The following is a 53,677-nucleotide window of genomic DNA, read 5'->3' as shown; positions in this document are numbered from 1 at the left end:
ACCCCGCCCCATGCCAAGACCAACGAGCAGCCAAGCCGACAGTCACATGATCCGCCGGACAGCTCCTAGCCCTTCGTCAACTCCTCCGCCACCAACTCAGCAATCTGCACCGCGTTCAAAGCAGCCCCCTTCCGCAGATTGTCATTGGAGACGAACAACGCGATCCCGTTCTCCACCGTCTCATCCCGCCGAATCCGCCCCACGAACGACGGATCCTGCCCGGCGGCCTGAAGCGGCGTAGGAATATCGGTCACCACCACCCCCGGCGCGACGGAGAGCAGTTCGGCGGCCCGCTCGGGAGACAGCGGCCGGGAGAACCGCGCGTTGATCTGAAGCGAGTGCCCCGTGAAAACAGGAACCCGCACACACGTCCCGGACACCTTCAGCTCAGGCAGCTCGAGGATCTTCCGCGACTCGTTGCGGAGCTTCTGCTCCTCGTCGGTCTCACCCAGCCCGTCGTCGACGAGATTCCCGGCGAAGGGCAGCACGTTGAAGGCGATGGGCCGCTTGTAGACCTGAGGCGCGGGGAACTCCACGGCACCCCCGTCGTGGGTGAGCTTCTCGGCGTCCCCCACGACCTTCTCGACCTGCCCCTGAAGCTCGGCCACCCCGGCGAGCCCGGACCCGGAGACGGCCTGGTAGGTGGTGGCGACGAGCGCTTCGAGCCCCGCCTCCCGGTCCAGCACCTTCAGGACCGGCATGGCGGCCATGGTCGTGCAGTTGGGGTTGGCGATGATCCCCTTGGGCCGCTGGGCGATCGCGTGCGGATTGACCTCGGAGACGACCAGCGGCACCTCGGGGTCGCGCCGCCAGGCGGAGGAGTTGTCGATGACGACGGCCCCCTGCGAGGCGACCTTCTCCGCGAGCGCCTTGGAGGTCGAGCCGCCGGCGGAGAACAGCACGATGTCGAGCCCGGAGTAGTCGGCGCTCGCCGCGTCCTCGACGGTCACCCCGTCCAGCTCGGAACCCGCCGACCGGGCGGACGCGAACAGCCGCAGCTCGGTCACCGGGAACGCGCGCTCCTTGAGGATGCGGCGCATGACCGTACCGACCTGACCGGTGGCTCCGACGATTCCGACCCTCACGGCGACTCCCTCTCGATCTACGTCCCTGTGTGCCTGCCAGGCAGACCTCCCCATCATGCGTCCCACCTGACCCCACGTGTCCAATTGATTCCCCCGCGCTCCCGGAAACCCCCCGCCGTACCTCCGGCCACACCCCCGCTGAGCTGGAGAAATTCCCCGTACGACACCGTCTTGCCGCAATCCGTACGTTCACCGCCCGCCGGTGTGACGTACGCCTCGCCCGGAGCCGGATCGCCGCCGGGCAGCGAAAAGGGCGGGCGCTCGGAAAAGCGCCCGCCCTGTCACAACCCGAAGCCACGGAGTCCCGGAGTTACGGAGTGACCTTCTCGATCACGACCGTCCCCATCCCGGCGGCGGTGCCGCGCGAGTTGACCAGCCGCACCTCACCGAACAGCTCCCGCCCGGCGGGCCCGGCGGACTTGGCCAGCACCTGCCCGGAGACGGTCGCGGAGGCGCCGCTCGCGATGGACACGGCACCGGAGCCGACGGAGACGGTGCCGAGCGCGGAGGAGAACCAGACGTCCTTGTACTGGTACGTCGTCGTCCCGGCCGGAACGCTGTAGCCGGCCACGACGACCGTGTACGTACCGGCGGCCGGCTTGACGATGCTCACCGACTCCTCGGAGTCGGCGTCGGCGGACTGCGCGACCTGGACGCCGTCGCGGAACACGGTCAGGTCGAGGTCGGCGGCGAGGTCGGAGACCTGGCCGATGGCGACGTCGAACCGCTCGACGCCGGCCGGCACCTCGACGGTCGTCGTCTGCGAGGCGCCGTTGGCGATGACCGGGGCGGCCAGCTTCGCGGAGCCCAGCGAACCGCCGGAGAGGGTCGAGGCGAGCGGCGCGAAATCGTTCTTGACCGTCCAGTCGGCGGTCACGGGCGTGCCGACGGCCGCCTCGGGAACCGTCCGCACGGCCGGCGCGAAGCTGGTGCCCAGCACCGACACGTCGAGCGTGTAGGGGTTGTCCAGGTGCGGCGACGTCCGCCGCGACTCGACCTCGATCTCCCAGACGCCCGGCGCGGGCTCGGAGTAAGTGCGCAGGTCGGGGCGGCAGTTGTTGGGCAGCGTCGGGCTGGAGTAGTCGCTGTAGCAGTACACCGAGGACGCGTCGTCGACCGGCACCCCGTACGGGTGCAGCGCGATGAACCGGGTCTGGCTCTTGTCCTTCAGCCCGCCGAGCGCGACCTCCAGCGTCTTCGCGCCCTTCGGCACGGTCACGAAGTACGAGGTGCTGCTGTTGCGCTGCGTGCTCGCGGACTTCGAGAAGGAGAAGGAGGGGGCGGCGAGCGGCTGGGCGACGACGACCGTGGAGAGGATCTGCCGGTCGATGCCGGCGGTCTTCGGGTCGTCCAGGGTGACGATCGCGCTGTGCACGCCGGCCGACTTGGCCTGGGCCTGCACCTTGAGGGTCACCGGGGTGTTCAGCGGCAGGCTCACCTCACGGACGCCCAGCTTGAACGTCCCGTCGTTCGTCTTCAGCCCGACCTTGTGCTTGACGGACCCGGCGGGCCCGGAGGTGCGGGTGACGACGACGTCGTAGGACCGCTTCTCGCCGGTCTTCAGGCCGCCCTCGCGGTCGTAGATGCCGGTGCCGAAGCCGGGCTCTTGCAGGGAGCCCGAAAGGGCCGTGCTGACCGGGGCCTTGACGGTGTAGTCGTGGGCGGTCGCGTTCTTCTTGATGGCGTCCCAGGCCTGGACGATGCGGATCAGGCCGGCGCCCTGGGTGTGCGCGGGGACGTCCTTGATCTCGCGGGCGGTGCTGGTGAGCGCCGTGCGCAGGGTGAGCGGCGACAGCTTGATGCCGCGCTGCTTGGCGGCGGAGATCAGCAGCGCGCTCGCGCCCGCGGCCTGCGGCGACGCCATCGACGTGCCCTGGAGCATCGCGTAGCCGGCGGGCAGCCGGTAGCCGGACTCGGCGGTCGGGGCGCCCGGTGCCCAGGTCTGGATGGTGTTGATCGCGGCGCCCGGCGCGACGAGCGTCGGCGCGAAACCGCCGTCCTCGCGCGGGCCGTTGGAGGAGAACGGCAGCATGGCGTACTTCTTGGCCACCTGCGAGCCGTAGTTGGCGGCCCACGTCTCCTTGGAGATGGACGCGCCGACGTTGATCACCTTGTCGGCGAGCCCGGGGTCGCCGATGGTGTTGAGGCCGGGCCCGGAGTTGCCGGCCGAGATGACCAGCTGCACGCCGTAGGTGTCGATGAGCCGCGTGTACAGGCGGGCGCGCGCGTTGTTGCCGTCGTTCAGCGGGGGCAGTCCGCCGATCGACATGTTGACGATGTCGACGCCGCGCTTGGTGACGAGGTCGATCATGCCTTCGGTGAGCGCGACGTTGGTGCAGCCGCCGGTCCAGGTGCAGGCCCGCGAGGAGACCAGCTTGGCGCCCGGCGCGGCGCCGTTCATCCGGCCGCCGAACAGCGAGTTGGCGGCGGTGATACCGGCGACGTGGGTGCCGTGCCGGCTCTCGACGACGCCGATGTTGACGTAGTCGGACTTCGCGCCGGCCGCGTTGTAGACGACGTCCTTGCGGATCTCGACGACGAACGGGATGCGCTCGACGACCTCGGTGGCCGGGTCGTCGGTCCCGAAGTACCCGATCTGGAAGCCGTCCTTGTACGGCTTCAGGGCCTCGTCGTTCGTGAAGTCGCCGTCGTTGTTCAGGTCGACGCGGACCGTGCCGTTCGCGGCGTCGTACAGCACGCCCCACACGTCGGTGGTGTCGCCGTCGCGGTTCAGGTCGCCGGCCATGTCGCCGCCGCGCGTGACGGACTCGGCGAACAGCTGGAACTTGTAGTCGCCCGCGGGGGCGGTCCAAGTGCGCCCGGCGACGGTGAAGTTGGGCCCGCTGACCGAGGTGGTCATCCGCAGCCAGGTGCCGTCGCCGTCGACCACCGGGTCGGTCGAGGTGACCCAGTCGACGATCTTCCGCTCGCCCGTGGTGGTCTTCTGGAGCGCGGGGTGGCCCAGGTCGACGCCGGAGTCGAGGATGCCGATGGTGACACCGCGGCCGTCGTACGTCGGGTGGTCCTCGACGAAGGAGACGGCGCCGGTCTCGAAGGAGGGGTTGTAGGGGTTGGCGGCGGGGGTGTTCTTGTCGGGCGCGGGGTAAGTGCCGGTGTTTTTGGCCTCGTTGTCGCTCTGCGGCGTCGGGTCGTCGAGGGCGATCTCCTGGCGGAGGTCGATGGCCTGGACGGACTTCAGCTTCGACGCGGCGGCGATGGCGGCGTCGGCCTCGGCGGTCGGGAGGGTGGCGCGGACGTAGCCGAGGGCGTCGTCCTTGCGCCCGACGAACCCGCCGTCGACAGCGTCGAGTTGGCCCGCGACCTGGCTGGTCTGGCCGGGAGTGGTGGCGACCATCAGCGTGACGGTCTTCGCGCCGTCGGCCTTGGCCTCGGCGAGCGCCTGCGTGTCGTCGGCGCCGAGCTTGCCGCTGTCCGTCTCGGCTTTGACGACGGGCTGCTCACCGGCGAGGGCGAGCGGCACGGGCCCGACGCCGGCCAGCGCGGCCACGAGCCCCGCGGCCACGGCTATTCGGGCCGTTCGTCTGTGGGGGGTGAGGGTCATGGGCATCCCTTGGTCGAGTGATCGCCCAGCTTTACTCAAGGGCCGGGTTTTTGGGGAGTGTTGACCACAAGCGGAGGGATGTATGGGGAAAACCCGCGATGGACTTTACGGAAATGAATGGCAAGTCGGGGCGAACCGCTTCTAGCGTGAGGTGAACTTTTCGAGAGGGGTGGACGTTGAGAAAGACTCGGCGGACGGCTGCGTACGCGGTGGTGGTCGACGAGGGCCGCATCCTGCTGGCGCGCTTCCCGACGGAGGACGGCGGGCATGTGTGGGTGATGCCCGGGGGCGGGGTCGAGCACGGGGAGGATCCGTACGACGCGGTGATCCGGGAGTTGCGGGAGGAGACCGGCTACGAGGTCGAGGTGGTGGGCCTGTTGGGGGTGACGTCGCGGCGGGTGGAGTTTCCGCGCCGGGCGTGGTGGCGGCGGCCGGTGGACCATCACGGGATGGCGGTGCTTTATGAAGCGCGGGTGCGGGGCGGGGGGTTGAGGCCGGAGGTGAACGGCTCGACGGACCTGGCGGCGTGGCACGAACTGGAGGGGCTGTCGGCTCCGGGGGCGGGTGCGGTGGAGCTGGGCAGCATGGTGCCGAAGGCGCTGAGGATGTGGCGGGAGCGCCCGGCGGCGGGCCATCTCGAAGAGAGCTGACCCCCTCTCGGGCTCGAAGAGACCCGCCTTTCTCGGTCAGATTTGGGCCGGAAGCGGCTCAACCCCCGCATCCGGCTCAACCGCCCTGCCCCGCAAGGCGTTTCCCCCCGTGACCACCGCACCTGACCAGGGCGCGGCAGAAGCAGGGGGAGAACAGCATGAGGACAGCACTCCGTACGACGGTGCTGGCGGCGACGGCCCTCACGGCGACGGCGGCGCTGGCGGCACCGTCGTTCGCGGCGGCCGGCGCGACGGGACACCAGGCGACGAAGGAGGCGGTGGAAGGGGTCGTACGCCAGGGCGTCCCCGGCGCGACGCTGACGGTCCGCGACGGCGGGGGCACCTGGTCGACGACGGCCGGAGTCGGCGACATACGGACGGGCGAGCCCCGTTCGGCCGGCGACCACTACCGCGTGGGCAGCATCACCAAGACGTTCGTGGCGACCGTCCTCCTCCAGCTGGAGGCCGAGGGCAGGCTGTCGCTGGACGACACCGTCGAGCGCTGGCTGCCCGGCGTGGTGCGCGGGAACGGCCATGACGGCGGCAAGGTGACTTTGCGCCAGCTGCTGAACCACACGAGCGGGATATTCAATTACACGTCGGACGACCAGTTCGTGCGGGACTACTTCCTGAAGAAGGGTTTCGACGAACACCGTTACGACACGCTGACCCCGGCGGAACTGGTGGGAATAGCGATGCGGCACGCGCCCACCTTTGCGCCGGGTACCTCGTGGTCGTACTCCAACACCAATTACGTACTCGCCGGCATGGTGATCGAAAAGGTCACCGGAAAGCCGTACGGGGAGGCGATCCGCGCGCGCATCCTCAAGCCGCTGCACCTGACGGACACGTCGGTGCCGGGAACCCGGGTCTGGCTGCCCCGCCCGGCCAGTAGGGCGTACTCCAAGCTGGCGGAGACGGTGGACGGGCCGTCGTACGACGTGACGGAGATCAATCCGTCGCTCGCGTCCTCCGCCGGAGAAATGATCTCGACGTCGGCGGATCTGACGCGTTTCTACAGCGCGCTGATGCAGGGGAAGCTGCTGAAGCCGGCTCAGCTGAAGGAAATGAAGGAGGAGACGGGGCCGGTCAACTATGGGCTCGGTCTGTACTCCGGGAAACTTTCCTGCGGGGTGACGCTCTGGGGCCATGACGGCGGAATTCACGGCTCGCTCTCGATGGCGCTGACGACGGCGGACGGAAAGCACTCGCTGGCGATGAACCTCAACGGGGACTGGGCCGTTGACGCCTCGGCCGTCGTGGAGGCGGAATTCTGCGGCAAGGCGCCCGCAGGGGGCACCGGGGCCGCCCCGGGGGTCGGGCGCATGACCGGCGCCGGTCTGTAATCCATCATCCGACGAAACGAGACGCCCAGTTCATCCGCATGAAATATCCGTGCCGCCTGATATCGGCTAACCCGCACTTTCACGGGGATGGCTTGATTCAGGTGTGCAAGGCGGGTGAGCGCTGTGCTGCGTGTGCTGTCGGTCTACGAGGGGTTCTTCTCCGGGGGCGCCCGGATCGTTCATAGCGATGTGGTGCTGGGTCTCCGGGAGGGGGGCCAGCACCACAAGGTGCTGAGTCTGTACGGGGAGGTGCACCGGGAGGCGACGCGGCAGCGGATGGAGGACGACGCGTGCTATCGGGCGCTGACGGCGGCGGGGGTGGGGGTGTCGAGCCTGGGGCGGGTGCACGGGGGGCTCCCCGCCGGTGCTCTCGGGATTTCCGGTGGCGGGCTGTTCACCGGTGCGGAGCTGGCGGACACCGCCCGGGCGATGGCCGAGGCGGACGTCATCCTCTCGCTCAAGGAGCAGCCGCTGGCGCTGCTGAACCAGGCGGGCCTGCCGAGCCGGCCGGTCGTGGTCTGCCTGCACCGCTCCGACCCCGAGAACCAGTCCTTGGAGGCGCTGCGCACCGCGATCGCCGAGGGGACGGTCGCGGCGGCCGTCTGCTGCGCGGAGTCGACCCGCGCGGCGTACGAGGCGGCCGGGGTGCCCCGGGAGCTGTTGGTGACCATCCCCAACGGCGTCGACCTGATCCGCTTCCGCCCGGACGCGGCGCGCAGAGTGGCGGTACGGGACGAGCTGGGCATCTCGGAGACGGCCCCGGTGGTGATCTTCGCCGCCCGCTACGACGGGATGAAGAACGTACCGCTGTTCCTGGCGGCGGCTGCGGAGTGGCTGCGGCGGGAGCCGGAGGGGCGGGTGCTGATGTGCGGGGCGGGGATGAGTGAGGGGAACGCCGCGCTGGTGGCTGAGCTGGAGGCGGCCGGGGTCCGGCGGGACGGGGTGCGGCTGCTCGGGGTGCGGCGGGACATGGAGTGCCTGTACGCGGCGTCCGATGTGGTGGCGCTGACGTCGGCGTGGGGGGAGGCGGCGCCGCTGTGCCTCATCGAGGGGATGATGTGCGGGGCGGTGCCGGTGTCCACGGATGTGGGGGACAGCGCGGCGATCGTCGCGGGGCATGGGATTGTGACGCCGCCGGATGCGGGGGTGATCGCGGGGGCGTGGTCCGAGGCGGTGGCGGCGAGGGCGGAGTTCGGCGGTGCCCTCGCCGCGAGCCGGGAGCGGTTCAGCAGGACGCGGATGATCGCGTCGTATGCGGCGTTGTTGGAGCGGGTGAGCGGGAGGGCTATGCGGAGGTCTCGCGCAGGTGCGTGAGGAAGGGGGACCAGGCGGAGGTGGGGAGCAGTAGGGCTGCGCCGGCTGGGTACTTGGAGTCGCGGATGCCGATGCTGGGGGGGAGGAGGGCGACTTCGAGGCAGTTGTTGCCGCCGGAGTCGCTGTAGGACGACTTGAACCAGGCGTGCTCGGGAGCGAGTTCAGGCGCTGTGAAACGGGCATGCATGAGTTAGAGCTCTCGTTCCAATCGGTGGAGAAAATCCGGCGTGTCCTCAGGGGGTAGCGCCGATGCTGCCATGGTGTCGAACCGCCTTGTGAACCGGTCGACTTCGCGAGGCTTGTCGGAGGTGGAGACAGAGCCCCATGTGGTGTCGGTCTGGATCCTAGGCGGGAAGGCGTTGCCGAAGTCGAGGATCACGAAGTCGTTGGTCGACCGGTAGCTTCGGCGGAACGGCAGTACCTGAACGGTGACATGGCCCCAGCCGGCGAGCTCCTCGATCCGCCGGTATTGCTCACGCATCACGTCTGCCCCTCCGACCACATACCGTAGTGCGGCCTCGCCGAGGATGACGTGCAGCTTGACAGGGCCCTCCCGGGTGAGCACTTCCTGCCGCTTCATCCGCAACTCCACGCTGCTGCGGATGCGTTCGGTCGTGTACTCCTCGACTGGCTTGTCCACCTCGTTCTTGGCGAGCGCGTAGTCCTCGGTCTGTAGGAGGCCGTACACCAAAGTCGGGTGGTAAGCCTTCATGGACCGGGCCTCTGGCTCGATGCCGACGAAGGAGGGCATCCCCGGAGGCATTTCCGCCCGGTACCTCGTCAGCCAATCCTGGTTGTTGGACTCCTTGTTGAGGCTGACGAGGCCGTCAATGATGTCGGGATCGCTGACGCCGTACCGGTCCAGCAGCTTGCGCAGATCCCCGATGTTGCGGAAGTTGAGACCGCCGCCCTCGATGCGCTGGAGGGATGCCTCGGAGATCTTCAGCCCGACGACGGCCTGCTTCCGGGTGTAGCCGCCACCACGCTCCCCGAGACCGCAGTTCTCCCGCAGATGCCGGAGCTGAAGGCCGAGTTCGAGCCGTTGGGCGGTGCGCCCGCGCTTGGCTGCCATGTGCACCTCTCTGTGCTGTGACGTGTACGGCAAGTGACCGTGCGCAGAGTGTGGCACCGGGTGCGCGGCCGCCGCAGGCGAATGCGCAGATCTAGGCATAGTCCACTTTCCAACGCGCTGATTAATCAGCGTGGTTTCGATTGCAGTCGAACGCGGGGGCCGGTCACCGTGTCTGGACAGGCACGACGAAAGGACCCCCACGCATGGACGGCATGGACCGCATGGCCGACACCCCCCTCGTGTCGGAGGAATGGATGTTCAGCTACCCGATGATCCCGGCCAGCGTCCGCTTGGCGAGGCGCCATGCGAGGGGCCGCCTGGAGCTGTGGGGCTGGCCGGGAAGGGTGGACGACGCGGTACTGGTGATCTCGGAGCTGGTCACGAACGCCGTAAAACACGCAAGGAAGCCGGGCCACGAACTCTGGCTGACCCTGAGGGTCCTGAAGGGCACGGAGGTCTTGGAAATCGAGGTGGCAGACCCAGCGACAACGGAGATGCCCAGGCTCCACGGGGCTCTGCCGGAGGAGGAGGGGAGGGGGTTGCCGCTGGTGGAATCCCTTACGTCGACGCTGACTTGGAGCACGCGGAAGGGGGTGGGGAAGGCGGTTAGGGCGTCGTTGGTGGGGGAGGGGTAGGGGGCCTTGCGTGTGCGGGGGCCACGGCCGGAACAGGTCGATGACCTGCTGGGCGTCGGGAATAGCCCCGCGTGTGCGGGGACCACCCAGTCCGGCGGGGGAGCGGGGCGGGAATCCCGGGAACAGCCCCGCGTGTGCGGGGACCACTGGTCAAGGCCAGCGCGGTACGGCGGTACGGCGGGAACAGCCCCGCGTGCGCGGGGACCACTTGTTGGTGTTCGTCTCGACTCCGCTGGCGAGGGGAACAGCCCCGCGTGTGCGGGGACCACGAGGTAGTCCACGACGATCAGGTCCAGGCCGCGGGAACAGCCCCGCGTGCGCGGGGACCACAACCAATCCGGGTGTCCCTGCTTGGCCAGCCTGGGAACAGCCCCGCGTGCGCGGGGACCACCTTGCGCAGGTCGTCGACCAGATACCTTTCCTGGGAACAGCCCCGCGTGCGCGGGGACCACATGCCATACGCGAAGAGATCGCCCCATGGGCCGGGAACAGCCCCGCGTGCGCGGGGACCACATCTTCGAAGACAGCACCCTCGCTCACGAAGCGGAACAGCCCCGCGTGCGCGGGGACCACCTCTTCCGTGGGCGGAGCGAGGTCGTCAGGATGGGAACAGCCCCGCGTGCGCGGGGACCACAGGTCGTGACCTGGCTCTTTATCTCGGCAGACCCCAGTTCCCCATCACTTCCCAGCAATCGGACATTCCCCTCCCCTCAGACAATCCAACCCCGCCCCACCCGAAGCTCCTACCCGCCACCCTGCCCACAACGCCCCACCCGCTAATCCCGCCCCGACAAGCACCCCCCACTCCAAGCACCCCCCGAAAGAACCCCCCGCCACAGAAGCCCCCGCCCTCGCCCGCACCCAACCCCACACCCAAAGTGAAACCACCCCCCTCAGCACCCCAACCCACCCTCTCCGCCCCTCCAGGAAAGGGGACCGCCAAGTGCAACCGCCCCAGGCGACCCCTTCCCGTCGGCCTGCCCAGTCCCCTCCTACCGAGGCAGGACCACCACGCAAGCCGCCGGTGGTCGGTCCGCTGAAGTCATCAGGGCTGTCCGTACCACCACCGCCTGCTGCTCAAGCGACTCCCGCAGCTTGCGGGGAGTCAGGTGAACGACCGTGATGCCCAGGCGCTCCAAAGTTTCCCGGCGCCGCGCGTACTCGGACCACAACGGATCCCCGGCCTCCCACACATCCCTCGGCGTCCGCGTGTCCAACTCCACCGCCACCGCATGATCGGGCCAGTACGCATCGACACCCCCCAAGTACGGCCCACCCGCCAACCGCAGATCCACGTTCCACACCGGATCCGGCAACCCGAACTCCCGCACCATCCGATACAACCGCCCCTCGGCAACCGCCCGCCCCTCCGCCAGCAAGGAATCCACGGCATCCACCACATGAGCCCGCGCCAGCAACTGCGCGAACTGCAACTCCCGTACGACTGCCGCAGGTTCACAATGCCCGTCCCGCACGGCCTCGGTCAGTAGCCGCTGCACGGCGTCGGCGTCGCGGAGCCCGGCGATCGCGTCGGCCAGGGCACGGGCGACCGGGGCCAACGGGACCCCCGTCGACAACTCCGGCGCCGGCAAGGCTGTCGTACGAACGATCCGCACACAGCCCGTCGAACGGAGCCGGCGCAGGCGGGGGACGAGGACGTCGATGTGGGACAGGGAGGAGAGCGGCGCGGTGCCGACAAAACCGTGCAACGTCAGCGCCGCCTCGCCGGTGATCATCGCTCCGGGGTAAGCGCCGGCGCCTGTCCCGGAGTGAGCCTCCGGGTTCGCCCCGAAGTAACCCTCAGGACTCGCTCCGGAGTAAGTCCCGGAGCCCGCATCCGGGTTCGCTCCGAAGTAACCCTCAGAGCTCGCCCCGGAGTAACTCCCGCAGCCCGCCTCCGAGTTCGCCCCGAAGCGAGCCCCGGGGGCCGCTCCTGAGCAAGTCCCGGAGCAAGTCTCGGAGTAAGTCCCTGGGTCCGCCTCTGAGCGAGTCCCGGAGCAAGCCCCAGGGTCCGCCTCCGAGTTCACCCCCGGGTTCGCCCCGGAGTAAACCCCGAGGTTCGCCCCGGAACCCCCCTCCAAGTTCGCCCCGGACCCCCCCTCCAAGTTCGCCCCGGAGTCCACCCTCGGGTTCGTCCCGCAGCTCCTCCCGGAGGTCATCTCCGAGTCCCCGGAGTTCCGCGAAGACGCTCCCGAATCCCCGAAGTTCCGCGAAGACGCCCCCGAATCCCCGGAGTTCTGCGAAGGCACCCCTGGGGCCCCGTAACTCTGCAAGCCCAAGTTCTCGGAGTTCCGCATCGGCACCCCCAAGTTCCCGGAGTTCTGCGCCCGCACCCCCGAGTCCCCGGAGCCCGTTCCGGAACCGCCCTCCCAGTTCTGCGCCCGCACCCCCGAGCCCCCGGAGTTCCGCACTGGCACCCCCGAGTCCCCGGAGTTCGCGCCGGCGCCCCCCTCCCAGCTCACCCCCGAACTCTGCGCCGGTACCCCACCCTTCGCCGTCGCGTACAGCAGCGCCCCCCGTACCCGTTCCTCCCCCGTCGGCCGGCCGGAGTGCAGGACGTACACGCCCGGCAGCAGCTGCTGCCAGCCGTCGGCCGCGCGGCACCGTTCGTTCATCTCTGCCGATGAGATGCCATGGGCCCGGAGTTGAGCCGCTGTCATGACGCCGGCCGTCGGGAGGCGGTGGAGGGAGAGGGGGGTGTCGGAGGAGTTCATGCTGAGGGGATTCCCATGTCTGGTTTGTTCTGTAACCACTGTTACGTGGCTGTCGACAAAGTCGGACAAGCGGGGGCTAAAGGAATCCCTGGTGAGTGCCGAGTAGGGGGCGTCCTGCCTGGTACCGGGGGAGGGCCCCGGAGGTTACGGGTGCGCCCCCGCAAATTCTGTAACGTTCACCGCAGCCCCAACCCTTGGCCAGCGCTCCCCTTCCACAAGGCTCAGCCTCTCGACCAAGCCCGCCTCTCGACGAAACCCCGCCGCGTCCCCGCCGCGTCCCCGGCGAGGCCCCTGCTCCGGCCAAGGCCCCCACTTTCCAGCCGGGCGCCACCTCTTGGGCAAGCCCCGCCACCAGCCAAGGCCCCTACAGGGAGTTGCCAAGCCGCCCCCAGGGGAAGGTCCCCTACCAAGCCGCTTCCCCCCTGCCGAGCCCCCCCCGCCAAGCCGCCCTTCCCGGAGAAGGCCCCCCTCCCAACAAGCCCCAGCCCTCCTCCAGGAAAGGCCCCCATCAACCCCCTACCCCTCCACCACCCCCTGCGCCCGCAACCCCCGCGCCAGATCGTCCCGCGCCTCCAGCACCAACCTCCGCAACGCCGGCGCCGCCCCCGCATGCCCCTCCAGCCACGCGTCCGTCGCCCCCAAAGTCTCCGGAGTGTCCAGCAGCGACGGGAACAACCCGGACACCACATCCATCCCGATCTGGATCGACCGCTCCCGCCACACCCCCTCGATCGCGGCGAAGTACTTGGCGGAATACGGCTCCAGCAGCTCCCGCTGGGACGCCCGGGCGAAGCCGGCGATGGTGGCGCCCGCCAGGGCGTTGGAGAGGGCGTCGGACTCCACTAGCTGCGCCCATGCCTGGGCCTTCACGGCGGCCGAGGGGCGGGCCGCCAGGCAGCGCACCTGATGCCGCTTGCCGGACGCGGTGTCGTCGCGGGCGAGTTCGGCGGCCAGCTCCTTCTCCGCCACCACCCCGTACGTGGCCAGCGTGTCCAGGAACGCCCAGCGCAGCTCCTGGTCCACCGCCAGACCGGGGATCTCCTCCGTGCCCTCCAACAGGCCACCCAGCAGCGCCAGATCCTCCGCGGCGGACGCCACCGACGCGAAGAACCTCGCCCACGCCAGCTGATGCTCACCCCCGGGCTCGGCCGCCCGCAGCTCCCGCAGGGACTCCCGCGCCAGCAGCTCCTCACCGGCGGGACGCCAGGCGCGCGGCGCGTAGTGGGACAGCGCCGCCCCGGCCCAGCCGTGCAGCGTCTGGAGCACACCGATCTCCGACTCCACACCCCCGAACCGCGTCACCAGACCGATGAAGTCCGGCGCCGCGAACAACGCGTCCCGGGTCAGATTCCACAGCGCCGACCAGCACAGCGCCCGCGCCAGCGGATCCCGGATCTCGCCCAGCGACTCCCGCAGGGTCTCCAACGACCGCTCGTCGAAACGGATCTTGCAGTACGTCAGGTCGTCGTCGTTCACCAGGACCAGGTCGGGCGCCTCGGCGCCGGCCAGCTCCGCGACGGCCGTCCGCGCGCCCTCGACGTCCACCTCGGCCCGCGCGTAGCGGACCAGGCCCTCCGCCGAGCGGCGGTACAGACCCACCGCCACCCGGTGCGGACGCGCCGGCTCGCCCTCCTGGAGCACCGACAGCTCGGCGACCCGGCCCGCGTCGTCCAGCCGCACCTGCGGCGTCAGCGAGTTCACCCCCGCCGTCTGGAGCCAGGACCGCGCCCACGCCGTCATGTCCCGGCCGCTGGTCTCCTCCAGGACCGACAGCAGGTCGCCCAGGCGCGTGTTGCCGTACGCGTGGCGCTTGAAGTAGCGGCGGGCGCCCTCCAGGAAGGCGTCCTGGCCGACGTACGCGACCAGCTGCTTCAGGACCGACGCGCCCTTGGAGTACGTGATGCCGTCGAAGTTCAGCTTCGCGTCCTCCAGGTCACGGATGTCGGCCGTGATCGGGTGGGTCGAGGGGAGCTGGTCCGCGCGGTAGGCCCAGGCCTTGCGGCGGTTGGCGAACGTGATCCAGGCGTTCTTGAAGCGGGTCGCCCCCACGTTCGCGAACGAGCCCATGAAGTCCGCGAAGGACTCCTTCAGCCACAGGTCGTCCCACCACTCCATGGTGACGAGGTCGCCGAACCACATATGGGCCATCTCGTGCAGGATCACGTTCGCCCGCGCCTCGTACGACGCGCGCGTCACCTTGCCCCGGAAGATGTACTCCTCGCGGAACGTCACCAGCCCCGGGTTCTCCATCGCCCCCAGGTTGTACTCGGGGACGAACGCCTGGTCGTACTTCCCGAAGGGGTAGGGGAAGTCGAAGTGCTCGTGGAAGAAGTCCAGGCCCTGCTTGGTGATCAGGAAGACGTCGTCCGCGTCGAAGTGCGGCGCCAGGCCCTTGCGGCACATCGCGCCCAGCGGGATCTCCAGCCGGCTGCCGTCGGCCAGGACCCGGGAGTAGGAGTCCGTCACATAGTGGTACGGGCCCGCCACCACGCATGTGATGTACGTCGAGATCGGCTTCGTCTCCGCGAACCGCCACACCCCGTCCGCCGGCGTGCCCGCGCCGTTGCTCCACACCGTCCACCCCTCGGGCGCGCGCACCTCGAAGCGGAACGGGGCCTTCAGGTCCGGCTGCTCGAAGTTGGCGAACACCCGGCGCGCGTCCGCCGGTTCGTACTGCGTGTACAGGTAGACCTCGCCGTCCTCCGGGTCCACGAACCTGTGCAGACCCTCGCCCGTACGGGAGTACGCGCACCGCGCGTCCACCACCAGCTCGTTCTCCGCCGCCAGGTCCTCCAGCGCGATCCGCGAGCCGTCGAACACCTCGCCCGGGTCCAGATCCCGCCCGTTCAGCGACACCGCCGTCACCCCGGGCGCGATCAGGTCCGCGAAGCTCGACGCGCCGGGCTCGGCGCAGCGGAACCTGATCGTCGTCACCGAACGGAACGTCCGCGGGCCCTCCTCGCCGGACGCCGCCTCACCCACCGCCGACCGCAGATCGAGCGAGACCTCGTATCCGTCGACGGACAGCAGCGCGGCTCGCTCGCGGGCCTCGTCACGGGACAGATTCTCACCGGGCACAGGCGGTACTCCCTCGGTACGTTCGGCCAGGACGGTCGATACGGTCGCTACGGTCAGGACACTCACTCCGGCTGTACCGTGCGGTACGGCTGGACACGACCGATCCTGCCACGTGCTCCGGACCGCACACATCGGGGAACACCCTGTATCCGACCCCCACCCCACCCCGGGGCCGAACGGGTGAGCCACCCCGAGCGACCCTGACCGGGCATACCGGGAATGGGTGAGTGAACTGCGCCGTTATCCCGAAGCCGCTGGAAGAACTCTGAGGAGAGACATGTCGGACACCCCCGCCAAGACCCCCGTCGACTTCTGGTTCGACCCCCTGTGCCCCTGGGCCTGGATGACCTCCCGCTGGGTGCTGGAGGTCGAGAAGCAGCGCGACATCGAGGTCCGCTGGCACGTCTTCAGCCTCGCCGTCCTCAACGAGGACAAGCTGGACCAGCTGCCCGAGGAGTACCGGGAGCTGCTGGCGACCAAGGCGTGGAAGCCGATCCGTGTCGTCACCGCCGCCTGGCAGAAGCACGGCGACGGCATCCTCGGCCCGCTCTACACCGCCCTCGGCACCCGCTTCCACAACAACGGCGAGGGCCCCACCCTGGAGGCCGTCGCCGCCGCCCTCGACGAAGTCGGCCTCCCCGCCGACCTCATCGACTACGCCGACCAGGAGGACTTCGAGTTCGACGCCGAACTGCGCGCCTCCCACAAGGAGGGCATCGACCAGGTCGGCCAGGAGGTGGGCACCCCCGTCATCTCCGTCCCCGGCCCCGACGGCAAGCAGGTCGCCTTCTTCGGACCCGTCGTCACCCCCGCCCCCAAGGGCGAGGACGCCCTGAGGCTCTGGGACGGCACCCTCGCCGTCGCCTCCGTCCCCGGCTTCTACGAGATCAAGCGCACCCGCACCCAGGGCCCCGACTTCAGCAACCTGTGAGCCGCTAGGAAGAGGGGGAGCCTCCTGGACTCCGCATCTCCTCCGGCAGGTCGGCCCCCACCCGCCAGTTGTCCTTGCGCTGGACCCGGCGGCATCCGGTGGCCGTGCAGCGGTGGTAGGCCAGTGGGCGGAACTTCTCGTCCCGCTCGCTGGGATACCCGCTGACCGCCTCTCTGGTCGCCGCGGCCTCGGGTCCTTCCAGATCCCGGAAACCCCGCAGCCGCCGCCCTTCGCAGTTCGGGCACCAGACATCGGACACGCATACCTCCTCGGACCGGAGTCAAGGGGAGCATAAGGCGCCGCCCGCCACCGTGAACGCGGAATCCGCCCCACCCCGAACCCCCCAACACCCCACCCTCGCCCCCCAGTTCACCCACCATGCACCATGGACCCCATGACGAAGATCGACAGCACGGTCCCCCACTCGGCCCGCATCTGGAACTACTGGCTCGGCGGCAAGGACAACTACCCCGTGGACGAGGAGGCCGGCGACGCCTACACCGCCGTCTTCCCCGGCATCGTCACCATCGCCCGCAGCAGCCGCGCCTTCCTGGGCCGCTCCATCCGCCACCTCGTCCAGGAGGCGGGCGTACGCCAGTTCCTCGACGTCGGCACGGGTCTGCCCACCGTCGACAACACCCACGAGGTCGCCCAGCGGTACGCCCCCGAGGCGAAGATCGTGTACGTCGACAACGACCCGCTGATCCTCGCGCACGCGCGTACGCTGCTCTACTCCTCCCCGGAGGGCAGGACGGCGTACGAGCACCTGGACCTCTACGAGCCCGAGTGCATCATCGAGGCCGCCGGCAACACCCTGGACCTCGACCAGCCCGTCGCCCTCATCCTCAGCGGCATCCTGGGCCACGTCGACGGCTACGACCGCGCCCGCGACCTCGCCCAGGCCTTCATGGCGGGCCTCCCCTCGGGCAGCTACCTCTCCCTCAACGACGGCTCCCGGGGCACCGATCCGGCGTACGAGCACGCCCAGGACGGCTACAACGAGACCGGCGCGGTGCCGTACTTCCTGCGGCCCGTCGCCGAGATCGAGGGGTACTTCGACGGGCTGGAGCTCGTCGGACCCGGCGTCGTCTCCGTCCCGCTGTGGCGCCCCGAGGCCGGCGCCGACACCACGCCGATCGGACAGCACGGCGGCCTCGGCCGCAAGCCGTAACCCCCTGGGCCGGCCGTAACCCCCCGCACCACGAGAAAGCCCCCTGTGAGCTCAGGTACTCACAGGGGGCTTTCCTCAATCCGCCTGCCGCACGCGAAGGTTGAGAAGACGATCACGAGGCAGGACGTTCACCAGGAACCTCAGGGGTTCAGCAACAGCACGTCCGTACGGGACCTGGCGGCCTCGTAACGCCTCGCCACGTCCTGCCAGTTCACCACCGCCCACATCGCGTCGATGAAGTCCACCTTCTGGTTCTTGTACTGGAGATAGAAGGCGTGCTCCCAGGCGTCGAAGACGAGGATCGGGGTCGCGCCCTGGCCGACGTTGCCCTGGTGGTCGTAGACCTGCTCGACGATCAGCCGCCCGCTCAGCGGCTCGTACGCGAGGACGCCCCAGCCGGAGCCCTGGGTCGTCGCGGCGGCCTTCGTCAGCTGGGACTTGAAGCCCGCGAAGGAGCCGAAGGACTCGGTGATCGCGTCCGCGAGGTCGCCCACGCCGTCGGCCGCCAGGGGCTCACCGCCGCCCGCGCCCGTCATGTTGTGCCAGTAGACGCTGTGCAGGATGTGGCCGGAGAGGTGGAACGCCAGGTTCTTCTCCAGGCCGTTGACCGAACCCCACTGCTCCTTGTCCCGCGCCTCGGCGAGCTGCTCCAGGGTGTCGTTGGCGCCCTTGACGTACGCCGCGTGGTGCTTGTCGTGGTGCAGCTCGATGATCTCCGGGCTGATGACGGGGGCCAGCGCGGAGTAGTCGTACGGGAGTTCAGGCAGCGTGTAGACGGGCATGCGGGGTTCCCCTCCGAACCTCTTACTGCTCATTGGTTCTTATTGCAAAGAGCTTGCAGGTGCAGGCTAGCAAGAAAAAGCCCCTCGCGGATCATCCGCGAGGGGCTGCGCCGGGAACCGCTCAGCGGCGGGCCCGCTGCCACATGTACCCGACTCCCGCCAGCGCCAAGGTCATCGCCCCCGTCGAGTACAACTGCACCCGGGTCCCCGGCTCCCGCGCCATCAGCACGAACACCGCCACCATCCCCGCCAGCGCCACCCACGTCAGCCACGGGAACCCCCACATCCGCACCACCAGCTTCTCCGGAGCCTCCCGCTCGGTGCGCCGCCGGGTGCGCAGCTGCGAGACGGCGATGAAGATCCAGACGACGAGGATCACCGCCCCGATCATGTTCAGCAGCCAGGGGAAGACGTCCTGCGGCCGCCAGTAGCTCAGCAGCACGCACACGAACCCGAACAGCGACGACGCCAGCACCGCCAGCCGCGGCACCCCGCCCGACACCCGCCCCAGCGCCTTCGCCGCCAGCCCCCGCTCGACCAGCGAGTACATCATCCGCGAACCCCCGTAGATGTTCGCGTTCATCGCCGACAGCAGCGCCACCAGCACGACGACGTTCATCAGCTGACCGGCGCCGGGGATGCCCAGCTCGTCCAGCGTGGCGACGTACGGGCCCCGCTTGGCGACCGCCTGCGCGTCCCAGGGGACCAGCGTCACGATGACGGCCATCGAGCCGACGTAGAACAGCGCGATCCGCCACATTGCCGTCCGCACCGCGCTCGCCACACCCCGCACCGGGTCCTCGGACTCGGCCGCCGCGATCGTCACCGTCTCCAGGCCGCCGTACGCGAAGACCGTCGCGAGCAGGCCGACGACGAAGCCCTCGCCGCCGTTGGGGAAGAAGTCGGAGAGGTGCGAGGTGCCCGGGGCGGTGGTGTCCGGCAGGACGCCCATGATGGCGAGCACGCCGAGGACCAGGAACAGGCCGATCGCGGTCACCTTCAGGGCCGCGAACCAGAACTCGAACTCACCGAAGTTACGGACGGCCGCCAGGTTCGTCCCACAGAACACCAGCATGAAGAGGGCCACCCAGGCCCACTCCGGTGTCCCCGGCAGCCACCCGGTGACTATCTTCGCGGCGCCGAGCCCCTCCAGGCCGACCGCCGTGCAGATCAGCACCCAGAACGCCCAGCCCGCGGTGAACCCCGCCCACGGACCGATCGCCCGCTCGGCGTGCGCGGAGAACGAGCCCGACGACGGATACGCCGCCGACATCTCGCCCAGCATCCGCATCACCAGCATCACGAGGAGACCGGAGAGGGCGTAGGCGAGCACGATCGACGGACCGGCGGCGGCGATCCCCGACCCGGAACCGACGAACAGACCGGCGCCGATGACCCCGCCGAGGGCGATCATCGACAGATGGCGCTGCTTGAGACTGTGGGTGAGACCGGGCGCCTCGGCGCGCGTCTCGACATTGCTGGGCATGGGCGCGGCTCGTCCAATGCAAGAGAAGGGCAAAGGGGTTCAGGGTACCGACGGGGCGTGAGCATGCCCAGTGACGGACGTCACGCCCCGGGCGGGTGCGGTCCCTCACCGCGCCCCCGTGACCGGAGTCACGCCCCGCGACGTGTGAGACGCGCTCTTTGTCAGTAGCCCACCAACCCGCTGACCAGCCGTTTGTCGATGAGTGACGGTGAGCGCGCGGGCCCGCCTGGGATAGCGTCGCGTTCGTCCCCCGCCCGTCCCCGAGCCCGCGGAGTCCACCATGAGCGCCGTCGCCGCCTCGTCCGCCCGCCCTGGGCAGGTCCTCGCCGATCTGCTTCCGTCCACCCGCGTCCGGGACGCCGCCCTGGTCGTGGGCGGCGCCGCCCTCACCGGCCTCGCCGCCCAGCTCGCCGTGCCGGTGCCCGGCTCCCCGGTCCCGGTGACCGGCCAGACCTTCGCCGCGCTCCTCGTCGGCACCTCCCTCGGCGCCCGCCGCGGCTTCCTCGCCCTCGCCCTGTACGCCGTCGCCGGTGTCGCGGGCGTCCCGTGGTTCGCCGAGGGCGGCTCCGGCGCCGGCATGGTGTCCTTCGGCTACATCCTCGGCCTCCTCCTCGCCTCCGCCGCCGTGGGCGCCCTCGCCCGCAAGGGCGCGGACCGCGGGGTGCTGCGGATGGCGGGGACGATGCTGCTGGGCGAGGCGGTCATCTACGCCGTCGGCGTCCCTTACCTCGCCTACGCGGCCGACATGTCCGCGTCCCAGGCGATCGCGGCCGGCCTCACCCCGTACCTGATCGGCGACGCGCTCAAGGCGGCGCTGGCGATGGGGCTGGTGCCCGGGGTGTGGAAGCTGCTCGACAAGCGCTGAGCCGCGCTGTGCGACAGGGGGCGTGTCACCGCGTGTGACACGCCCCCCTTCTCTGTCTCCTGAGCCCCCTGGGTTTTTACGCCGCCTCAGGCCGCCGCCGCGTCCACCACACCCCCGCCGCCCCCGCCGTCATCAGCGCGAGCCCCGCCGTCCCGAGGGAGAAGAGGTCCTCCGAGGCCCCGGTGTTCGGCAGCTCCGCCCCGCCGCCGGGCGCCGCCGGCTTGTTGTCGGTGCCCAGCACCAGCGCGGTGGCCGGCGCGTTCGGCGTGGGACTCCCGGTGCCGAAGGGGACCGGGCCCTGCTGCCAATAGGTCTTCTTGCCGTCCGGCGACCGCACGGGAAGGGAGATCTCCCCCTTCTTGCCCAGGTCGTAAGTAGCCGATACCGCATACGACTTCGAGGCCCCGGCCGCGAGACCGGAAAGGGAGCAGGAGAAACCGCTGTTCGCGCCCGCCGGAAGATTTCCCTTGGGAATGACCGAGCACCCCTGTACCGCGTTCACCGTGAGCCCGTCGTATCCCACGACCAACAGCCTGATCTCACCACTCCCTTTCGTCCCCTCATTCTTCACGGTCGCCTTCAGTGCCGTCTGACGCGTCTTGTTGTCCACCGAGATCTTCACCGGCAGGAAGGTCGTCAGCCGGACGCCCACCGGGGCCGCGTCGATCGCCTTGCCCCCCTTCGGACTGCCGGGCTGGTCATCGGCGCCGGCGCGCGGCGCCAGGATCAGTACCGCCGCCGCGAACACCGAACCGGTGACGACGGCCGTACGTCGAGAAATCATGCCCGCCCCCTCGCTCCCCCTCGACCGCTGCTGAATTCGCGGTACTTGAAGAGGTACCCCAGGAATTCTCCGCACTATGCCGGTGGATTCGGTACGCCTTCACGCCGAAGGGCACTCCCCGGAGCGAAAGGGAGTGCCCTCAAGATCTGCGCGGCGAGTTTTAAGGCGCCGTGACCTCGTGCTTCCGTACCTTGTCCTTCACGAACGCGATGATCAGGACGCCCGCCGCGACCGCCAGGGACAGCAGGACCGTCTCGCGGCCGTCGTGCTCGGTGTCGGTCAGCATGTAGCCGAGGACGAAGACGATCAGAGCGGCCGTCGCCCACGTCAGATACGGGTACAGCCACATCTTGACGACGAGCTTCTCCGGGGCCTCCGCCTGGATGATGCGGCGCATCCGCAGCTGCGAGAAGCAGATGACGAGCCACACGAACAGGGCGACCGCGCCGGAGGAGTTGACGAGGAAGAGGAAGACCGAGTCGGGGTACTTGTAGTTGAAGAAGACGGCGACGAAGCCGAACAGCACCGACGCGACGATCGCCGCCATCGGCACCCCGCGCGAGGTCGTCCGCGCGAACGCCTTCGGCGCGTCCCCGCGCTCACCGAGCGAGAACGCCATCCGGGACGCCGTGTACAGACCGGAGTTGAGACAGGACAGCACCGACGTCAGCACGATGAAGTTCATGATCTGACCGGCGTGCGCGATGCCGAGCGAGTCCAGCGCCGCGACGTACGAACCCTTCTCCTTGATGGAGGGGTCGTTCCAGGGCAGCAGGGTGACGACGACGAAGATCGAGCCCAGGTAGAAGACCGCGATCCGCCAGATGATGCTGTTCGTCGACTTCGTGACCGCCCGCTGCGGGTCCTCCGACTCACCGGCCGCCAGCGTCGCGATCTCACTGCCCATGAAGGAGAAGACGACCAGCAGGACACCCGTCAGGATCGCCCCGGCGCCGTGCGGCAGGAACCCGCCGTGATCGGTGAGATTCCCGAGCCCGGCCTTGTCGCTGTCCACCCCCGGCAGCACCCCGAACACGGCCAGCAGCCCGACCACGACGAACGCGCCGATCGCGACGACCTTGATGCCGGCGAACCAGAACTCGAACTCGCCGTAGGAGCCGACCGAGACCAGGTTCGTGGCGGTCAGCACGACCATCACGATCAGCGCCCAGCCCCACTGCGGCACGGCCGGGATCCAGCCCTCCAGGATCTTCGCGCCGGCCGTGGCCTCGACCGCCAGCACGACGACCCAGAAGAACCAGTACAGCCAGCCGATGGTGAACCCGGCCCACGGCCCGAGCGCCCGGTCGGCGTGCGCGGAGAAGGAGCCGGTCGTCGGGTTGGCCACCGACATCTCGCCCAGCATCCGCATCACCAGCACCACGAGCGTGCCGACGAGGGCGTAGGACAGCAGGATGCCGGGGCCCGCGGTGGCGATGCCGGTGCTGGAGCCGACGAAGAGACCGGCCCCGATGACACCGCCGATGGCGATCATCGACAGATGCCGGTTCTTCAGGCCCGCCTGGAGGCCGGGCCCGGGTTCCTCCGGGCTCGTGGGGGGCTTCGAGAGGGTCGGGGGCGAGGTCATGAGCGGTCCTTTGCGCGGCGTGGGGGTGGGGAGGGGAGCGGACGGGGGGTGCGGGTGCTGGCGGTTAGTGAAACTGAGGCTGCGGATTTCGTGTACCCGCCATTAAGGATCGTCGACGCGGGTTTTCTGGACGTTTCGTAGAAATACAGGGGCTGTGCACGTCTCGCGCGGCCCGTGTCACACTCGTCCCATGCGCGTGTACCTAGGCTCGGACCATGCCGGCTACGACCTCAAGAACCACCTGGTGACCTGGCTGAAGGAGGCGGGCCACGACCCGGTCGACTGCGGCCCCCACCTCTACGACGCCCAGGACGACTACCCCCCCTTCTGCCTGCGCGCGGCCGAGCGCACCGCGGCCGACCCGGACGCCCTCGGCATCGTGATCGGCGGCTCCGGCAACGGCGAGCAGATCGCCGCGAACAAGGTCAAGGGGGTGCGGGCGGCCCTGGCGTGGAGCGCGGAGACCGCCGCGCTGGGCCGGGAGCACAACAACGCGAACGTGATCGCCGTCGGCGCCCGTATGCACACCCAGGAGGAGGCGACGAAATTCGTCGAGACCTTCCTGGGCACCCCCTTCTCCGAGGGCGAGCGGCACATCCGCCGCATCGAGATGCTGACACGCTACGAGACGACCGGCGAGCTGCCGGAGATCCCGGCGCACCACCCGCAGCAGTAGGGGCGGCGCTCCCGGGCGCCGGGGGGCGGGAGAATGGTGTGATCCGACTCAGGGAGGTCACCGTGCCGGAGGGGCACACCATTCACCGGCTGGCGGCGGACTACGCGGAGCGTTTCCTCGGCACCACCCCCCGCGTCACCAGCCCGCAGGGCAAGTTCTCCGACTCCGCCGCCCTCCTGGACCGCGCCGAGCTCACCCGCACCGAGGCCCACGGCAAACACCTCTTCCTGGGCTTCCGCGACAGCGACTGGATCCACATCCACCTGGGCCTCTTCGGCAAGGTCACCTTCGGTACGACCCCCGCCCCGCCGCCCACCGACACGGTCCGCCTGCGCCTCGCGAACGCGACGGCGTACGTCGACCTCCGCGGCCCCACGACCTGCGCCCTCCTCACCGGCGAGGAGAAGACGGCGATACACACCCGCCTCGGCCCCGACCCGCTGCGCGCCGACGCCGACCCCCGGCAGGCGTACGCCCGCGTCTCCCGCAGCCGCACCACCATCGCCGCCCTCCTCATGGACCAGAAGATCATCGCGGGCGTCGGCAACGTCTACCGCGCGGAAGTCCTCTTCCGCCACCGCATCGACCCCTACCGCCCCGGCAAGGACATCACCGAACGCGAGTGGACGGCGATCTGGAGCGACCTCGTGGACCTGATGCGCGAGGGCGTCCGCAACAACCGCATCGACACCGTCCGCCCCGAACACACCCCGGAGGCGATGGGCCGCCCCCCGCGCAAGGACGACCACGGCGGCGAGGTGTACGTCTACCGCAGGGCGACGCAGCCCTGCCTGATCTGCGCGACCGGGATCAGGACGGCCGACCTGTCGAACAGGAACCTGTTCTGGTGCCCGACCTGCCAGACACCGTCGTAGCCCCGAGGGACGAATGAGCGAATTTCGCCCTACCCGCACGGGGACGGCTTTCCGTGAAGTTCACTGTGAAGTCGGGCCTCGGACGGGGGACAAGTGGGACCTCCCGTGCCAAGCGCCGGGTCGGATGGATAGGGTCCCGAACTGATGGCAGCAGGACGACAGCGGCGCGCGGAAGCCGAGACGCTCACGGCCCGGTTGAGGCATTTGATGCACCGGGTCCGCACCGGCGTGCGCAGAAGCGCCGTGGACTACTTCCGCGGCGACGGCTCCGACTGGATCGCGCTCGCCGGACTCCTCCTCACCATCCCGCTCATCGCGGCCATGACCCTGGCCAACTCGGTGTGGTGCTCCCCGGCCGCCCTGGTCCTGCCGATCGTGGCCGGCGGGCTCCTGCTGCGCCCCTCCAGCCTCCTCGCCCTGTACGCGGCGGCGGCGACGGCGCTGATCGTCGAGTCGGTCCAGCTGGGCCCGTACACGGAAGGTCCGTCGCGGGTCACCCCGGGCATCGTCCTGGTCGTAGCGGCCTGCGGGTTCTTCGGCCTGCTCATCGCGCAGTTCCGCAGCCGCGTCGGGGTGCCCTGGCGGCGGGGCGGAACGATGCTCTTCGACCTGCGCGAGCGCATCCGCGTCCAGAGCAAGCTGCCGAAACTGCCGCCCGGCTGGCACCGCGAGATGGCGCTGCGCCCGGCCGGCGGGCAGTCCTTCTCCGGCGACTTCGTCGTCGCCGCGCGCACCAACGGCGGCCGGACGATGGAGGTCGTCCTCACCGACGTCTCCGGAAAAGGCATGGACGCCGGGTCGCGCGCCCTGCTTCTGTCCGGCGCCTTCGGCGGACTGCTCGGCTCCCTCCCGCCCCACGCGTTCCTCCCCGCCGCCAACGGCTACCTCCTGCGCCAGGACTGGGACGAGGGCTTCGCGACGTCGATCCACCTGGTCCTCGACCTCGACTCCGGCGACTACGAGCTGTACTCCGCCGGCCATCCCCCGGGCCTCCAGCTCAGCGCCGGCAGCGGCCGCTGGGAGGAGAAGGCCGCCGAGGGCCCGCTCCTCGGGGTGTACGAGGGCGCCCAGTTCGACCCCGTGAAGGGGGCGTTGCGGCCCGGGGACGTGCTGATGCTGTTCACGGACGGGCTGGTGGAGACGTCCGACCGGGACATCGTCGAGGGCATCGACCGGCTCACCGGCGAGGCGGACCGTTACGTCGCCGGCGGATTCCAGGGCGCCGCCTGGCACTTGATCGAGGCGGTCGCGAAGGATGTGAACGACGATCGGGCGCTGCTGCTGGTGTGCCGGGAGGGGCCGACGGCGACGAGGTTCTGACGTGCCGGTGGCGGCGGGGTTCCGACGTGTTGGTTCCGTAACCGAACTTCGTTCCCGATTGCGGAGGCGGAGCAGGTGTTGCTACAGATGGTGTCGTAGTGGTGCCTACGGGGAGGCGGCGAGCGGTATGAAGTTCGACATGGGGGCGCAGACCCTCTCGACGCTGATGAAGGACTCGCGCGGTTCGAGTGACGATCTCGGCGCGCTGGTCCGGCAGTTGGTGCAGGCGGCGCAGCCGCTGGAGGGCAAGTTCAACGGCGCGGGCCGGGTCATGTTCGACCAGTTCAAGGCGCGCGCGGACGAGATCGCGAGCGAGCTGAACGGGTCGCTGTCGGCGATCCTGGGGGGTCAGTCGGGGATGGACTCGGCGTTCGGCTCCGGGGATCAGGAGCAGGGGGACAACGCTCGGCAGCAGATGTCGGCGGCGAACTTCGATGCGGCGAGGTTCGGTTCGCGCTGAAGTTCTGTAGCGGCGTGGTGCTTTTAACTTTCTTCCGGAGCACGGGGAGTTGGTCATGGCTGGTGCGGGTTCGGACCGTCGGTCGTACGACTCTGGGGCGTCCGCGGACGCGCAGGGCAACATCCAGACGGTGATCGCGCAGTTGGAGACGTTGATCGGGCAGCGGGACCGGCAGGTGAAGGCGGCGATGGCCGACTTCACGGCGGACGGTGTCGCGGACGAGTACCACGGCAAGGAGCAGCGCTGGAACAGCGCCTCCAACGAGGTCCGCAACATCATCGCGCTGCTGAAGACCACGCTGGAGAAGAACGACGGCACGGCCTCGTCGACGCTGTCGCGCGCGAAGGCCGCCGTCGACAACATCGGCTGAACGGCCGTCTTTCGCTTGAGGGTTACGGGGAGGTGCGACCGATGACGGGCTGGGATCTGCGGCCGCAGGGGATCTCGGGTGTGCTGAGGACGACCGGTGAGAGGGCGTCAGGGGGGCGGGCACCGGGCGGCCTGGTCGCGCTGGCGTTGTCCCAGTACGCCGAACAGGCCGCCAAGGACCTGGAGTTCATCGCCGTCCCCAAGCCCGACCTGCCCGGACAGGCGAGCGCATGATCAAGCCCGACCAGATCCCCCAGTTCACCGGTGACTTGGCCCAACTGGACCTCGACTACGCGGCGTTGAAGAAGGACGCGGGCGACGTCCGCACCACCGGCGCCGACGTCGACTCCCAGTTCCAGGGCCTGTCGGCGTTCTACAAGGCTCCCGAGGCGGAGCAGCTCTTCGCGACGACGAAGCCGGTGAAGGACCGCGCGGACACGTTCGGCACCCACCTGGAAACCGTCTCCGGCGCCCTGTCGTCGTACGCGACGGAGATCCGCCCGCTGGTGACCAAGCTCGCGGATCTGAAGAGCCAGGCGCAGACGTTCGTGGCGTCCGTGAAGGACGACGGCGATTGGGAGTACGACGGCGACAAGGTCGACGAGCACAACAAGCTGCGCGATCAGATCACGGAGACGGTGGCGGCGTTCTGGGCGGCGGAGCGGACGTGCCACAACAAGATCACGGCGATCTGGGGCGGCACGCAGATGGTCGCGGGCGACGGCTCGGACCGTAAGGATCAGTACGGCTTCAGCGCGTCGGACCTGAAGAACGCCCAACTGCCGTGGGGCGACCCGGTGGAGGAGCGGCACCACTGGTACGAGGTGGGCCACTGGGTCAAGTCGTTCGTCTGGGACGGCATTGTCGTGGACGGCATCTGGGGCACTATCAAGGGCCTCGGGACACTGGTGGGTTTCGGTGGCTGGGACGCGATGGGCCAGGCATGGAAGGGCCTCGCCCAGCTGGCGACGGGGCTGGCGTTGTCGTCCGTGCCGATCGTCGGACCGATGTTCCTGACGGCGCCGGACGACAAGTTGCCGTCGTGGCTGCGTGATTCGCGGACGGCGATGAAGGAGACGGGCAAGGCGCTGCTGGCGTGGGACGAGTGGGGGAAGAATCCGGGCCGGGCGGCGGGCGCGGTGACCTTCAACGTCCTGACCACGGTCTTCACGGGTGGCGCGGGCGCCGGGGTCTCGGGCGCCGGCAAGGCGGGCGCCGTCGCTCGGGCGCTGTCCCTGGCGGGCAAGGCCGGGAAGATCATCGACCCGATGACGTACATCGGCAAGGCGGCCGGCATGGGCCTGTCGAAGGTCGGTGACATCACCGCCGCCCTGAAGGGCGTAGGAAAGATCGACATCCCGAAGCTGCCGGAGACGGCGGTGATCCTCCCCGACGGCGCGGCGATGCTGCCCGACGGCACGATCCACCTCCCGGAGGGTGCCACGATCCCGGCAGGCGTGCGGGAGTTGCCGGACGGCACCTTCAAGGCCCCGACCGACACCCCGGTCCTCCCCGAGGGCACGACGCGCGTATCGGCCGAGACGGACCCGACGATCTACATGTCCCCGGACGGCAAGATCCTGGACTCGCAGGGGAAGGTGCTGCTGGACACGGGGGAACGGGGCCCGACACTCCTACCGGACCGCGAGCCGGCGCTGGCGGGGGCGCATACGGCTCCGGCGCAGTCGGTGCACTTGGGCAGCAGCTTGGGGGACGTGGGCCGGGTTCCGGATCAGGTCCCGGTGGGGGTTCATGCGGGCGGGGATGTGCCGGGGGCGCATGCTCATGCGGGGGTGCCGGGCGGGGGTGTGCCGGGGGGTCACGTGCCGGATGGGGGTGTGCCGGGTGGGCATGTGCCGGGCGGCCACTTGCCGGGCGGGCACGGGGGCGACCACCTGCCGGGCGGCCATACCGGCGATCACGCACCTGGCGGCACGGCACATGAGCATGGCCCGGGGGCGTCGGCGAGCCACGAGACACCGCCGGGCGGGCACGGCCATGGCCATGACGGGGGGGCCGGGCACGGCGGGGAGAGCGGCGCCAGCCACGACGGCGGTCACTCGGCCAGTGGACACGAGCCTTCTGGCATCGGCGGCGAAAGCGGCTCCCCCGGCGGTCATGGCGGAGCACATGGTGGGGGCGGCGCTGACGGCGGCCAGGGGTTCGATCACGAGCCGCCGCGCGGGGTGGACGACCTCGAAGGGTGGAGGACGCCGTCGCAGGAGGCGGGCCCGCTGGAGCGGGGCAGCGAGTTGGAGAGCCTCGTCCGGGGGCAGATCCGGGGTACGAAGGTGAAGCCCGGTGACGTGGAAGCCATTTTGAACACTTTGAGTGGCAGCCCGGCAGGTAAGGAAATGGCCGAGACGATCGCTTCGGGCCGGTTCAGGGGAGCCGCCAACTTCGCCGAAGTCGTGTCCAACATGTCACGGCCGAGCGAGCTGTCCGGGTGCGTGGAACAGGTCCGGCTGGCGAACCGGTTGTACGAGGGCGGTCTGACCGACATCACGTTCGAGCTGAAGCAGGGCGGTCACGAGATCAAGCCCGGTGTCTTCACGGAGGGCAAGACCGACCTCGACCTGATGGCCAGGGAAGCGGACGGCACGGTGCACGGCTGGCAGTTCAAGGACATGACGGGTGAGCAGTCGCCGACTTCGGCGAGCACTGTCGTCCGCAACATCTTCAAGAAGATCGGTCAGCTCACGGAATCGCACGCCGATGTCAAGACATTCGTGGTGGACACCAAAGCGTCCAAGCTCGACATGGAGACTCAGCTCGACCGGCTGCAAAACGGCTACGAGGGAAAGAAAGTGCAGTTCGTCATTCGCACCCCGGATGGGATGATCCTCGTTCCACGTGAGGGCAGGTTCACCCCGGAGGGAATCCTATGATCGCCTCGACTGCTGTAGCGCGTTGGGCCTGGGGCCGGGACGACGAGACGGCCGATGCGATTGTCTGCTCCCTGCGGGATCTGCTGGCCGCGCACGGGGTACTGGCCGCTCATGGCTTCGCCGCCGGCGATCCCGCGGTGCGGGTCTCCGTCTCCGAGGCGGGCAAGAGCAACAGCCTGCTGTTCGAAGGGACGATGGCTGTTCCGCCAGGTGGGCTCGCCGCGTTGGCCGAACAGGTGCGGGCCGGGCTCGAAGCCGGTGAGATCGGGTCCGTGGACGCGTCGGTGGAGTGCGCCGGCCTTGTCATCCGAAACGGTGAACATGAAGCGGTCCTGACGGAGAAGGTGTTCTGGCTGGGGTCCTCGTCGTTCGCCGACTTCGTCACCGTCGACCTGATGACCAACATGGACGTATGGCTGCCCTACGACCTCAAGGGGACACCGCAGCCTGAGCTGTACGCGGTCAACGCACCTCGGCTGGCCGCCGCGCTGAACGAGCTGGCCGTCGTCCTTGAGTCGGAGACCGAACCGGACGATCCGACGTACTTCGCGAAGCCCACCGAGACCGGCGCCGAGAACTTCTTCGACGCCGACGGCACCCCCTCGGACGTGTGGGGCAGTTTCGAAGTGCCCAGGCGCTACGGCGTCTTCACCCATGCCCCGGGGTTCGGCCGCATCGGCTACCGGCGCACGGCGGAGGGCGACGTGCGGTACGTGCCGGTGCACGGCGGGCACGGTGAACTGCTCGGCCACCTCTGGGCATCGGACGCCGAGGGCGCGGCGAGCTTCGAACCGACCGATGTCGATCAGGACGCGGTCTACCGTGCCGGGCTGGTCTGGCTGGAGCGGCTGCGTGCCGCGTACGACCGGGGTGCCTCCCCGTCGGCGGCCCTCGCGGAACTGTCTGCGCTGCCGGACACCCAGGACGCCGGTCACGTGCGGCCATCGGCGTCCACCGGCACCATTGCCCTCTCCGCGCTGAGGGAACTCGGAGCCTGAGAGACGCCGGGTCTATGAGCTTGATCGAAATTGGCCTGTAAGGGTAGATGGGTGAGCGTTTTTTGATTACGCTCATCCCTTTTATGCCCATGATCTGGTCACAGTCATGTGGCGTCTCTGTGAGGATGCGGCCCCCCGATTGCGTCAGGGATCGGCCTGTTGATAGGCATGGAAGTACGCCTTGATGCGTGTGATGTGAGACGAGTCAGCTGGACGGGGGATTCATGAAGTTCGACATGGGTGCGCAGACGCTCTCGACGTTGATGAAGGACTCGCGGGGGTCGAGTGACGACCTGGGGTCGCTGGTGAAGCAGCTGGTGCAGGCCGCGCAGCCGCTGGAGGGCAAGTTCAACGGCGCGGGCCGGGTCATGTTCGACCAGTTCAAGTCGCGCGCCGACGAGATCGCCGGCAGCCTCAACTCCTCCCTCTCCGCGATCCTCGGCGGCCAGTCGGGCATGGACTCCGCGTTCAGCTCCGGCGATCAGGAGCAGGGCGACAACGCCCGGCAGCAGATGTCCGCCGCCAACTTCGACGCGGCCCGCTTCGGCGCGCGCTGAGCGTCGTACGCCGCCGGGGGCTCCGCCTCACCGAGGCACACCTCCGAGGCACACCTCCGAGGCGCACCTTCCGAGGCGCACCTTCCGAGGCGCACCCTCCGAGGGCCGCTGAAGGCCCGCCCTCACACCTCTTCAACCACGTTCCACACACGGGGAGTTCCACCATGGCCGGTTCAGGTTCGGACCGTCGGTCGTACGACTCCGGCGCGTCCGCCGACGCGCAGGGCAACATCCAGACCGTCATCGCCCAGCTGGAGACGCTGATCGGACAGCGCGACCGGCAGGTCAAGGCGGCGATGGCCGACTTCACCGCCGACGGTGTCGCCGACGAGTACCACGGCAAGGAGCAGCGTTGGAACAGCGCCTCCAACGAGGTCCGCAACATCATCAACCTGCTGAAGACCACGCTGGAGAAGAACGACGGCACGGCCTCGTCGACGCTGTCGCGCGCGAAGGCCGCCGTCGACAACATCGGCTGAGCGCCGAGAAGGCGTCGTAGAGAGTCGTAGAGCAGGAACGTACGGGGGCTGTGATGACGGGCTGGGACCTGCAACCGCAGGGAATCTCGGGTGTGTTGAAGACGACCGGCGAGACGGCGTCGAAACTCCAGGACGAGGCGACCTCGTTCGGGAAGAACCTGACGTCGGCGGCGTCGAGCGCGGGCACGATCTCCGCCGACGCCCCCGCGAAGGGCGGTGAGCAGGCACAGGGCGGCTTGGTCGCGCTGGCGTTGTCCCAGTTCGCCGAACAGGCCTCGAAAGACCTCCAGTTCATCGCCGCGCGGGCGGGTAAATCGCTCCAGGGCGTGGTCGACGCGACGACGGCGTACCTGAACGGCGACGAGCAGATGGCGGCGGACGCCCAGCGCGCGACCCTCGCCGCGCCCAAGCCCGACATGCCGGGGCAGGCGAAGTCATGATCAAGCCCGACCAGATCCCCGAGTTCACCGGCGACCTGGCCCAACTGGAGCTGGATCACGCGGCGTTGAAGAAGGACGCGGGTGATGTCCGTACCACTGGCGCCGACGTCGACTCCCAGTTCCAGGGCCTGTCGGCGTTCTACAAGGCCCCCGAGGCGGAGCAGCTCTTCGCGACGACGAAGCCGGTGAAGGACCGCGCGGACACGTTCGGCACGCATCTGGAGACGGTCTCCGGCGCCCTGTCGTCGTACGCGACGGAGATCCGCCCGCTGGTGACCAAGCTCGCCGAGCTCAAGACGCAGGCGCAGACCTTCGTCAACTCGGTGAAGGGCGACGGCGATTGGGAGTACGACGGCGACAAGGTCGACGAGCACAACAAGCTGCGTGACCAGATCACCGAGACCGTCACCGCTTTCTGGGCGGCGGAGCGGACGTGCCACAACAAGATCACGGCGATCTGGGGCGGCACGCAGATGGTCGCGGGCGACGGCTCGGACCGCAAGGATCAGTACGGGTTCAACGCGTCGGACCTGAAGAACGCGCAGGTCCCGTGGGGTGACCCGGTCGAGCAGAAGCATCACTGGTACGACGTCGGTCACTGGGTCAAGTCGTTCGTCTGGGACGGCCTGATCGTCGACGGTATCTGGGGCACCATCAAGGGTCTTGGGACGCTGGTGGGTTTCGGTGGCTGGGATGCGATGGGGCAGGCGTGGAAGGGGCTGGCGCAGCTCGCTACCGGGCTGGCGTTGTCGTCCATGCCGATCGTCGGGCCGATGTTCCTGATGGCGCCGGACGACAAGTTGCCGTCGTGGCTGCGGGATTCGCGGACGGCGATGAAGGAGACCGGTAAGGCGCTGGTCGCGTGGGACGAGTGGGGGAAGAACCCGGGTCGTGCGGCGGGCGCGGTGACGTTCAACGTGTTGACGACCGTCTTCACGGGCGGTGCGGGCGCCGCGGCCTCGGGTGCGGGCAAGGCGGGGGCCGTCGCGAAGGTCCTGTCCGTGGCGGGCAAGGCCGGGAAGGTCATCGACCCGATGACCTACATCGCGAAGGGCGCGGGCGCCGGGCTGTCGAAGATCGGTGACATCACCAAGGGGCTCAAGGGCGTCGGCAAGATCGACGTACCCCAACTCCCCGACGGCACCTTCAAGTTCCCCGAGGGGCACATCCTCGATCCGAACGGGACCCTGACGCCGGTCGACACGGCGTCCCTCCCGCACCAGCCGATGACAACGGCGACGTACCACGTCCCTACGGACCTTCCGAACCAGTGGAGTCACGTCCCGGACAATGGGCATGTACCGGGGGCGGACGCGCCGCCGACGGGGGCGGCGTACGCGGTCGATCACGCGGGGGTTCCGCACATCACCGACAACGGTCTGCACGGCGGACCGTCCCATGCCGCGGATGCGGCTGCTGCGGGTGTCCACTATGGGGATATGCCGGCTTGGTATCACGAGAATGCGGGTGGGGTGCCGCATGAGGTGTCGGCTCCGCATGATGTAGCGGCTCCGCACGACGCTCCGGCGCCGCACGCCCCTGCCACGCACACCGACGCCCCCACCCCCCACCACCCGAACGAGACCCCGCACACCACGGGCCACGACGCGCCGGCCCATCACGACACCCCTGGCCACGGCCACGACGCCCCGGCTCACGACCCGGCGGTCCACGACGCCACCCCGCACGCCGGTGACGCCCCCCACACCTGGGACAACGTGGACGTCACCGACCACACCCCCGTCCATCACGGCGCCGACGTCCCCGCGGCGCACTCGGCCGCCGACGCCGCCGCGCACACCGGCGGGGTGGAGCCGTTCGAGTACCACCCCCACATGTCGGACACGGACTTCGCCAACCTGGCGACCGACGCCGACAAGCACGCCGCCGCGGCGGCGGAGCTCGCCGACGGGACGAACCCCCTCCCCAGCTCCAGCGACTGGGCGGGCAAGGAGTACGGCGACGCCCACTGGCAGGAGTTCCTGGACAACCTCGACCCCAAGGCGAAGGACGCCCTGGAGCGGTACACCAGCTTCTGGTACTCGCACATCAACGGGCCGCTGCGCGACATGGCCGTGGACCCGAGCAAGGTGCTCGACCCCAAGGTCCAGCACATCGTCGACAACATGGACCGGGTCATGGGCGGCCACCCCGTGCCCGACAACGTGATGGTCGTCCGCGGCACCGGCATCGACCACCTCCCCATCCGGTCGGCGGCCGAGATGCAGGGCCATGTCTACTCCGACGCGGGTTTCACCTCCACCTCCCTCGGCGAGAGCGCGGCCTTCGACTACAAGCCCGTGATCCTGCACCTCCGGGTGCCGAAGGGCACGCCCGCCCTCTGGCTCGACCCGATCTCCTTGAGCAAGGGCGAACGCGAGCTGCTCCTGGCCCGGGACACGAAATACAAAGTGACCCGAGTCTTCATGGACCAGGCGGGCAAGTGGCACGCCTATGGCGAGGTGCTGCCGCATCCGAGGGCCGGCGCGGGTGTGGCACCGTGACCTCATCCCGAACCACCGCGCAGACCCAAGGAACGTGGACCGTATGAGCAGTGAACCGCCCCCCTCCCGCTTCGAGGAGGACCTGCCGTTCAACGAGGAGCCGGGCGGCCCGGACCGCTACCGGGACTGGACCGAGAAGCCGGTGCGGTACTTCACCGTCGTGGCGAAGGAAGGCGGCAAGATCCTCGGGTACCTGTGGGCCGGGGACGAGGACGGCGCCGCGGCCTTCGAACCGCGCGTGGCCGCCGGACCGGACGCCTTCAACGAGAGCATCGTCTGGGTCGGCCTCCTGCGCGACGCCAAGTCCCGCGGCCTGACGCCCTCGCAGACCCTCGCCGAGCTGTACGCCGCCCAGCCCGGCGGCCGGGGCCGGCCCCTCGCGGGCTCCCTCGCAGACGCCCCGGGCGCCGCGGCCGTGGACACCCTGGCCAAATCCGAATGACCCGGCGGCCCCCGCAAGGCCCGCCGCCCCACCCGGGGTGTACTCCCCACCCCTCCGTCCCCTATGTTGCACAGGCAAACCAAGGGGGAACTCGCATGCAGGACGAAAGGCGCAACCCGTGGCCGCGAGGATGACCCTCACGGAGGTCGAAACCCTCGCCCGCCAGGCCCACGCAGGCCAGAAGGACAAGGCGGGCCGGCCGTACGAGGAGCACCTGCGGGCCGTCGCCGAAGGGGTCCGCGCCCGCGGCGGCCCCCCGGACCTCATCGCCGCCGCCTGGCTCCACGACGCGATCGAGGACGACGCCCTCACCCCGCAGTGGCTCACGGCCGCCCCCCTCGCCCAGCGCACCAAGGACGTCGTCCGCGCTGTCACCAAGCAAACCGGCGAATCCCCGGAGTCCTACGCCCGCCGCATCCTCGCCGTCCCCGGCGCCCGCCTGGTCAAGGCCGCCGACCTCGCCCACAACGCGGACCCCGCCCGCCTGTCCCGCCTCGACGAACCGACGGCCCGCAGACTCACCGCGAAGTACGCGCACATGCGCAGCCTCCTGGGGCTGGACACGGACACCCCCGAACCGGCCGGCCCCCTCAAGAACGCCGAAGCCCCCGAGGCCCCCGAGCCCACCGGAACCCTCGAAGCCACCGGAACCAGCACCGGCCCCACCCCCCAGGCGCCCCCCGACTTCTCCCCACCCCTTCCGAAACCCTCCCCGTCCCCCCAGACTCCCCTTACCCACCCCTGAAGACCAGAGACGAATCAACTCAATGGCACGGGACTACGACAGCCAGCTCCTGGAGTCGGTGGCGGTACGCCGGCGCCGGATGCGCGACGCGCTGCTGTACGGGACGCAACGAGGCCGCCGCACCCTCGACGAACGCCTCGGCAAGGTCTTCGCCGGCATCGCGATCGCGGCGGTGCTGTGCGCGGGCTGCGTGGGCTGGTCCTTCCTCCAGACCACGCTGGCGAAGCAGAAGGCCGACCAGCAGAAGCAGCAGCAACAGCAGGAGCAGATGTACGGCACCGGGGACGCGACCCCGAGCCCGACCGCCACCCCCTCCAAGGGGGCGACCCCGTGACGAGAACCCCGCCGCCCGCAGAGAACACCGCAGAACCCCGCCCAGCCGCAGAACCCCGCGCCACCGCAGAACCCCGCGCCACCAAACATGCACCCCCCACAACCACCCCCTCCACCCCAAACCCCCCGATGATAGGTTCCCGCGAGTGGTGAGCACAGCGACGACTTCCCGGACCCAGCTCAGCCGAATCACCCTGGTCAGCGAACGCAGGCGAGCCGACCTCGTGCTCCCCTCGGACACCCCGATCGGCCAGCTGCTCCCGGACATCCTGCGGCTGCTCGACGACCGGGTCGCCACCCGCCCCACGACCCGCCAGCTGGTGACGGCGGCGGGCGACGTCCTCCCGAACGACGCCTCGCTGGCCTCCGCCGAGGTCGCCGACGGCGCCGTCCTCCAGCTCGTGCGCGCCCACGCGACACCCCCCGCGCCGATCGTCCACGACGTCACCGACCTGGTCGCCGACGACCTCGACCTGCACGCCTGGCGCTGGCGCCCGGCCGCGCGCCGGATCAGCGCGGGGGTCGCCACCGTCGTCTTCGCGGTCGCCGCCGCCGTCCTGGCCCGCCAGGAGTTCGGCCTGCCCTCGGTCGCGACCGCGCTGGCCGTCGCGACGGTGGTCCTGATGCTGACCGGCGCGGCGGTGGCGAGGATCGGCGGCGGCAACCTGGGCCTCGCCACGGCCCTGATGCTGGCCTCCGGCGGCCTCGGCCTGCTCGCCGCGTGGACGGCCGCCGACGCGTACGACTGGAACGGCGAGGCCCGCCTCGCGGGGGTCGTGGCCGCGCTGGTCGTGGCGCTCGTGCTGCTCGCCTACTTCTCGCCGCTCGGGCGGGGCGGGCTGATCGGCGCGGTGGCGGCGGTCGCCGTCGCGCTGGTGTGGGAGGCGGTCGCGGCGGTGCAGGACCGTCCCGACCGGCTCGGCGCGGTGATGGCGGTGTTCTCCGTCGTCCTGCTGGGCGTGCTGCCGCGGCTCGCGCTGATGGCCTCGGGGCTCACCGGGCTCGACGACAAGCGGTCCTCCGGGGTCTCCGTCAGCCGCCACCAGGTCGCCAACGCGCTCGCCGCGACCCATAGGGGGCTCGCGCTCGCGACCGTCGTCGCCGCCGCCTCCGCTGCCGCCGGCGGCTGGCTGCTGGCCGGCGCGGACCAGCCGACGGTGTGGACGGTCGCGCTGCCCGCGCTGACCGCCGTCGTCCTGCTCTCCAGGGCCCGCGCGTTCCCGCTGGTCGCGGAGGTGATCGCGCTGTTCGGCGCGGCCGGACTGCTCGTCGTACGGCTCGCCGTGCTCTGGCTCGGCCACGACGGCGGCGCGGGCGCGCTCGGGCTGCTCGCGGTGGCCGCGCTGGCGCCGCTGCTGGTGCTCGCGATCGAGCCGCCCGAGCACATCCGGGTCCGGCTGCGCAGGCTCGCCGACCTCGCCGAGTCCATCGGCGTGATCGCGCTGTTCCCGCTGGCCGTGGGTGCGTTCGGCATCTACGGGCAGCTGCTCGACAAGTTCTAGGTGACGGCGCCCGCAGGCGCGAGGGAGAGGGACCGACATGCCGAGCGGCGACAACTGGCAGAACGACGTACTGCGCGACCTGAGAAACCAGCCCCAGCAACAACCGGTACCGCCCCAGCCGGCGCCCCAGGACCAGGCGGGATACGGCTACCCGCAGCAGCCGGCACAGGACCAGTCCGCGTACGGCTACCCCCAGCAACAGCAGCCCCCGCAGCAGCCCGTGTACCCGCAGCCCGCCTACGAGCAGCCCCCGCAGCGCCGCCGCGCCGCCCCCGACACCCGCCCCGTCCTCGACCGCCGCCTCGCGGGCACCGCCCTCAAGCCCCGCCACGGCGAACCCCTCACCACCCGCGCCCTGCGTGCCGTGCGCCGCACCGTCTCCTCCTCCGCCGCGCGCGAGGTCGCCGAGGCCACCGCCACCGCCGAACTGCTCCAGCAGCCGGTGACGACCGGCCGCCAGATCGCCGTCACCTCGATCCGCGGCGGCTCCGGCAAGACGACGCTCGCCGCGCTCCTGGGCACGACGTACGCGCACTACCGGCACGACCCGGTCCTCTTCGTCGAGGCCGACCCGGCGCTCGGCTCGCTGCCGCTGCGGCTCGGCGCGGAGGGGCTGCGCTGGACGACCGGCGACCTCGCGGGGATCGTCGAACCGCAGATGTCGCTGCTCGACATCACCGGCTACCTCGTCCAACTCCCCGACAACGCCTGGCTGTTGCCCGGCAGTCAGGGCCAGGTCGGCGCGATGCTCGACACCCGCGGCTACGAACGCGTCATGGTCTCGCTGCGCCGCTACTTCGGCGTGACGGTCGTCGACTGCGAGACGCTGCCCGCCGAGGTGGCGCGTACTGCGCTGTCGGCGGCGCAGGCGCGGGTGCTGACCGTGCCCGCGACCCTGGAGGGCATCGCCAGCACCCAGGCCGTCCTGGACTGGATGCGCGGACTGCCCCGCGACATCATGGCCACGACAGTCGTCGTCCTCGTCGGCACGGCCCCCCACCCCGGCCTCGATCTCGCCAAGGCGGCCGAGCAGTTGAAGACGACCGGCGCGGCGGTGCGGGTGCTGCCCTACGACCGCCATCTCGCCGCCGGCGGGCCGATCCGGGCGGATCTGCTGGCCAGGGCCACGCGGGAGTCGGTGAGCCGGCTGGCGGCGGAGGTGTTCGAGCTGTCGCAGAAGCGGCGGTGAAAAAGTTCTCCGCCGGTTCGTGAACCGATTTCACGGGTCGGGACGATGAGGGGGCAAGTGACCTGATGCCCCGTAAGACACTGGAAGGACCTCGCAGAGGCGACGCCGATGAGCACCCGACTGATCCACCGCCCGGCCCGGACCACCCGGCCGCCGGCCGCGCCCGAGCCGCGCACCATTGAGGCGCCGCCCAACCTGCCCGAAGGCAAGGCGGGTTCGATCGCCACGTCGCTGCTGCCCGTCGCCGGCGTGATGTCGTCCGTCGTGATGATGACGGTCGTGCGCAACAGCCAGTTCGCGGGCCTCGGCGCGATCATCCTGGTCGTCACGCTGGCCGGCTCGCTGGCGATGGTCTTCTCCCAGCGCGGCAAGGCCCAGCGTACCCGCCGTACGCAGCGCGAGGCGTATCTGGCGTACCTGGAGGACCTGCGCGAGGAGCTGTCGAAGGAGGAGCGCGAGCGCGCGGAGACGGCGCAGGTGCTGAACCCGCCGCCGGACGCGCTGTACGACATCGTGCGCGACCCCGCCCGACTGTGGGAGCGGCGCCGGATCGACGGCGACTTCCTGCGCGTGCGGGTCGGCACGGGCGAGATGCCGGTGCGCGACCTGAAGGTCGGCCAGGCCGGCTCCTCGGTGCTGACCCCGCCGGACCAGTTCATGCTGAACGAGGCCTCGGCACTGATGTCGAGGTTCCGTACGGGCACGGACCTGCCGCTGACGGTCCCGCTGGACCGGGTCGGCAACATCAGCGTCATCGGCCCCCGCGAAGACACGCTGCGCATCGCCCGCGCCCTCCTCGTCCAGACGGCGGCGACGCACGCGCCGGACGACGTGGCGCTCGCCCTCGCGGCCCCCGGCGACCGGATCGCCGACTGGGAGTGGGCCAAGTGGCTCCCGCACCTGCTGGACGCCGAGCAGTTCGACGGCCCGGTCGCCGCCCGCCGCATCGCCCCCTCGGTCCCCCAGCTGGCCCGCCAGATCGGCCCGGAGCTGCGCCGCCGCGCCTCCTACGCCGCCGAGGTCCGCCGCGGCCTGTCCGGCAAGGACGCCCTGGGCATGACGTCCCGCCTGATCGTGGTGGCGGACGCGCACGGGGACGACGCCGTCGACCTGCCGCGCCCGGACGACGCCGTGGGCCTGCGCGACATGGGCGTCACCGTCCTGCATCTGCTGGACGAACGGGTCCAGGAGCCCGGCAGCGTCGGCGTCCGCATCACCGTCGACGGCGCCGGCATCGCCATCGAGGACCTCCGCGAGAGCGAGCCGATCGGCGCGCACGGCACGGTGGACGAGGTCGGCGCCCCCTTCGCCGAGGGCTTCGCCCGCATGCTCGCCCCGCTGCGGCTGTCCGCCGACTCCATGGCCGCCGACACCCCGCTGTCCGGCTCCGTCGACTTCGCCGAGCTCCTCGGCATCGACGACGTCGCCGACCTCGACCTGCACCGCCTGTGGGCGCCGCGCGGCGAGCGCGCCTTCCTGCGGGTGCCGATCGGGGTCAGCGACTCACGTGAGTCGGTGCTGCTCGACCTGAAGGAGTCCTCCGAACTCGGCATGGGGCCGCACGGGCTGTGTGTCGGCGCCACCGGCTCCGGCAAGTCGGAGCTGCTGCGCACGCTGGTCCTCGCCCTGGTCGCCACGCATCCGCCGGAGGACCTCGCGATGGTCCTCGTCGACTACAAGGGCGGCGCGACCTTCGCCCCCTTCGCCGACCTGCCGCACGTCGCCGGGGTCATCACGAACCTGGAGAACCAGGCGGGCCTCGTCGAGCGCGTCCACGCCTCCCTCGCCGGCGAGGTCAAGCGCCGCCAGCAGGTCCTCAAGGACGCCGGGAACGTCGCCGACATCGGGCACTACGCGGCCCTGCGCGCCGAGCGCCGCCCCGACCTCGACCCGCTGCCGCACCTGTTCGTCGTCATCGACGAGTTCGGCGAACTCCTCACCGCCAAGCCCGACTTCATCGACCTGTTCCTGTCCATCGGCCGCATCGGCCGCTCCATCGGCGTCCACCTGCTGCTCTCCTCGCAGCGCATCGAGGGCGGCAGACTCAAGGGCCTCGACACGTATCTGTCCTACCGGCTGGGTCTGCGGACGTTCTCCGCCGACGAGTCGCGCACGGTCCTCGACACCACCGACGCCTTCCACCTCCCCCCGCTGCCCGGCTTCGGCTATCTGAAGGTCGACACCAGCCACTACGAGCGGTTCAAGGCGGGCTACGTCTCCGGCGCCTACCAGGGCCCGGTCCAGCGCGAGACCGAGGACACCGGCCCGCTCGCCCTGCCCTACGAGGCGTACAACACCCTTGGCCGGGACGAGAGTTCGGGCGGCCCGCAGGAGCCGCAGATGCGGCGCCGGGAGACCGGGCCGACCGAGATGGGCATCATGGTCGACCAGATCCAGGCCGCCGGCGCCCGCCCGGTCCGCCAGATCTGGCTGCCCCCGCTGCCCGACGCGATCCCCCTCGACAAGCTCGCGGGCCCCCTCGAGGTCGGCGCGCGCGGTATGCAGCTCGCCCGCCGCCGCGGCCCCCTCCAGGTCCCCCTCGGCGTCCTGGACGACCCCACCAAGCAGTGGCAGGGCCAGTGGTACCTCGACCTCACGGTCGCGGGCGGCCACGCGGCGGTCATCGGCGGCCCCCAGTCCGGCAAGACGACCCTCCTGCGCACCCTCGCCCTCTCCCTCGCCCTCACCCACACCCCGCAAGAAGTCGGCGTCTACGGACTCGACCTGGTCGGCGGCGGCCTCCAGGCCCTCGCCGGGCTGCCGCACGTCGGCGGCGTCGCCGGCCGCGCCGACCGCGAGCGCGCCGCCCGCACCATCGACTCCGTGCGCGGCATGCTCGACCAGCGCGAAGAGCTCTTCCGCGTCCACAACATCGACTCCATCGAGCAGCTGCGCACCCTGCGCGCCGCCGGCCGGCTGCCCGAACTCGCCTCGACCGAGATCGTCCTGCTCATCGACGGCTTCGGCGCCCTGCGCGACGACTTCGAGCAGCTGGACGACGCGGTCGTCGACATCCTCAAGCGCGGCAGCGGCTACGGCATCCACGTCGTCGCCGGCATGCTCCGCTGGAACGACGTGCGCATCGCCACCCAGTCCCAGTTCGGCAGCCGCGTCGAACTGCGGCTCAACGACCCGGGCGAGTCCAGCATCGACCGCAAGCTCGCCCAGACCCTCTCCCCGGAGGAGAAGGGCCGCATCCTCACCGACGGCAAGCTCTTCGCCCAGGCCGCCCTGCCCCGCACCGACGGCGTCGCCGACACCGCCGACCTCGGCGCCGTCCTGGAGCGCACCGCGCGCACGATCCGGGCCACCTGGACCGGCGAGGTCGCCGCCCCCGTCCGCGTCCTGCCGCACGTCCTGGAGCCGCATCTGCTGCCCGGACCCGCCGCCGAACCGCGCCGCGTCCCCATCGGCCTCGACCAGACCCGCCTCGCCCCGGTCCTGCTCGACCTGTTCCACCACGACCAGCATCTGCTGATCATGGGCGACAGCGAATGCGGCAAGACCAACCTCCTCAAGGCCGTCGCCCAGGGCCTCATCGAGCGCTACCGGGACGACGAACTGGTCTTCGGCGTCATGGACCCCCGCCGCGGCCTGCGCGGCGTCATCCCCGAGGAGTACCGGGGCGGCTACGCCCACAACACCAAGCTCAGCTCGGCCCTCGCCGCCGGCATCGCGACCGAGCTGGACAAACGCCTCCCGGACGACGCGGCCGGCGCCGAACTGGAGCCCGGCTCCTTCACCGGCCCGCGCATCGTGATCCTCGTCGACGACTACGACGTCCTCACCACCGCCGGCCAGCAGCCCCTCGCCCCTTTCGTGCCCTACCTGCCCTCCGCCCAGGACATCGGCCTGCACTTCGTCCTCACCCGGCGGGTCGCCGGCGCCTCCCGGGGGCTTTACGAGCCGCTGATGATGGGCCTGCGCGAGTCCGGCGCCACCGCGCTCGTCATGGCCGGCGACCGCAGCGAGGGCCAGCTCTTCACCGGCGTCTACGCCTCCCACCAGCCCCCCGGCCGAGGCACCCTGATCCGCAGAGGCGAGCCCAACCGCCTGATCCAGACCGTCTACTCGGGACCGGTGACCGCATGACCAAGGACGTCGTCGCTCTCACGAAGCGGATGCCCGACCCGCTCGCCGTGATCGCGGGCCTGCTGTCCGGCGGCCCCGACCAGCTGGTCGGGGCGGAGGCCGACGGCGCGCTGGTGCGGCTGCACGACAAGGAGGGCCGCCCCCTGATGTCCGTGGAGGCGCCCCTCCTGGTCCAGGTCAGGGGCGAGGCCAAGCGGCTGCTGGGCGCCGACGAACCGGAGGTCCCCTACTGGTGGACCGAGGCCCGCGCGACGACCGGCGTCAAACAGGCCGAGGCCCTGGCCGGCACGTTCGCGGCCCGGATCGCCACGATCGTCGGCGGCACCGCCTGGCCCCCGGAGGCGGCGACCTCCCTGGCCGTCGTCGACACCGAGGGCATGACGGCGGTCCCCGTCCCCGCCGCCGCCCAGCCCGCGGTCGACGTCCTCACCGACAAGGCCGTCGTCGTCATCCAGGACCGCCCCGTCGTCGCCATGAGCGCCTGGCTCTCCGACACCTTCCGGGCCGCCGCCAACGCCGAACTCGCCCTCCAGATCGTCACCCCGCCCGGCACCCGCCTCTCGCCCACCGTCCGCGCGGCCCTGCCCGGCTGGCCCTCGCGCTGGGTCGTCCAGGACGAGCAGGACGGCTACTACGACGGCCTCACCGGCGTCGTACTGCACTGGACCGAGGGCCTGTTCATGCCCGTGCCCGGAGCGGGCGCCACCGAGGAGGACCCGCGCACCCGGGTCGCCGACGCCTACCGGCGCGAGCTGCCCGACACCGGCGAGGGACAGCTCGCGATCTCCTTCCGCTGCGTCCACCCCGCCGACGACCGGCTCGTCCTCGGCGGCGCCCTGGAGACCGTCTGGCGCGAGATCACCGGCGGGCCCCCGGCCGGCTGGGGCACCGAGGAACCCGCCAACCTCCCCTGGAACCCCCGCCAGTTGACCGACGTCGCCTTCGAGCGGGCCCCCGAACCGACCTGGCTGGTCGTCGTCGGCAGCCCCGAACAGCCGGGCCTGGCGACCGTACGCGTCAGCCGCACCACGGCCGGCGTCGAGGAGGACATCACCCTCGCCTTCGGCTACGGCCCCGGCCAGACCCCGCCCACCCGGGCGATCCGCACGGCCGCCGAGAAGCTCGCCACCCGGCACGACCTCCAGTCGATGCTCGTCCAGGTCCGCAGAGCCCGCCAAGACCTCCTGGTCCCACCGCACTTCGAGGGCCCCGGAGTCCCGTACGCGTTCGTGCTGGGCGCCGAGGAGGTCCGCGCGATGCCCGGCGACCGCGCCCGGCGCACCCCGCTCGCCCGCGCCCCGAAAGAACTCGGACCGAAGACCAGACCCGCGCTCTACTACCAACTCCCCGGTAACCCGTCGGACTTGTCCGGTTGGCGGGACTTCGAGCGGTTGGTTCGGCATCTCAAGGGAGGGGAAAGCGGGAGTTAACCGGTTCGCAAGCGGTTGATGGGCAACGCCCCGCATGAGAGGCCCCTGTTGGTGGCACGATGGTCTCGGGAGAGCGAACCGATCGAGGATGAGTGATCAGTCATGGCCATTTCACTGTCAGTGGTGCTGCTGTTGGCGATCGTCCTCGTGGTCATGATCCGCGGGGGCAACATCAAGGCGGCCCCCGCGATCGTCGCCATCCTCTTCGGCTTCTTCCTCGCCTCGACGGGCATGGCCCCGTCCATCAACCGCTTCATGAACTCCCTGGCGGAGACGCTCAATTCGATCCACTTCTAGGGAGCGCGCGACCGGGAACACGACAAGAGCCGGGCGGAGGAAGACCTCCGGCCCGGCTCTCGTGCGGAAACGCGGAAATGCGGAAAAACGCAGAGCGGGCGACGGGAATCGAACCCGCGTAGCCAGTTTGGAAGACTGGGGCTCTACCATTGAGCTACGCCCGCACGGACGACACCGCAGCTCACAAGAGCCCGGCGGCACCGGATGAATAGTAGCGGCTGCACCCCCTCCACCGCACACCCCGCCCCCGCCCCGGGACCCGCCCAGGCCGCGCGCCCCCGTGCGCCGGTGAAACGCGACCTCTCAGGCCCGCTCGGCGATGTACCCTACGTTCGCACCAAGACGGGGTGTGGCGCAGCTTGGTAGCGCGTCCGCTTTGGGAGCGGAAGGCCGTGGGTTCAAATCCCGCCACCCCGACCACCTCGCGATCAGCGTGATGATCGCCTTTTGGGGCCCTCGGCGGCTGCGGTTACTATGCAAGCTGCGTTGCCCGTGTCTCTCATCCCTGAAGCCTCCCGGGCGGCGAATCGGCCGGACCGATCTGGTCCCGGCGGAAACCAGAAGTCAGCCACAAGGAGACCGAACCGTGAAGAGCGCCGTGGAGACCCTGAACCCGACCCGGGTTCGGCTCACTGTCGAGGTGCCCTTCGAGGAGCTCAAGGACAGCCTCGACGCGGCGTACAAGAAGATCAACCAGCAGGTCACGGTGAAGGGCTTCCGCAAGGGCAAGGTCCCGGCCCGGGTCATCGACCAGCGGTTCGGCCGTGGCGCCGTGCTGGAGGAGGCCGTCAACGACGCGCTCCCGAAGTTCTACACGGACGCGGTCAACGAGGCCGAGCTGAGCGTCCTGGGCCAGCCCGAGGTCGACATCACGGAGCTGAAGGACGGCGAGACGCTGAACTTCACCGCCGAGGTCGACATCCGTCCCGCCCTCGAGCTCCCCGAGGACTTCTCCTCCATCGAGGTCGAGGTCGACGCCGTCGAGGTCACCGACGAGGACATCGACAAGTCCGTCGAGCAGCTCCGCGAGCGCTTCGCCTCCACCTCCCCGGTCGAGCGGGCCGCCGAGGACGGCGACGTCGTGACGGTCGACCTGGAGGCCAAGGTCGACGGCGAGATCCTGGAGGACGGCGTCGCGTCCGGCGTCTCCTACACGATCGGCTCCGGCGAGCTCCTCGACGGCATCGACGAGGCCGTCAAGGGCAAGTCCGCCGGCGAGGAGGCCACCTTCGCCTCCGAGCTGAAGGGCGGCTCCGCCGCGGGCAAGGAGGCCGAGGTCACCGTCAAGGTCACCCAGGTCGCCGCCCGTGAACTGCCCGCCCTGGACGACGAGTTCGCGCAGCTCGCCTCCGAGTTCGACACCCTCGACGAGCTCAAGGCCGACAGCCGCAAGCGCCTCGAGAACATGAAGCAGTACGACCAGGCCACCCAGGCCCAGGAGCGCGTCCTGGAGAAGCTCCTGGAGCTGGTCGAGGTGCCCGTCCCCGAGAAGCTCCTCGACGACGAGATCGGCACCCGCAAGCACAACCTGGAGCACCACCAGCTCGCGCAGATGGGCCTCGACCTCGACAAGTACCTGGAGATCCAGGGCAAGACCGCCGAGGAGTTCGAGACCGAGACGCGTGACGCGGCGGTCAAGGGCATCAAGACCCAGTTCGTCCTCGACGAGCTGACCAAGCGCGAGAAGCTCTCCGTGAACCAGGAAGAGCTGACCGAGCACCTGATGCGCCGTGCCGCCTCCTCCGGCATGTCCCCCGACCAGTTCGCCCAGGCGGTCGTCGAGGGCAACCAGGTCCAGCTCCTCGTCGGCGAGGTCGCCCGCGGCAAGGCCCTCGCGCTCGTCGTCGAGGCCGCCACGGTCAAGGACACCAACGGCGAGGTCATCGACCTCGACGACGAGGAAGAGGAGACCGAGGAGACGGCCGCGGAGGCCGCGTCCGAGGAGAAGGCCGACGACAAGGCCGAGAAGGCCGACGCGTAAGGCTCGCAGGTCTGAGCACGAGCCCCGGGGACTTCGGACCCCGGGGCTCGCTGTCTTACCCCCTCACATCGGGCGCCCCCAACTACGCCCCCGGCGAACACCCACCTCTGCGGGATTCCCCGAAGGGACCAGCGCGTTAGGGTCCATGGATACGGGGCCTGAGATGTCGGCTGAACCGCCGCAGGCCCCCGCAGGGAAACGCGAGACGGCCCGGCGCCGTCGTAAGACGAGCAGGTGGATACGTGACGAATCTGATGCCTTCAGCCGCCGGCGAGCCCTCCATCGGCGGTGGCCTCGGCGACCAGGTCTACAACCGGCTGCTCAACGAGCGGATCATCTTCCTCGGCCAGCCGGTCGACGACGACATTGCCAACAAGATCACCGCGCAGTTGCTGCTCCTCGCCGCCGCCGACCCGGACAAGGACATCAACCTGTACATCAACAGCCCCGGCGGCTCGATCACCGCGGGCATGGCGATCTACGACACGATGCAGTTCATCAAGAACGACGTGGTGACCATCGCGATGGGCCTCGCGGCCTCGATGGGCCAGTTCCTGCTCAGCGCGGGCACCCCCGGCAAGCGGTTCGCGCTGCCGAACGCCGAGATCCTGATCCACCAGCCGTCCGCCGGCCTCGCCGGCTCGGCCTCCGACATCAAGATCCACGCCGAGCGGCTGCTGCACACGAAGAAGCGCATGGCCGAGCTGACGTCCCTGCACACGGGCCAGTCGGTCGAGCAGATCACCCGCGACTCGGACCGCGACCGCTGGTTCGACGCCCACGAGGCCAAGGACTACGGCCTCATCGACGACGTCATCGCCACGGCCGCCGGCATGCCGGGCGGCGGCGGCACCACCCCGGGCGCCTGATCCCGCCCGCGCAGCGCCACCGCCCAGCTCAGCTTTCTCAGGAGACACCGTGAACATCTTCCCCGGCAGCGGTCTGGACGACCGCGCGCAGGCCGAGTACACCGGCCCGGTCGCCGAGTCCCGCTACGTCATCCCGCGCTTCGTCGAGCGCACCTCCCAGGGTGTGCGCGAGTACGACCCGTACGCGAAGCTCTTCGAGGAGCGGGTGATCTTCCTCGGCGTGCAGATCGACGACGCCTCCGCCAACGACGTCATGGCGCAGCTGCTGTGCCTGGAGTCGATGGACCCCGACCGGGACATCTCGGTCTACATCAACAGCCCCGGCGGCTCCTTCACCGCGCTGACGGCGATCTACGACACGATGCAGTTCGTGAAGCCGGACATCCAGACGGTCTGCATGGGCCAGGCGGCCTCCGCCGCGGCGATCCTGCTGGCCGCCGGCACCCCCGGCAAGCGCATGGCCCTGCCCAACGCCCGTGTGCTGATCCACCAGCCCTACAGCGAGACGGGCCGCGGCCAGGTCTCCGACCTGGAGATCGCCGCCAACGAGATCCTCCGCATGCGCGCCCAGCTGGAGGACATGCTGGCCAAGCACTCGACCACGCCGATCGAGAAGATCCGCGAGGACATCGAGCGCGACAAGATCCTCACGGCCGAGGACGCCCTGTCGTACGGCCTGATCGACCAGATCATCTCCACCCGGAAGATGAACAACGCGTCCCTGCGTTGACCCGCGCAGCGCTCAGCCTGCGGCCCCTTGGCACGGTTTGACACGGTCCACGTCAAAGTGAACCGTGCCAAGGGGGGCCCGAACGGGGGGCCAGGCAAGGTACCGTCGACATAAGGCAGCACCAGGAGCCGCTGGACCGATTCCGTCCAGGCGTCTCCCATGGCGAAGGGGAAGCACACCGTGGCACGCATCGGTGACGGCGGCGATCTGCTCAAGTGCTCGTTCTGCGGCAAGAGCCAGAAGCAGGTCAAGAAGCTCATCGCAGGGCCCGGTGTGTACATCTGCGACGAGTGCATCGATCTCTGCAACGAGATCATCGAGGAGGAGCTCGCCGAGACGAGCGAGGTGCGCTGGGAGGAACTGCCCAAGCCCCGCGAGATCTACGAGTTCCTGGAGGGGTACGTCGTCGGCCAGGAGGCCGCGAAGAAGGCCCTCTCCGTCGCGGTGTACAACCACTACAAGCGCGTCCAGGCCGGCGAGAACGGCGGCGCCCAGGGCCGTGACGACGCCATCGAGTTGGCGAAGTCGAACATCCTTTTGCTCGGCCCCACCGGCTCGGGCAAGACGCTCCTGGCCCAGACCCTCGCGCGGATGCTGAACGTCCCGTTCGCCATCGCCGACGCGACGGCGCTCACCGAGGCCGGGTACGTCGGCGAGGACGTCGAGAACATCCTGCTGAAGCTGATCCAGGCGGCCGACTACGACGTCAAGAAGGCCGAGACCGGGATCATCTACATCGACGAGATCGACAAGGTCGCCCGCAAGAGCGAGAACCCCTCGATCACCCGCGATGTCTCCGGCGAGGGCGTCCAGCAGGCCCTGCTGAAGATCCTGGAGGGGACGACGGCCTCGGTCCCGCCGCAGGGCGGCCGTAAACACCCGCACCAGGAGTTCATCCAGATCGACACCACGAACGTGCTGTTCATCGTGGGCGGCGCCTTCGCGGGCCTGGAGAAGATCATCGAGACCCGGGCCGGCGCCAAGGGCATCGGCTTCGGCGCGACGATCCGCTCCAAGCGTGAGCTGGAGGCCAAGGACCAGTTCGAGGAGGTCATGCCCGAGGACCTCGTCAAGTTCGGCATGATCCCCGAGTTCATCGGCCGCCTCCCCGTCATCACGTCCGTGCACAACCTCGACCGCGAAGCGCTCCTCCAGATCCTGGTCGAGCCGCGCAACGCCCTGGTGAAGCAGTACCAGCGCCTCTTCGAACTCGACGGCGTGGAGCTGGACTTCGAGCGCGAGGCCCTCGAAGCCATCGCCGACCAGGCGATCCTCCGCCAGACCGGCGCCCGCGGCCTGCGCGCCATCATGGAAGAGGTCCTCCAGGGCGTCATGTACGAGGTCCCCTCCCGCAAGGACGTCGCCCGCGTCGTCATCACCGCCGACGTGGTCCTCTCCAACGTCAACCCGACCCTCATCCCCCGCGACTCCCGCGGCGGCCGGGGCCCGGGCGAGCAGAAGTCGGCGTGAACGCCTAGCAGTTACGGCGAGGGGCCCCGGTCGGAGACGACCGGGGCCCCTTCGTCATGTGCCGCTCAGAGCTTGACGCGGACCTCGCCGCGCAGCTTGGTCGTCAGGTCGACCGCGGTGGCCTTGTCGACGCCCTTGGTGTTGTCGCCGGGGGAGACCATACCGAGGGTGCTGTAGTCGGCCCAGACGCAGAACCAGTCCGTGGCCTGCTTCTTGGTCAGGTTGTTGGTGCTGGTGGCGGCCTGGCACTTGGCGACGGCGCCGTCGATGTCGGCGTCCTCCGGCTGCCCTTCGAGGGTCGTCCTGGCGGCGGTCGAACTCCCGCTGGCCGCCTTGGCGTTGTTCTTGTCGATCTGCGCGGTGAGCGCGGCGAAATACAGGGTGAGCGTGGCCTTGGGGTCGGCTATCTCGCCGTAACCGCCCAGCAGGGTCATGCCCTTGGCCGTCAGTAGCTCGGCCTGGCTCGGCAGGTCGGCCGCGTTGGGGTTCTCGGGGTCGTACTTGCTGAAGTCGGCCGTCGACCACTGCCCGACCACCGCCTTGCCGTTCTTGACGCCCGCCGTGGTCAGCATCTTCACGGTGTCGGTGTCCGACGCCTCGCCGCCCTTGCCGATCCGCTTGTACTCGGAGACGACGGTCGCCGGGGTGTCCAGCTTGTGCGCGCCGTCGTCCTGGAGGCCCCCGCCGCCGCTTCCGTTGGTGACCACATAGGCCCCGACGGCGATCGCGGCGACCACTGCGACACCACCGATGATCAGTCCTGTCCTTTTCGCGCCCCCACGCGCGGGCGGCTGCGGAGCACCATAAGGAGGCTGTCCATAGGGAGGCGGCGGCTGCTGTCCATAAGGAGGCTGTCCGTAAGGGGCCTGCCCATAAGGCGGTTGCCCATAAGGAGGCTGCCCCCCAGGCGGCGCGGGCGGCTGCGCATAGGGGTTGCCCTGCTGAGGGGCGGCCTGCTGGGGATACCCGTAGCCGGGCTGCGGCTGGGGCGGTGCCGGCGGCTGGCCGTACGGTCCCGGCTGCTGCCCGTAGGGGCCCGGCTGACCCCCGTACGGACCCGGCTGCGCGGGCGGACCGCCGTACGGGCCCGGCTGGTTGTAGCTCATCTCTGGGTTCCCCTCCAGATGCCGCAAAGTGTTCCCGACATCCTCACCCAGCCGCAGCCGCCCCAAGGCATCGGGGTCGGCGCCGTTACAGAACAAACGCGTTTCGGGACACCGCCGCGGCAGCCCTAAACTGGCCCCGTGACCGAGAACGCTCAGCAGCAGCCCACAGCGCCCACCACCGAACTGCCGACCCAGTACGCGCCGGCCGAGGTAGAGGGCCCGCTGTACGAGCGCTGGGTCGAGCGCGGGTACTTCGAGGCGGACGCGAAGAGCGAGAAGCCGCCGTACACGATCGTCATCCCGCCGCCGAACGTCACCGGCAGCCTGCACCTCGGGCACGCCTTCGAGCACACCCTCATCGACGCCCTCACCCGCCGCAAGCGCATGCAGGGTCACGAGACGCTGTGGCAGCCGGGCATGGACCACGCCGGTATCGCCACGCAGAACGTCGTCGAGCGTGAGCTGGGCAAGGAGGGCAAGTCCCGCCACGACCTGGGCCGTGAGGCGTTCGTCGAGCGGGTCTGGCAGTGGAAGGGCGAGTCCGGCGGCCAGATCGGCGGCCAGATGCGCCGCCTCGGCGACGGCGTCGCGTGGTCGCGCGAGCGCTTCACCATGGACGAGGGCCTCTCCAAGGCCGTCCAGACCATCTTCAAGCGCCTCTACGACGACGAGCTGATCTACCGCGCCGAACGCATCATCAACTGGTGCCCGCGCTGCCTGACGGCCATCTCCGACATCGAGGTCGAGTACCAGGACGACGACGGCGAGCTGGTCTCCATGAAGTACGGGGAGGGCGACGACACCATCGTCGTCGCCACCACCCGCGCGGAGACGATGCTCGGTGACACGGCGGTCGCGGTCCACCCCGACGACGAGCGGTACAAGCACCTCGTCGGCAAGCAGATCAAGCTGCCGCTGACCGACCGTACGATCCCCGTCGTCGCCGACACCCACGTCGACCCGGAGTTCGGCACGGGCGCGGTCAAGGTCACCCCGGCGCACGACCCGAACGACTTCGAGATCGGCCAGCGCCACGGCCTGCCGTCCCTCACGGTGATGGACGAGCACGCCGTCATCACCGTCCACGGCCCCTTCCAGGGCATGGACCGCCTGGAGGCCCGCTCCGCGATCGTCGCCGCGCTGCGCGCCGAGGGCCGGATCGTCGCCGAGAAGCGCCCGTACGTCCACTCCGTGGGCCACTGCTCGCGCTGCAAGACCACCATCGAGCCGCGCCTGTCGATGCAGTGGTGGGTCAAGGTCGGCCCGCTCGCGCAGGCCGCCGGTGACGCCGTCCGCGACGGCAGGGTCAAGATCCACCCCCAGGAGATGGAGAAGCGCTACTTCGACTGGGTCGACAACCTCCACGACTGGTGCATCTCCCGCCAGCTGTGGTGGGGCCACCGCATCCCCGTCTGGTACGGCCCCGACGGCGAGGTCGTCTGCGTCGGCCCCGACGAGGAGCCCCCGGGCGGCGAGGGCTGGCGCCAGGACACCGACGTCCTCGACACCTGGTTCTCCTCCGGCCTGTGGCCCTTCTCCACCCTCGGCTGGCCCGAGCGGACCGAGTCGCTCGCGAAGTTCTACCCGAACTCCGTCCTGGTCACCGGTTACGACATCCTCTTCTTCTGGGTCGCCCGGATGATGATGTTCGGTCTCTACGCCATGGACGGCACCCCGCCGTTCCACACCATCGCCCTGCACGGCATGGTCCGCGACCAGTTCGGCAAGAAGATGTCGAAGTCCTTCGGCAACGCGGTCAACCCGCTGGACTGGATGGACAAGTACGGCTCCGACGCCCTGCGCTTCACCCTCGCGCGCGGCGCCAACCCGGGCGTCGACGTGCCCATCGGCGAGGACTGGGTCCAGGGCTCCCGCAACTTCGCCAACAAGATCTGGAACGCGACCCGCTTCGCCCTGATGAACGGCGCGACGGTCGAGGGCGAACTTCCGGACCCGGCGCGGATGTCCTCGACGGACCGCTGGATCCTGTCCCGCCTGAACTCCGTGGTCGCCGAGGTCGACGCCCTCTACGACGACTACCAGTTCGCCAAGCTGTCGGACGCGCTCTTCCACTTCGCGTGGGACGAGGTCTTCGACTGGTACGTCGAGCTGTCCAAGACGACGTTCGCGGCCGGCGGCGAGGCGGCCGAGGTCTCCCGGCGCGTCCTCGGCGAGGTCCTCGACGTCACGCTGAAGCTGCTGCACCCGGTCGTCCCGTTCGTCACGGAGACCCTCTGGACGACGCTGACCGGCGGCGAGTCCGTCGTCATCGCCGACTGGCCGGCCGACAGCGGCTTCCGGGACGAGGCGGCCGAGCGGGAGATCGGGTCCCTCCAGCAGGTCACCACCGAGGTCCGCCGCTTCCGCGCCGACCAGGGCCTCCAGCCCGGCCAGCGCGTCCCGGCCCGCCTCACCCTCGACGGCACGTCCCTCGCGGCCCACGAGGCGGCCATCCGCCAGCTGCTGCGGCTCCAGCCGGAGGGCGAGGAGTTCACGGCGACGGCGACCCTCCCGGTGGCCGGCGCCACGGTCGCCCTGGACCTGTCCGGCGTGATCGACTTCGAGGCGGAGCGCAAGCGCCTGACGAAGGACCTCGCGGCAGCCGAAAAGGAAAAGTCCCAGGCCGACGCCAAACTCAACAACGAGGCCTTCCTGGCGAAGGCCCCCGACAACGTGGTCGAAAAGATCCGCACCCGCCTGACGAAGGCCGACGAGGACATCGCACGCATCACGGCCCAGCTGGAGCGCCTGCCCCAGGCGTGAGGCCCGCACGAAGGCCCCCGGTGCTTGCCGAGGACGCTGTTGGTTATTTCGGGGGCAAGCTCTACTCGGCCCTGCTGGACTTCGGTTTGGTGGGGCCGA

The 53,677-nt window shown here is 70.0% G+C and carries 42 protein-coding genes, 2 tRNA genes, 2 pseudogenes and 1 CRISPR repeat array; of the genes and pseudogenes, 33 read left to right on the top strand and 13 right to left on the bottom strand.

The genetic code is table 11. The features are described 5' to 3' along the window. Nucleotides 1-65: 65 nt before the first annotated feature. Entirely contained in the window at nucleotides 66-1,085 is a 1,020-nt protein-coding gene (locus tag ACYUD3_RS37785) for an aspartate-semialdehyde dehydrogenase (protein WP_470980797.1), read from the bottom strand. Between the two features lie 310 nt (nucleotides 1,086-1,395). After that, on the bottom strand, nucleotides 1,396-4,647 hold the full coding sequence (locus ACYUD3_RS37780) for a S8 family serine peptidase (protein ID WP_470980794.1): 3,252 nt from the start codon (nucleotides 4,645-4,647) through the stop codon (nucleotides 1,396-1,398). A 176-nt stretch (nucleotides 4,648-4,823) separates the two neighbouring features. Here ACYUD3_RS37780 and ACYUD3_RS37775 point away from each other — a divergent pair, with 176 nt between their 5' ends. The 3 genes from ACYUD3_RS37775 (at nucleotide 4,824) to ACYUD3_RS37765 (ending at nucleotide 7,957) form a co-directional block, all read left to right on the top strand. Beyond that, a complete protein-coding gene (locus ACYUD3_RS37775; protein WP_470980791.1) occupies nucleotides 4,824-5,297 on the top strand; it encodes an NUDIX hydrolase in 474 nt (157 codons plus the stop codon). Between the two features lie 158 nt (nucleotides 5,298-5,455). Further along, nucleotides 5,456-6,643 carry a serine hydrolase domain-containing protein gene (locus tag ACYUD3_RS37770; RefSeq protein WP_470980788.1) on the top strand — a complete coding sequence of 396 codons (1,188 nt, stop codon included), beginning with the start codon at nucleotides 5,456-5,458 and terminating at the stop codon, nucleotides 6,641-6,643. Nucleotides 6,644-6,775: 132 nt separating this feature from the next. Next, a complete protein-coding gene (locus ACYUD3_RS37765) occupies nucleotides 6,776-7,957 on the top strand; it encodes a glycosyltransferase (RefSeq protein ID WP_470980803.1) in 1,182 nt (393 codons plus the stop codon). On the opposite strand, the gene ACYUD3_RS37760 is transcribed toward ACYUD3_RS37765, so the two are convergent. Further along, nucleotides 7,929-8,144 (bottom strand): DUF397 domain-containing protein, encoded by a 216-nt coding sequence (locus ACYUD3_RS37760; RefSeq protein WP_470980787.1) that lies wholly within the window; start codon nucleotides 8,142-8,144, stop codon nucleotides 7,929-7,931. The genes ACYUD3_RS37765 and ACYUD3_RS37760 overlap by 29 nt on opposite strands. Nucleotides 8,145-8,147: 3 nt before the next feature. After that, nucleotides 8,148-9,029, bottom strand: coding sequence for a helix-turn-helix domain-containing protein (locus ACYUD3_RS37755; RefSeq protein WP_470980785.1), 882 nt, complete (start codon nucleotides 9,027-9,029; stop codon nucleotides 8,148-8,150). 203 nt (nucleotides 9,030-9,232) lie between these two features. Here ACYUD3_RS37755 and ACYUD3_RS37750 point away from each other — a divergent pair, with 203 nt between their 5' ends. Next, nucleotides 9,233-9,664 (top strand): ATP-binding protein, encoded by a 432-nt coding sequence (locus ACYUD3_RS37750; RefSeq protein WP_470980782.1) that lies wholly within the window; start codon nucleotides 9,233-9,235, stop codon nucleotides 9,662-9,664. A 58-nt stretch (nucleotides 9,665-9,722) separates the two neighbouring features. Beyond that, nucleotides 9,723-10,298: direct repeats of the CRISPR family, unit length 28 nt; unit sequence GGAACAGCCCCGCGTGCGCGGGGACCAC. Nucleotides 10,299-10,656: 358 nt separating this feature from the next. On the opposite strand, the pseudogene ACYUD3_RS37745 reads toward ACYUD3_RS37750, so the two are convergent. Both ACYUD3_RS37745 and pepN read right to left on the bottom strand, forming a co-directional pair. Then, nucleotides 10,657-11,412: pseudogene (locus tag ACYUD3_RS37745) on the bottom strand (hypothetical protein); the annotation flags it as partial. 1,482 nt (nucleotides 11,413-12,894) lie between these two features. After that, on the bottom strand, nucleotides 12,895-15,456 hold the full coding sequence (gene pepN / locus ACYUD3_RS37740; protein ID WP_470980779.1) for an aminopeptidase N: 2,562 nt from the start codon (nucleotides 15,454-15,456) through the stop codon (nucleotides 12,895-12,897). A gap of 277 nt (nucleotides 15,457-15,733) precedes the next feature. On the opposite strand from pepN, the gene ACYUD3_RS37735 reads away from it, so the two are divergent. Further along, on the top strand, nucleotides 15,734-16,387 hold the full coding sequence (locus tag ACYUD3_RS37735) for a mycothiol-dependent nitroreductase Rv2466c family protein (RefSeq protein WP_470980777.1): 654 nt from the start codon (nucleotides 15,734-15,736) through the stop codon (nucleotides 16,385-16,387). A 4-nt stretch (nucleotides 16,388-16,391) separates the two neighbouring features. Here the strand turns inward: ACYUD3_RS37735 and ACYUD3_RS37730 are convergent, their stop codons facing one another. After that, nucleotides 16,392-16,646, bottom strand: a complete 255-nt coding sequence (locus ACYUD3_RS37730; RefSeq protein ID WP_470980774.1) for a hypothetical protein — start codon at nucleotides 16,644-16,646, stop codon at nucleotides 16,392-16,394. Between the two features lie 135 nt (nucleotides 16,647-16,781). On the opposite strand from ACYUD3_RS37730, the gene ACYUD3_RS37725 reads away from it, so the two are divergent. After that, on the top strand, nucleotides 16,782-17,558 hold the full coding sequence (locus ACYUD3_RS37725; RefSeq protein WP_470980771.1) for an SAM-dependent methyltransferase: 777 nt from the start codon (nucleotides 16,782-16,784) through the stop codon (nucleotides 17,556-17,558). Nucleotides 17,559-17,698: 140 nt separating this feature from the next. Here ACYUD3_RS37725 and ACYUD3_RS37720 read toward each other — a convergent pair whose 3' ends face one another. Both ACYUD3_RS37720 and ACYUD3_RS37715 read right to left on the bottom strand, forming a co-directional pair. Next, nucleotides 17,699-18,340 (bottom strand): superoxide dismutase, encoded by a 642-nt coding sequence (locus ACYUD3_RS37720; protein WP_470980768.1) that lies wholly within the window; start codon nucleotides 18,338-18,340, stop codon nucleotides 17,699-17,701. Nucleotides 18,341-18,461: 121 nt separating this feature from the next. Continuing rightward, on the bottom strand, nucleotides 18,462-19,826 hold the full coding sequence (locus ACYUD3_RS37715; RefSeq protein WP_470980767.1) for an amino acid permease: 1,365 nt from the start codon (nucleotides 19,824-19,826) through the stop codon (nucleotides 18,462-18,464). A gap of 280 nt (nucleotides 19,827-20,106) precedes the next feature. On the opposite strand from ACYUD3_RS37715, the gene ACYUD3_RS37710 reads away from it, so the two are divergent. Then, a complete protein-coding gene (locus tag ACYUD3_RS37710; RefSeq protein WP_470980765.1) occupies nucleotides 20,107-20,691 on the top strand; it encodes a biotin transporter BioY in 585 nt (194 codons plus the stop codon). 76 nt (nucleotides 20,692-20,767) lie between these two features. Here ACYUD3_RS37710 and ACYUD3_RS37705 read toward each other — a convergent pair whose 3' ends face one another. Both ACYUD3_RS37705 and ACYUD3_RS37700 read right to left on the bottom strand, forming a co-directional pair. Further along, nucleotides 20,768-21,475, bottom strand: a complete 708-nt coding sequence (locus ACYUD3_RS37705) for an LPXTG cell wall anchor domain-containing protein (protein WP_470980762.1) — start codon at nucleotides 21,473-21,475, stop codon at nucleotides 20,768-20,770. A gap of 160 nt (nucleotides 21,476-21,635) precedes the next feature. After that, nucleotides 21,636-23,063: an amino acid permease gene (locus ACYUD3_RS37700; protein WP_470980760.1), complete on the bottom strand. Its 1,428-nt coding sequence runs from the start codon at nucleotides 23,061-23,063 to the stop codon at nucleotides 21,636-21,638. A 190-nt stretch (nucleotides 23,064-23,253) separates the two neighbouring features. Between ACYUD3_RS37700 and ACYUD3_RS37695 the strand changes: the two genes are divergently transcribed. The 20 genes and pseudogenes from ACYUD3_RS37695 to ACYUD3_RS37600 all read left to right on the top strand — a co-directional run bounded on the left by ACYUD3_RS37695 (nucleotide 23,254) and on the right by ACYUD3_RS37600 (nucleotide 44,659). After that, complete coding sequence (locus ACYUD3_RS37695) at nucleotides 23,254-23,739, top strand: ribose-5-phosphate isomerase (protein WP_470980757.1); 486 nt, start codon at nucleotides 23,254-23,256, stop codon at nucleotides 23,737-23,739. A 62-nt stretch (nucleotides 23,740-23,801) separates the two neighbouring features. Then, entirely contained in the window at nucleotides 23,802-24,614 is an 813-nt protein-coding gene (locus ACYUD3_RS37690) for an Fpg/Nei family DNA glycosylase (protein ID WP_470980800.1), read from the top strand. Between the two features lie 144 nt (nucleotides 24,615-24,758). Further along, complete coding sequence (locus ACYUD3_RS37685) at nucleotides 24,759-25,934, top strand: SpoIIE family protein phosphatase (RefSeq protein ID WP_470980755.1); 1,176 nt, start codon at nucleotides 24,759-24,761, stop codon at nucleotides 25,932-25,934. Between the two features lie 127 nt (nucleotides 25,935-26,061). Next, nucleotides 26,062-26,394, top strand: a complete 333-nt coding sequence (locus ACYUD3_RS37680) for a hypothetical protein (protein ID WP_470980753.1) — start codon at nucleotides 26,062-26,064, stop codon at nucleotides 26,392-26,394. A 55-nt stretch (nucleotides 26,395-26,449) separates the two neighbouring features. Continuing rightward, entirely contained in the window at nucleotides 26,450-26,764 is a 315-nt protein-coding gene (locus ACYUD3_RS37675; RefSeq protein WP_470980752.1) for a pore-forming ESAT-6 family protein, read from the top strand. Between the two features lie 41 nt (nucleotides 26,765-26,805). Continuing rightward, complete coding sequence (locus ACYUD3_RS37670) at nucleotides 26,806-26,997, top strand: hypothetical protein (RefSeq protein WP_470980750.1); 192 nt, start codon at nucleotides 26,806-26,808, stop codon at nucleotides 26,995-26,997. Continuing rightward, nucleotides 26,994-29,651, top strand: a complete 2,658-nt coding sequence (locus ACYUD3_RS37665) for a hypothetical protein (protein ID WP_470980748.1) — start codon at nucleotides 26,994-26,996, stop codon at nucleotides 29,649-29,651. The genes ACYUD3_RS37670 and ACYUD3_RS37665 overlap by 4 nt, the downstream gene beginning before the upstream one ends. After that, nucleotides 29,648-30,649: a hypothetical protein gene (locus ACYUD3_RS37660; RefSeq protein ID WP_470980746.1), complete on the top strand. Its 1,002-nt coding sequence runs from the start codon at nucleotides 29,648-29,650 to the stop codon at nucleotides 30,647-30,649. Before ACYUD3_RS37665 ends, ACYUD3_RS37660 begins: the two co-directional genes overlap by 4 nt. 224 nt (nucleotides 30,650-30,873) lie before the next feature. Then, complete coding sequence (locus ACYUD3_RS37655; protein ID WP_470980744.1) at nucleotides 30,874-31,206, top strand: hypothetical protein; 333 nt, start codon at nucleotides 30,874-30,876, stop codon at nucleotides 31,204-31,206. Nucleotides 31,207-31,370: 164 nt separating this feature from the next. Beyond that, the gene (locus ACYUD3_RS37650; RefSeq protein ID WP_470980741.1) at nucleotides 31,371-31,685 is read left to right on the top strand and encodes a pore-forming ESAT-6 family protein; all 315 of its coding nucleotides are present in this window, start codon (nucleotides 31,371-31,373) and stop codon (nucleotides 31,683-31,685) included. Nucleotides 31,686-31,738: 53 nt separating this feature from the next. Next, nucleotides 31,739-32,125, top strand: a complete 387-nt coding sequence (locus ACYUD3_RS37645; protein ID WP_470980738.1) for a DUF6507 family protein — start codon at nucleotides 31,739-31,741, stop codon at nucleotides 32,123-32,125. Next, a complete protein-coding gene (locus ACYUD3_RS37640; RefSeq protein ID WP_470980735.1) occupies nucleotides 32,122-34,629 on the top strand; it encodes an ADP-ribosyltransferase in 2,508 nt (835 codons plus the stop codon). Before ACYUD3_RS37645 ends, ACYUD3_RS37640 begins: the two co-directional genes overlap by 4 nt. 43 nt (nucleotides 34,630-34,672) lie before the next feature. Continuing rightward, nucleotides 34,673-35,071, top strand: coding sequence for a hypothetical protein (locus ACYUD3_RS37635; protein WP_470980732.1), 399 nt, complete (start codon nucleotides 34,673-34,675; stop codon nucleotides 35,069-35,071). Nucleotides 35,072-35,201: 130 nt separating this feature from the next. Continuing rightward, a pseudogene (locus ACYUD3_RS37630) lies at nucleotides 35,202-35,630 on the top strand (HD domain-containing protein); the annotation flags it as partial. 208 nt (nucleotides 35,631-35,838) lie between these two features. Beyond that, nucleotides 35,839-36,150 (top strand): hypothetical protein, encoded by a 312-nt coding sequence (locus tag ACYUD3_RS37625; protein ID WP_470980729.1) that lies wholly within the window; start codon nucleotides 35,839-35,841, stop codon nucleotides 36,148-36,150. Between the two features lie 145 nt (nucleotides 36,151-36,295). Beyond that, on the top strand, nucleotides 36,296-37,651 hold the full coding sequence (gene eccD / locus ACYUD3_RS37620) for a type VII secretion integral membrane protein EccD (protein ID WP_470980726.1): 1,356 nt from the start codon (nucleotides 36,296-36,298) through the stop codon (nucleotides 37,649-37,651). Nucleotides 37,652-37,688: 37 nt separating this feature from the next. Next, the gene (locus ACYUD3_RS37615; protein ID WP_470980723.1) at nucleotides 37,689-38,840 is read left to right on the top strand and encodes an AAA family ATPase; all 1,152 of its coding nucleotides are present in this window, start codon (nucleotides 37,689-37,691) and stop codon (nucleotides 38,838-38,840) included. A 108-nt stretch (nucleotides 38,841-38,948) separates the two neighbouring features. Further along, nucleotides 38,949-42,932 carry a type VII secretion protein EccCa gene (eccCa, locus tag ACYUD3_RS37610; RefSeq protein WP_470980720.1) on the top strand — a complete coding sequence of 1,328 codons (3,984 nt, stop codon included), beginning with the start codon at nucleotides 38,949-38,951 and terminating at the stop codon, nucleotides 42,930-42,932. Continuing rightward, entirely contained in the window at nucleotides 42,929-44,362 is a 1,434-nt protein-coding gene (locus tag ACYUD3_RS37605; protein WP_470980717.1) for a DUF6177 family protein, read from the top strand. The genes eccCa and ACYUD3_RS37605 overlap by 4 nt, the downstream gene beginning before the upstream one ends. A 102-nt stretch (nucleotides 44,363-44,464) precedes the next feature. Then, nucleotides 44,465-44,659 carry a hypothetical protein gene (locus ACYUD3_RS37600; RefSeq protein WP_470980714.1) on the top strand — a complete coding sequence of 65 codons (195 nt, stop codon included), beginning with the start codon at nucleotides 44,465-44,467 and terminating at the stop codon, nucleotides 44,657-44,659. Nucleotides 44,660-44,752: 93 nt separating this feature from the next. On the opposite strand, the gene ACYUD3_RS37595 is transcribed toward ACYUD3_RS37600, so the two are convergent. Continuing rightward, nucleotides 44,753-44,823: transfer RNA gene (locus tag ACYUD3_RS37595), tRNA-Gly, on the bottom strand. A 179-nt stretch (nucleotides 44,824-45,002) separates the two neighbouring features. Between ACYUD3_RS37595 and ACYUD3_RS37590 the strand changes: the two genes are divergently transcribed. From ACYUD3_RS37590 to clpX, 5 genes are all read left to right on the top strand, one after another. Further along, nucleotides 45,003-45,079, top strand: a tRNA-Pro gene (locus ACYUD3_RS37590). Nucleotides 45,080-45,245: 166 nt separating this feature from the next. Further along, complete coding sequence (gene tig, locus ACYUD3_RS37585; protein ID WP_470980711.1) at nucleotides 45,246-46,640, top strand: trigger factor; 1,395 nt, start codon at nucleotides 45,246-45,248, stop codon at nucleotides 46,638-46,640. Between the two features lie 242 nt (nucleotides 46,641-46,882). After that, nucleotides 46,883-47,509, top strand: a complete 627-nt coding sequence (locus ACYUD3_RS37580) for an ATP-dependent Clp protease proteolytic subunit (protein WP_470980708.1) — start codon at nucleotides 46,883-46,885, stop codon at nucleotides 47,507-47,509. 49 nt (nucleotides 47,510-47,558) lie between these two features. Next, nucleotides 47,559-48,239, top strand: coding sequence for an ATP-dependent Clp protease proteolytic subunit (locus ACYUD3_RS37575; protein WP_470980705.1), 681 nt, complete (start codon nucleotides 47,559-47,561; stop codon nucleotides 48,237-48,239). A gap of 180 nt (nucleotides 48,240-48,419) precedes the next feature. After that, a complete protein-coding gene (gene clpX, locus ACYUD3_RS37570) occupies nucleotides 48,420-49,709 on the top strand; it encodes an ATP-dependent Clp protease ATP-binding subunit ClpX (RefSeq protein WP_470980703.1) in 1,290 nt (429 codons plus the stop codon). 65 nt (nucleotides 49,710-49,774) lie between these two features. On the opposite strand, the gene ACYUD3_RS37565 is transcribed toward clpX, so the two are convergent. Further along, nucleotides 49,775-50,446 (bottom strand): hypothetical protein, encoded by a 672-nt coding sequence (locus ACYUD3_RS37565; protein WP_470980700.1) that lies wholly within the window; start codon nucleotides 50,444-50,446, stop codon nucleotides 49,775-49,777. Nucleotides 50,447-50,953: 507 nt separating this feature from the next. On the opposite strand from ACYUD3_RS37565, the gene ACYUD3_RS37560 reads away from it, so the two are divergent. Further along, nucleotides 50,954-53,578, top strand: a complete 2,625-nt coding sequence (locus ACYUD3_RS37560) for a valine--tRNA ligase (protein ID WP_470980697.1) — start codon at nucleotides 50,954-50,956, stop codon at nucleotides 53,576-53,578. Nucleotides 53,579-53,677: the final 99 nt, after the last annotated feature.

It is taken from the genome of Streptomyces sp. AMJ-169 (assembly GCF_055597585.1).
This window is presented reverse-complemented; position numbering and strand designations above follow the sequence as displayed.

Excerpts from the sequence above, each read along its gene's own strand:
- ACYUD3_RS37725 (WP_470980771.1), top strand. The coding sequence starts at position 16,782 with ATGACGAAGATCGACAGCACGGTCCCCCACTCGGCCCGCATCTGGAAC.
- ACYUD3_RS37695 (WP_470980757.1), top strand. The coding sequence starts at position 23,254 with ATGCGCGTGTACCTAGGCTCGGACCATGCCGGCTACGACCTCAAGAAC.
- ACYUD3_RS37670 (WP_470980750.1), top strand. The coding sequence starts at position 26,806 with ATGACGGGCTGGGATCTGCGGCCGCAGGGGATCTCGGGTGTGCTGAGG.
- ACYUD3_RS37705 (WP_470980762.1), bottom strand. The coding sequence starts at position 21,475 with ATGATTTCTCGACGTACGGCCGTCGTCACCGGTTCGGTGTTCGCGGCG.
- ACYUD3_RS37645 (WP_470980738.1), top strand. The coding sequence starts at position 31,739 with ATGACGGGCTGGGACCTGCAACCGCAGGGAATCTCGGGTGTGTTGAAG.
- ACYUD3_RS37750 (WP_470980782.1), top strand. The coding sequence starts at position 9,233 with ATGGACGGCATGGACCGCATGGCCGACACCCCCCTCGTGTCGGAGGAA.
- ACYUD3_RS37685 (WP_470980755.1), top strand. The coding sequence starts at position 24,759 with ATGGCAGCAGGACGACAGCGGCGCGCGGAAGCCGAGACGCTCACGGCC.
- ACYUD3_RS37735 (WP_470980777.1), top strand. The coding sequence starts at position 15,734 with ATGTCGGACACCCCCGCCAAGACCCCCGTCGACTTCTGGTTCGACCCC.
- ACYUD3_RS37680 (WP_470980753.1), top strand. The coding sequence starts at position 26,062 with ATGAAGTTCGACATGGGGGCGCAGACCCTCTCGACGCTGATGAAGGAC.
- ACYUD3_RS37715 (WP_470980767.1), bottom strand. The coding sequence starts at position 19,826 with ATGCCCAGCAATGTCGAGACGCGCGCCGAGGCGCCCGGTCTCACCCAC.
- ACYUD3_RS37635 (WP_470980732.1), top strand. The coding sequence starts at position 34,673 with ATGAGCAGTGAACCGCCCCCCTCCCGCTTCGAGGAGGACCTGCCGTTC.
- ACYUD3_RS37710 (WP_470980765.1), top strand. The coding sequence starts at position 20,107 with ATGAGCGCCGTCGCCGCCTCGTCCGCCCGCCCTGGGCAGGTCCTCGCC.
- ACYUD3_RS37655 (WP_470980744.1), top strand. The coding sequence starts at position 30,874 with ATGAAGTTCGACATGGGTGCGCAGACGCTCTCGACGTTGATGAAGGAC.
- ACYUD3_RS37755 (WP_470980785.1), bottom strand. The coding sequence starts at position 9,029 with ATGGCAGCCAAGCGCGGGCGCACCGCCCAACGGCTCGAACTCGGCCTT.
- ACYUD3_RS37770 (WP_470980788.1), top strand. The coding sequence starts at position 5,456 with ATGAGGACAGCACTCCGTACGACGGTGCTGGCGGCGACGGCCCTCACG.
- ACYUD3_RS37660 (WP_470980746.1), top strand. The coding sequence starts at position 29,648 with ATGATCGCCTCGACTGCTGTAGCGCGTTGGGCCTGGGGCCGGGACGAC.
- ACYUD3_RS37700 (WP_470980760.1), bottom strand. The coding sequence starts at position 23,063 with ATGACCTCGCCCCCGACCCTCTCGAAGCCCCCCACGAGCCCGGAGGAA.
- ACYUD3_RS37600 (WP_470980714.1), top strand. The coding sequence starts at position 44,465 with ATGGCCATTTCACTGTCAGTGGTGCTGCTGTTGGCGATCGTCCTCGTG.
- ACYUD3_RS37665 (WP_470980748.1), top strand. The coding sequence starts at position 26,994 with ATGATCAAGCCCGACCAGATCCCCCAGTTCACCGGTGACTTGGCCCAA.
- ACYUD3_RS37720 (WP_470980768.1), bottom strand. The coding sequence starts at position 18,340 with ATGCCCGTCTACACGCTGCCTGAACTCCCGTACGACTACTCCGCGCTG.
- ACYUD3_RS37605 (WP_470980717.1), top strand. The coding sequence starts at position 42,929 with ATGACCAAGGACGTCGTCGCTCTCACGAAGCGGATGCCCGACCCGCTC.
- ACYUD3_RS37760 (WP_470980787.1), bottom strand. The coding sequence starts at position 8,144 with ATGCATGCCCGTTTCACAGCGCCTGAACTCGCTCCCGAGCACGCCTGG.
- ACYUD3_RS37780 (WP_470980794.1), bottom strand. The coding sequence starts at position 4,647 with ATGACCCTCACCCCCCACAGACGAACGGCCCGAATAGCCGTGGCCGCG.
- ACYUD3_RS37675 (WP_470980752.1), top strand. The coding sequence starts at position 26,450 with ATGGCTGGTGCGGGTTCGGACCGTCGGTCGTACGACTCTGGGGCGTCC.
- ACYUD3_RS37625 (WP_470980729.1), top strand. The coding sequence starts at position 35,839 with ATGGCACGGGACTACGACAGCCAGCTCCTGGAGTCGGTGGCGGTACGC.
- ACYUD3_RS37615 (WP_470980723.1), top strand. The coding sequence starts at position 37,689 with ATGCCGAGCGGCGACAACTGGCAGAACGACGTACTGCGCGACCTGAGA.
- eccCa (WP_470980720.1), top strand. The coding sequence starts at position 38,949 with ATGAGCACCCGACTGATCCACCGCCCGGCCCGGACCACCCGGCCGCCG.
- ACYUD3_RS37650 (WP_470980741.1), top strand. The coding sequence starts at position 31,371 with ATGGCCGGTTCAGGTTCGGACCGTCGGTCGTACGACTCCGGCGCGTCC.
- ACYUD3_RS37640 (WP_470980735.1), top strand. The coding sequence starts at position 32,122 with ATGATCAAGCCCGACCAGATCCCCGAGTTCACCGGCGACCTGGCCCAA.